This window comes from Catenulispora pinisilvae (genome assembly GCF_015356865.1).
Lineage (GTDB): Bacteria > Actinomycetota > Actinomycetes > Streptomycetales > Catenulisporaceae > Catenulispora > Catenulispora pinisilvae.
The window spans coordinates 1-56,272 of record NZ_JAAFZA010000044.1; the positions used below are offsets into that span (position 1 = coordinate 1).

Annotated in this window: 47 protein-coding genes and 4 pseudogenes; 27 read left to right on the forward strand and 24 right to left on the reverse strand. The window is 70.9% G+C overall.

Annotation, left to right across the window (positions count from 1 at the left end; genetic code table 11):
* Positions 1–1,323, reverse strand: a 1,323-nt coding sequence (locus IZR01_RS14745; protein WP_194924178.1) for a serine/threonine-protein kinase, incomplete at its 3' end; no start/stop codon positions are given.
* A 313-nt stretch (positions 1,324–1,636) separates the two neighbouring features.
* On the opposite strand from IZR01_RS14745, the gene IZR01_RS14750 reads away from it, so the two are divergent.
* Complete coding sequence (locus IZR01_RS14750; RefSeq protein WP_194897528.1) at positions 1,637–2,764, forward strand: PP2C family protein-serine/threonine phosphatase; 1,128 nt, start codon at positions 1,637–1,639, stop codon at positions 2,762–2,764.
* A gap of 138 nt (positions 2,765–2,902) precedes the next feature.
* Here the strand turns inward: IZR01_RS14750 and IZR01_RS14755 are convergent, their stop codons facing one another.
* The gene (locus IZR01_RS14755) at positions 2,903–3,520 is read right to left on the reverse strand and encodes a TetR/AcrR family transcriptional regulator (RefSeq protein ID WP_194897529.1); all 618 of its coding nucleotides are present in this window, start codon (positions 3,518–3,520) and stop codon (positions 2,903–2,905) included.
* Between the two features lie 315 nt (positions 3,521–3,835).
* Between IZR01_RS14755 and IZR01_RS14760 the strand changes: the two are divergent.
* From IZR01_RS14760 to gnd, 7 genes and pseudogenes are all read left to right on the forward strand, one after another.
* Positions 3,836–4,057 (forward strand): annotated as a pseudogene (locus tag IZR01_RS14760) (metal-sensitive transcriptional regulator); the annotation flags it as partial.
* A 93-nt stretch (positions 4,058–4,150) separates the two neighbouring features.
* Positions 4,151–7,147, forward strand: coding sequence for a serine/threonine-protein kinase (locus IZR01_RS14765; RefSeq protein WP_194924179.1), 2,997 nt, complete (start codon positions 4,151–4,153; stop codon positions 7,145–7,147).
* Positions 7,148–7,172: 25 nt separating this feature from the next.
* Positions 7,173–8,615, forward strand: a complete 1,443-nt coding sequence (locus IZR01_RS14770) for a hypothetical protein (RefSeq protein WP_194924180.1) — start codon at positions 7,173–7,175, stop codon at positions 8,613–8,615.
* A gap of 86 nt (positions 8,616–8,701) precedes the next feature.
* The gene (locus tag IZR01_RS14775) at positions 8,702–9,508 is read left to right on the forward strand and encodes an SAM-dependent methyltransferase (RefSeq protein ID WP_194897533.1); all 807 of its coding nucleotides are present in this window, start codon (positions 8,702–8,704) and stop codon (positions 9,506–9,508) included.
* A gap of 114 nt (positions 9,509–9,622) precedes the next feature.
* Positions 9,623–10,966 carry an amidohydrolase gene (locus IZR01_RS14780; RefSeq protein ID WP_194924181.1) on the forward strand — a complete coding sequence of 448 codons (1,344 nt, stop codon included), beginning with the start codon at positions 9,623–9,625 and terminating at the stop codon, positions 10,964–10,966.
* Positions 10,967–11,084: 118 nt separating this feature from the next.
* Entirely contained in the window at positions 11,085–11,411 is a 327-nt protein-coding gene (locus IZR01_RS14785; protein WP_194897535.1) for a hypothetical protein, read from the forward strand.
* 39 nt (positions 11,412–11,450) lie between these two features.
* Complete coding sequence (gene gnd, locus IZR01_RS14790) at positions 11,451–12,890, forward strand: NADP-dependent phosphogluconate dehydrogenase (protein ID WP_194897536.1); 1,440 nt, start codon at positions 11,451–11,453, stop codon at positions 12,888–12,890.
* Positions 12,891–13,030: 140 nt separating this feature from the next.
* On the opposite strand, the gene IZR01_RS14795 is transcribed toward gnd, so the two are convergent.
* A complete protein-coding gene (locus IZR01_RS14795; protein WP_194897537.1) occupies positions 13,031–13,600 on the reverse strand; it encodes a TetR/AcrR family transcriptional regulator in 570 nt (189 codons plus the stop codon).
* Between the two features lie 61 nt (positions 13,601–13,661).
* On the opposite strand from IZR01_RS14795, the gene IZR01_RS14800 reads away from it, so the two are divergent.
* Positions 13,662–14,159: an FBP domain-containing protein gene (locus IZR01_RS14800; RefSeq protein ID WP_194924182.1), complete on the forward strand. Its 498-nt coding sequence runs from the start codon at positions 13,662–13,664 to the stop codon at positions 14,157–14,159.
* A gap of 3 nt (positions 14,160–14,162) precedes the next feature.
* Here IZR01_RS14800 and IZR01_RS14805 read toward each other — a convergent pair whose 3' ends face one another.
* From IZR01_RS14805 to IZR01_RS14845, 9 genes are all read right to left on the reverse strand, one after another.
* On the reverse strand, positions 14,163–15,251 hold the full coding sequence (locus IZR01_RS14805; RefSeq protein ID WP_323747007.1) for a D-alanyl-D-alanine carboxypeptidase family protein: 1,089 nt from the start codon (positions 15,249–15,251) through the stop codon (positions 14,163–14,165).
* A 75-nt stretch (positions 15,252–15,326) separates the two neighbouring features.
* Positions 15,327–15,671 carry a YrdB family protein gene (locus IZR01_RS14810; protein ID WP_194897539.1) on the reverse strand — a complete coding sequence of 115 codons (345 nt, stop codon included), beginning with the start codon at positions 15,669–15,671 and terminating at the stop codon, positions 15,327–15,329.
* A 48-nt stretch (positions 15,672–15,719) separates the two neighbouring features.
* Positions 15,720–16,076, reverse strand: a complete 357-nt coding sequence (locus tag IZR01_RS14815) for a GatB/YqeY domain-containing protein (protein ID WP_194924183.1) — start codon at positions 16,074–16,076, stop codon at positions 15,720–15,722.
* Between the two features lie 327 nt (positions 16,077–16,403).
* Positions 16,404–17,021: an HAD family hydrolase gene (locus IZR01_RS14820; RefSeq protein ID WP_194924184.1), complete on the reverse strand. Its 618-nt coding sequence runs from the start codon at positions 17,019–17,021 to the stop codon at positions 16,404–16,406.
* Positions 17,018–17,839, reverse strand: coding sequence for an enoyl-CoA hydratase-related protein (locus IZR01_RS14825; RefSeq protein ID WP_228559486.1), 822 nt, complete (start codon positions 17,837–17,839; stop codon positions 17,018–17,020). The genes IZR01_RS14820 and IZR01_RS14825 overlap by 4 nt, the downstream gene beginning before the upstream one ends.
* 28 nt (positions 17,840–17,867) lie before the next feature.
* Positions 17,868–18,674 (reverse strand): 3-oxoacyl-ACP reductase FabG, encoded by an 807-nt coding sequence (gene fabG / locus IZR01_RS14830; protein ID WP_228554361.1) that lies wholly within the window; start codon positions 18,672–18,674, stop codon positions 17,868–17,870.
* Positions 18,671–19,708, reverse strand: coding sequence for a phosphotransferase family protein (locus IZR01_RS14835; RefSeq protein WP_438939698.1), 1,038 nt, complete (start codon positions 19,706–19,708; stop codon positions 18,671–18,673). Before IZR01_RS14835 ends, fabG begins: the two co-directional genes overlap by 4 nt.
* Before the next feature lie 10 nt (positions 19,709–19,718).
* Positions 19,719–20,489, reverse strand: a complete 771-nt coding sequence (locus tag IZR01_RS14840; RefSeq protein ID WP_194893466.1) for an SDR family oxidoreductase — start codon at positions 20,487–20,489, stop codon at positions 19,719–19,721.
* 55 nt (positions 20,490–20,544) lie between these two features.
* Entirely contained in the window at positions 20,545–21,753 is a 1,209-nt protein-coding gene (locus tag IZR01_RS14845; RefSeq protein WP_194893467.1) for an acyl-CoA dehydrogenase family protein, read from the reverse strand.
* A 56-nt stretch (positions 21,754–21,809) separates the two neighbouring features.
* Between IZR01_RS14845 and IZR01_RS14850 the strand changes: the two genes are divergently transcribed.
* Positions 21,810–22,442: a TetR/AcrR family transcriptional regulator gene (locus IZR01_RS14850; RefSeq protein WP_194924185.1), complete on the forward strand. Its 633-nt coding sequence runs from the start codon at positions 21,810–21,812 to the stop codon at positions 22,440–22,442.
* 59 nt (positions 22,443–22,501) lie between these two features.
* Here the strand turns inward: IZR01_RS14850 and IZR01_RS53240 are convergent, their stop codons facing one another.
* The 4 genes from IZR01_RS53240 to IZR01_RS14870 all read right to left on the reverse strand — a co-directional run bounded on the left by IZR01_RS53240 (position 22,502) and on the right by IZR01_RS14870 (position 26,551).
* Positions 22,502–23,623, reverse strand: a complete 1,122-nt coding sequence (locus IZR01_RS53240; RefSeq protein WP_194924186.1) for an acyl-CoA dehydrogenase family protein — start codon at positions 23,621–23,623, stop codon at positions 22,502–22,504.
* A complete protein-coding gene (locus IZR01_RS14860; RefSeq protein WP_194924187.1) occupies positions 23,620–24,810 on the reverse strand; it encodes an acyl-CoA dehydrogenase family protein in 1,191 nt (396 codons plus the stop codon). Before IZR01_RS14860 ends, IZR01_RS53240 begins: the two co-directional genes overlap by 4 nt.
* A gap of 93 nt (positions 24,811–24,903) precedes the next feature.
* Complete coding sequence (locus IZR01_RS14865) at positions 24,904–25,509, reverse strand: YbhB/YbcL family Raf kinase inhibitor-like protein (RefSeq protein ID WP_194924188.1); 606 nt, start codon at positions 25,507–25,509, stop codon at positions 24,904–24,906.
* Between the two features lie 133 nt (positions 25,510–25,642).
* A complete protein-coding gene (locus tag IZR01_RS14870; RefSeq protein ID WP_194924189.1) occupies positions 25,643–26,551 on the reverse strand; it encodes a LysR family transcriptional regulator in 909 nt (302 codons plus the stop codon).
* 92 nt (positions 26,552–26,643) lie between these two features.
* Between IZR01_RS14870 and IZR01_RS14875 the strand changes: the two genes are divergently transcribed.
* From IZR01_RS14875 to IZR01_RS14890, 4 genes are all read left to right on the forward strand, one after another.
* Positions 26,644–27,339, forward strand: a complete 696-nt coding sequence (locus IZR01_RS14875) for a type 1 glutamine amidotransferase domain-containing protein (protein ID WP_194893473.1) — start codon at positions 26,644–26,646, stop codon at positions 27,337–27,339.
* Between the two features lie 102 nt (positions 27,340–27,441).
* Positions 27,442–28,458, forward strand: a complete 1,017-nt coding sequence (locus tag IZR01_RS14880; RefSeq protein ID WP_194893474.1) for an NADP-dependent oxidoreductase — start codon at positions 27,442–27,444, stop codon at positions 28,456–28,458.
* A 162-nt stretch (positions 28,459–28,620) separates the two neighbouring features.
* Positions 28,621–29,277 (forward strand): SDR family oxidoreductase, encoded by a 657-nt coding sequence (locus IZR01_RS14885; RefSeq protein WP_194893475.1) that lies wholly within the window; start codon positions 28,621–28,623, stop codon positions 29,275–29,277.
* Between the two features lie 4 nt (positions 29,278–29,281).
* On the forward strand, positions 29,282–30,112 hold the full coding sequence (locus IZR01_RS14890; protein WP_194924190.1) for an aldo/keto reductase: 831 nt from the start codon (positions 29,282–29,284) through the stop codon (positions 30,110–30,112).
* 88 nt (positions 30,113–30,200) lie between these two features.
* On the opposite strand, the gene IZR01_RS14895 is transcribed toward IZR01_RS14890, so the two are convergent.
* Positions 30,201–30,983 (reverse strand): hypothetical protein, encoded by a 783-nt coding sequence (locus IZR01_RS14895; RefSeq protein ID WP_194924191.1) that lies wholly within the window; start codon positions 30,981–30,983, stop codon positions 30,201–30,203.
* Between the two features lie 51 nt (positions 30,984–31,034).
* On the opposite strand from IZR01_RS14895, the gene IZR01_RS14900 reads away from it, so the two are divergent.
* The 3 genes from IZR01_RS14900 to IZR01_RS14910 are packed head-to-tail and all read left to right on the forward strand — an operon-like array spanning position 31,035 to position 33,525.
* Positions 31,035–31,919 carry a Gfo/Idh/MocA family protein gene (locus IZR01_RS14900; RefSeq protein ID WP_228554364.1) on the forward strand — a complete coding sequence of 295 codons (885 nt, stop codon included), beginning with the start codon at positions 31,035–31,037 and terminating at the stop codon, positions 31,917–31,919.
* Positions 31,920–31,964: 45 nt separating this feature from the next.
* The gene (locus IZR01_RS14905; RefSeq protein ID WP_194924192.1) at positions 31,965–32,837 is read left to right on the forward strand and encodes a potassium channel family protein; all 873 of its coding nucleotides are present in this window, start codon (positions 31,965–31,967) and stop codon (positions 32,835–32,837) included.
* A 4-nt stretch (positions 32,838–32,841) separates the two neighbouring features.
* Positions 32,842–33,525, forward strand: a complete 684-nt coding sequence (locus IZR01_RS14910; RefSeq protein WP_194924203.1) for a DedA family protein — start codon at positions 32,842–32,844, stop codon at positions 33,523–33,525.
* Here IZR01_RS14910 and IZR01_RS14915 read toward each other — a convergent pair.
* Positions 33,515–33,787 (reverse strand): annotated as a pseudogene (locus IZR01_RS14915) (cytosine deaminase); the annotation flags it as partial. The gene IZR01_RS14910 and the pseudogene IZR01_RS14915 overlap by 11 nt on opposite strands.
* Between IZR01_RS14915 and IZR01_RS54215 the strand changes: the two are divergent.
* Positions 33,777–34,076, forward strand: a pseudogene (locus IZR01_RS54215) (response regulator); the annotation flags it as partial. The pseudogenes IZR01_RS14915 and IZR01_RS54215 sit on opposite strands and share 11 nt — an antisense overlap.
* A gap of 22 nt (positions 34,077–34,098) precedes the next feature.
* Here IZR01_RS54215 and IZR01_RS14920 read toward each other — a convergent pair.
* A complete protein-coding gene (locus IZR01_RS14920; protein WP_194893480.1) occupies positions 34,099–35,553 on the reverse strand; it encodes a methyltransferase in 1,455 nt (484 codons plus the stop codon).
* Between the two features lie 133 nt (positions 35,554–35,686).
* On the opposite strand from IZR01_RS14920, the gene IZR01_RS14925 reads away from it, so the two are divergent.
* Together IZR01_RS14925 and IZR01_RS14930 are read left to right on the forward strand one after the other, a co-directional pair.
* On the forward strand, positions 35,687–39,244 hold the full coding sequence (locus IZR01_RS14925; protein WP_194924193.1) for an ABC transporter permease: 3,558 nt from the start codon (positions 35,687–35,689) through the stop codon (positions 39,242–39,244).
* Entirely contained in the window at positions 39,241–42,045 is a 2,805-nt protein-coding gene (locus IZR01_RS14930) for a hypothetical protein (protein ID WP_194924194.1), read from the forward strand. Before IZR01_RS14925 ends, IZR01_RS14930 begins: the two co-directional genes overlap by 4 nt.
* 211 nt (positions 42,046–42,256) lie before the next feature.
* Here IZR01_RS14930 and IZR01_RS14935 read toward each other — a convergent pair whose 3' ends face one another.
* Positions 42,257–42,568: a hypothetical protein gene (locus IZR01_RS14935; RefSeq protein ID WP_194924195.1), complete on the reverse strand. Its 312-nt coding sequence runs from the start codon at positions 42,566–42,568 to the stop codon at positions 42,257–42,259.
* 961 nt (positions 42,569–43,529) lie between these two features.
* Here IZR01_RS14935 and IZR01_RS54220 point away from each other — a divergent pair.
* Positions 43,530–43,733 (forward strand): annotated as a pseudogene (locus IZR01_RS54220) (STM4011 family radical SAM protein); the annotation flags it as partial.
* Here IZR01_RS54220 and IZR01_RS14940 read toward each other — a convergent pair.
* From IZR01_RS14940 to IZR01_RS14955, 4 genes are all read right to left on the reverse strand, one after another.
* A complete protein-coding gene (locus tag IZR01_RS14940; RefSeq protein ID WP_228559492.1) occupies positions 43,696–44,766 on the reverse strand; it encodes a DUF6745 domain-containing protein in 1,071 nt (356 codons plus the stop codon). The pseudogene IZR01_RS54220 and the gene IZR01_RS14940 overlap by 38 nt on opposite strands.
* Positions 44,766–45,110, reverse strand: coding sequence for a DUF8820 family protein (locus IZR01_RS14945; protein ID WP_194893488.1), 345 nt, complete (start codon positions 45,108–45,110; stop codon positions 44,766–44,768). The genes IZR01_RS14940 and IZR01_RS14945 overlap by 1 nt, the downstream gene beginning before the upstream one ends.
* 270 nt (positions 45,111–45,380) lie before the next feature.
* Positions 45,381–48,266, reverse strand: a complete 2,886-nt coding sequence (locus IZR01_RS14950; RefSeq protein ID WP_194924196.1) for a VWD domain-containing protein — start codon at positions 48,264–48,266, stop codon at positions 45,381–45,383.
* Positions 48,267–48,384: 118 nt separating this feature from the next.
* Entirely contained in the window at positions 48,385–48,753 is a 369-nt protein-coding gene (locus tag IZR01_RS14955; RefSeq protein ID WP_194924197.1) for an LPXTG cell wall anchor domain-containing protein, read from the reverse strand.
* A gap of 375 nt (positions 48,754–49,128) precedes the next feature.
* On the opposite strand from IZR01_RS14955, the gene IZR01_RS14960 reads away from it, so the two are divergent.
* From IZR01_RS14960 to IZR01_RS14985, 6 genes are all read left to right on the forward strand, one after another.
* Positions 49,129–50,079: an ROK family protein gene (locus IZR01_RS14960; RefSeq protein WP_228554368.1), complete on the forward strand. Its 951-nt coding sequence runs from the start codon at positions 49,129–49,131 to the stop codon at positions 50,077–50,079.
* 139 nt (positions 50,080–50,218) lie between these two features.
* The gene (locus tag IZR01_RS14965; protein ID WP_194924198.1) at positions 50,219–51,943 is read left to right on the forward strand and encodes an ABC transporter substrate-binding protein; all 1,725 of its coding nucleotides are present in this window, start codon (positions 50,219–50,221) and stop codon (positions 51,941–51,943) included.
* Between the two features lie 114 nt (positions 51,944–52,057).
* The gene (locus IZR01_RS14970) at positions 52,058–53,044 is read left to right on the forward strand and encodes an ABC transporter permease (RefSeq protein WP_194893491.1); all 987 of its coding nucleotides are present in this window, start codon (positions 52,058–52,060) and stop codon (positions 53,042–53,044) included.
* A 7-nt stretch (positions 53,045–53,051) separates the two neighbouring features.
* Positions 53,052–54,065, forward strand: coding sequence for an ABC transporter permease (locus tag IZR01_RS14975; RefSeq protein ID WP_194893492.1), 1,014 nt, complete (start codon positions 53,052–53,054; stop codon positions 54,063–54,065).
* Positions 54,066–54,073: 8 nt separating this feature from the next.
* A complete protein-coding gene (locus IZR01_RS14980) occupies positions 54,074–55,063 on the forward strand; it encodes an ABC transporter ATP-binding protein (RefSeq protein WP_228559496.1) in 990 nt (329 codons plus the stop codon).
* Complete coding sequence (locus IZR01_RS14985; protein ID WP_323747010.1) at positions 55,060–56,112, forward strand: ABC transporter ATP-binding protein; 1,053 nt, start codon at positions 55,060–55,062, stop codon at positions 56,110–56,112. The genes IZR01_RS14980 and IZR01_RS14985 overlap by 4 nt, the downstream gene beginning before the upstream one ends.
* The last annotated feature ends 160 nt before the right edge of the window (positions 56,113–56,272 follow it).

Genomic DNA, 56,272 nt, shown 5'->3' on the forward strand with positions numbered 1-56,272 from the left:
CGGGGAGGTGGAGGTGCCGGCGGATCCGGAGGGTGAATCAGAGGACGAGGATGAGACGGAGGTGGGTCCCGGGGCGGCGATGCCTGGGTGGTTTTTGCCGCCGTGGCTGAAGTCTGCGCCGAGGATGCTCGCGAAGATGATGACGAGGGCCAGCGCTACCAGTACTACGGCGGGCAGGCGGCGGCGGTTTGAGTTTGTGGCCGGCCGGCGATTGGTGCTCGGCGGCATCGCAGGAGGTTGCGATTGTTCGCCGGCTGCCGCTGCGGCGGGTGCGGGCTCGGCTTCAGCCTTGCTCGCCGATTCATCACCGGCGGCCTCATCAGCTGTCGGCTCGGTCACCACCGGTACCGACGGCAGGCTCGTGATCGCCGGTGCCTTCGCTTCGGCGCCGGCCGCCATCGGCAGCGTCGCTCGTGCCTCAACGAGGTCGGCCAGTCCGGCCAGTTCGGCCAGTCCCGCGCCCGCTTCGGCGCGCGGTGCCGGGACCTCCGGCGGGATCCGCCGCGTAGCCAGGTTCCCGACTTGCTCCTGCAGATCCGGCGCGGTCGGCCGGTCCTCGGGCTCCTTGGCGAGGCAGGCCACGATCAGCTTCCTGATCAGCGCGTCCTCGACGCCGTCGAGATCCGGCTCCTCGTGCGTGATCCGGTACGAGAGCGCGGTCGCGTTGCCCTCGCCGAAGGGGTGCCGGCCGGTGACGGCGAAGGTGAGTACGCCGCCCAGCGCGAAGATGTCGGCGGGCGGTCCGACCTCGCGCTGCCCACGGATCTGCTCCGGGGCCATGTAGGGCGGGGTGCCGACCACGGTGCCGGTGCGGGTGATGGTGCTGGCCGTGAAGTCGCGGGCGATGCCGAAGTCGATCAGATGCGGGATCAGCTGTCCGTCCCGCTCGGCGAGCAGGACGTTGGCCGGCTTCACATCGCGGTGCACGACGCCGGCCGCGTGGATGGTGCTCAGCGCCTCGGCCAGGCCCGCCGCCATCTGTTGGGCGTCGGCGGGGGCCAGTGGGGAGCGTTTGACCCAGTCGCTCAGCGAGGTGCCCTCGATGTACTCGGTGGCCAGCCAGGGGTGCGCGCCGTCGAGGTTCGCCGCGACGATCCCGGCGATGAAGCGGCCGTCGACCTTGGCGGTGGCGGTCGCCTCGCGGATGAAGCGCTTGCGGAACTCCTCGTCGCGCAGCAGTTCGGCGTTGACCACTTTGACCGCGGCCCAGTTCTTGCTCTTGTCGACGCCCAAGTAGACGCGCCCCATGCCGCCGGCGCCCAGCAGCCCGCGGATCCGGTACGGGCCGATCTTCTTGGGATCCGTACCCTGTACAGGTTCCATCCCCGCGTCCCCTTGAGTGCTTGCCCTGTCACTCCAAGCGGTCGCACTTTAACAGACGGCTGCGTTCGTAAAGGGGCACTACCGGGCAGTTCGCCACGGTGTTCGAGCCCTGATGGCCATGCGGTAGCCCAAGCGTGCGAATCGGGCGATTCCTCGACATCTCCGTGGCGGTGCGGGTTATGCTCCGTCGTGTCGGATTAAGGACGCTGAGAGGCGTGGGCACGCGTTGGGTGGTCCTTTGACACGATGGCTCCGGGCGGGCGGCGTGGGCACGCGCCGGCCGGCCGATAATGGTCGTGCCCTCTTCTTACTGGTGCTGCCCGGGATCTGGGTCGCGGTGGTGCTGGTCCTGCAGGTGCTGCTCCCGGCCCGGATCCAGCTCGCCCCGCTGCTCGCCGCCGCGCCCGCGATCGCCTGTGCCGGGACCGGCCGCCGGCAGTGCGTGACGATGGCCGGGCTGTGCGCCTTCGTCGCGCTGCTGCCGTGGGGGCCGCAGGCCCGCTCCGGCGGCGAGGTGCTGCGGCTCGGCACGTTCGGCGCGATCCTGGTGGTGGTGGCGGCCAGCTACGTGATCTCGGTGCGGCGCCAGCGGATGCTCGGCGAGCTCAGTCAGGTGCGGGCGGTCGCCGAGGTGGCGCAGCGGGTGCTGCTGCGCCCGCCCCGGCCCGCCGTCGGCGACGTACTGGTCGCCGCGCGCAGCGCCTCGGCCTCGGCCGGCGCCTCGGTCGGCGGCGACTTCTACGACATCGTGGACACGCCCTACGGGGTGCGCGCGGTCATCGGGGACGTGCGGGGGAGCGGGCTCGGCGCGGTCGAGGTGGCCGCGGTGCTGCTCGGGTCGTTCCGCGAGGCCGCCTATGACGAGCCGGACCTGCGTGACCTGGTGCGCCGGCTGGAAGTGAGCCTGCGGCGGTTCCTCGGGGACGCGGACGCCGCCGCCGCGCACGTGCCGCTCGCGGACGGCGCCCGGTTGTGGGAGACCTCGAACTCGCTCGCGGTGGCCCCGCCGCGCACCACCGTGGACGTGCGCGAGGAGTTCGCGAGCGTGGCCGTGGTGTCGATCCGGCCCGACGGCCGGCTGGAGCACGTGAGCTGCGGCCACGCGCCGCCGCTGCTGGTGCGCTGTGGCGCGGTGTCGACAGTCCAGGGCCAGTCGGTCGGGCTGCCGCTGGGGCTCAGCGCCCTGGCGCCCGGCGCGGACGACCGGGCCCGGCTGGTGGTGACGCCGTTCGACAGCGGCGACTCGCTACTCCTCTATACAGACGGCGTGACGGACTCCGGCGGACCCGATGTGGAGCCGCTGCCGCTGGCGCAGATCCTGGAGGACTTGGCGGACGCCGGGCCGGAGTATGTGCTGTCGGCGATCGAGGGTGAGGTGACGGTGCGGGCGCGTGGGGCCCGGGCGCGGGATCTGGCGATGCTGTTGGTGCATCGGCCTTGAGGGTGGATCGGCCCTGAGGGTGGATCGGCCCTGGGCTTTGCGGGGGCGTGGTCTTGAAATGCGTCGGCTTTGAGGCGCGTCGGCCCTGAGGGTGGATCTGGCCGCCCGAGGCGATGTTCCGACGCGATGTTCAGTCGTTCAATCCTCGACCGGCAGCGCCGTGTACCCCGGCGCCCGCAGCCCGTCCAGGAACAGCTGGAGATAGCGCCGCGAGCCGCGCCGCACCGTCACCAGATCCGGCAGCGGCCGGGTGAGCTGGGCGACGCCCACGAAGATGTCGTCGCGGTCGATGCCCGGACGCAGCACGCCGGCCCGGCGGGCCCGGGCCAGCATCGTGTCGAGCAGTCCGTTCAGCCGCTCTTCCAGGACCTTGACCTCCGGGTCGCCGGGGTCGTAGGCGCCGTCGAGCATCACGCACGTCGCGCCGATCTGCTCGTCGGCGGCGGCCAGGACGAAGCGGCTCAGCGCCTCGAACGGGGCCTCGGCCTGGGCCATCGCGGCCTCGGCGCGGTCGGCGGCCCGTTTCAGCACGCTGTGGACGACGGCCAGCACCAGCGCGTCGCGGTCGGGGAAGTGGCGGTAGACGGTGGCGTTGCCGATGCCGGCGCGGCGGGCCACCTCGTCGATCGGGGCCTGCCGGCCGACTTCGGTGAACAGGTCGCGGGCCGCGGCGACGATGCGTTCGCGGTTGCGTTGGGCGTCTACTCGGGGGGCTCGGGCGTGCGGCGTGCGGCGTGGGGTGGCCACGACGTCCACGGGTTCCTCCTGGGCGGTGGGGGCGGGACGGGAGCCGGACCATCGTAACCTTTGGAAATGCCCTGATTTGCGATGCGCGGCGGCTTTTCCGGCGAATGGGGAAGACCGCCGCGCACGAGACACGGAGGGGGTGCGTACTCGGGCGCGGCGGCCGCTTTCCAAGGATCGACCTGCGGAGGGATCCTCGTCGGGGACCAGGTCCCCGTGTGCAGGGTAACGCATCTTCCGGGGAAATGTTCCCCGGAAAATAACGATACTTAGCGTTGCTTATTATATCCCCGCCTCGGCCACTGTGGGCGGTTCGTCGGCGGCTGCCGGAAATACCCCGGACAGATCCGGGGTGCGATCGCGATGCTGGAGTCCGGGCGGGACTGCTCGGAGATCGTCACTCAGCTGGCCGCGGTGTCCCGGGCGCTGGACCGGGCCGGGTTCAAGGTGATCGCCGGCGGGCTCTGGCAGTGCCTGGGTTCTGAGGATGCTGAGGAACGCTCGGCCAAGGTGGCGCAGATGGAGAAGTTGTTCCTGTCGCTGGCGTGATGCCTGGATCCGGGCCGCGGGTAATCCCCACTGGACCGATTCTCCCCCCGGATGACCATCGCGCCCGGCCGCCGATCCCCGTAGGCTTCTGGGGTGACCGAGCCAGGACGGGTGATCGGGGGACGCTACCGACTGGTGGATCGGTTGGGTTCCGGGGCGTTCGGACAGGTCTGGCGCGCCTACGACATGCACCTCGAGGTGGATGTCGCGGTGAAGCAGATCCTGCTGCCGATGGAGGGCAACGGGCCGCAGGCCGCCGAGCGGGTGGCCAGGGGCGCCCGGGAGGCGCGCAACACGGCGCGGCTGCGGGACTGCCCGAACATCGTGACCGTGCACGACGTGCACATCGAGAACGGCGCACCGTGGATCGTCATGCAGCTGGTCAAGGGCGAGAGCCTGGCCGAGCGGCTGGCGCACACCGGGCCGCTGACCGAGAACAACGCGGTGGCGCTGGCCCGCGACCTGCTGCGGGCGCTGGCCGCCGCGCACGCCGCCGGGATCGTGCACCGCGACGTGAAGCCGGGCAACGTCCTGCTGGCCGCCGACGGCACCGGGCTGCTCGCCGACTTCGGGATCGCCGTCCGTTTCGACGACCAGCGCGTCACCCGCACCGGGACCTTCATCGGCTCGCCGGGCTACGTCGCGCCCGAGCGGGTGATCTCCCAGGACGCCGGCGCGGTCGGTGACCTGTTCTCCCTCGGGGCGACGCTTTACGAGGCGGTGGAAGGGATTCCCGCCTTCCGAGCCGACGTCATCGGCTCGGTGGTGGCCGGGCAGCCGGCGCCGATGCGCCGGGGCGGGCGGCTGACCGCCCTGATCACCCGGCTGCTGGACAAGGACCCCGCGACCCGGCCGGACGTGGCCGCCGCCTTCGCGCTGGTCGGCAACTGGACTCCGCCGCCGACGATCGAGGCGCCGGGGTCGGTGCGGGCGCTGGGCCAGGACGTGCAGCTCGGCGTGGAGTGGGTCGAACACTTCGCGTTCGTCAACGAGCGGCTGCGCAACGACGACAGCGCGGCCAGCCGTGGCGCGCGCACGGCCAACGCGCCCGAGGCGATCCGCAGCATCCGGACCGCGATCGAGGTCAACCAGAACGAGTACCTGGCGGCCGGCGGTCGCGAGGTGCACGCCGTCGTCACGGTCAGCACCGTGGACTCCGGGAGCGGGCCGCCCCGGCACGGCGCCGCGGCGGCCGCGGCGTTACGGGCCGACCGTACTTACGGCGCCAAGCCCGGGCCGATAGCCAGCGCCGACGGGCCGCCGTCGGTGGTCTTCATCGCCGACTGCTCGCGGTCGCTGGCCGAACCGGGCCGGCTGGCCGGGGTCAAGGCCGCGTTACACGCTGGGATCGAGGCACTGCCGGACGGCGCGCGGTTCGCGGTGATCGCCGGGCGCGCCGACAGCCAGCCCGTCTACCCCGAGGACGGCGGCACCGAACCGGTGACGGCGGCCTCGCGCGCGGCGGCCAAGTCGGCGGTGGACCGGCTGACCGCGTACGGCGGCCGCGAGATCGGCCTGTGGCTCAGCCGCGCGGCCCGGATGTTCGCGCTCGGGTCCGGGCCGGTGCGGCACGCGATCCTCATCGTCAACGGCAAGGACGAGGGACTGCACCCCTCACGACTGGCGCTGACCGCGCGGGCCTGCGCCGGGCTGTTCACGGCCGACTGCCTGGGGCTCGGTGAGGACTGGGAGGTGCACGAGATGCGCCTGCTCTCCGACCAGTTGTCCGGGACGATGGGGTTCGTGCCCGACCCCGAAGCACTGCCGGAGGCGGTGCGCGAGGCGACGGCCGGGGCCGTGACCAAGCGGGTCGCAGACGTCGAACTCAGTCTGTGGACGCCGAGCGGCGCGGTGATCCGCTATGTGAAGCAAGTCAGTCCCCTGTTACGCGACCTGACCGACAACCGGATCCCGGGCGACGCGGTGCGCACCGTCGGCTTCCCGACCGGGGCGTGGGGCGAGGAGCGCCGCGAGTTCCACATCTGCGTCGAGGTGGCGCCGGGCGAACTCGGACAGGAGAAACTGGCCGCCCGGGTGCAGCTCACCGCACGCGGGCCGGAAGCCATGGAAGTACTCGGCGAGGGCAAGATCCGCGCGGTGTGGACCGACGACGAGACCATGGTGATGCGGGTCGTGTCGAAGGTCGGCCCCTACACCGCGGCGGCCGAGCCCGACGTGTGGGTGGACCCCGAGATCGCCGATCTGGAACGCGAACTCGCCGGGCTCGCCGACGAGCTGTCGCAGGCCGAAGCCGAACTCGCCGAGGTGCGCAATCTGCTGACGGTGTTCGGGCGCGCGCACGCGCGCATGTTCGCGCCGCTGCTGGCCGAGCTCGACGAGATCGAGGCCCGCATCGCCGAGGTGCACGCGGCGCGCAGCGGTCGCGAGGACGACCAGCGCGACGCCGAGACGGCGCGCGAGCGGGCCCAGCAGTCGGCCCGGCAGGCGGACGAGGAGAAGGTACGCGCCACCCGCGCCGACCCGCCGCGCCCGGCGCCGACCGGCGAAGCCAAGCGCATGTACCGCAAACTGGCCCGCCGCTGCCACCCGGACCTGGCCGACGACGAGGCCGACCGGCAGCGCCGCGAGGTCTTCATGGCGCGCGTCAACGACGCCTACACCCGCGGCGACATCGGCCTGCTGGCCCAGCTCTCGCAGGAGTGGGACGCCGAGGGCGGCGCGGACAGCACCACCGCGCCGCCGCCGAAGGACCCGGGCGCGCGCCGCAAGCTGAAGGAGCACCTGCGCCAGGCGCTGTCCTCGGTCCACACCCGTCTGGACCGCATCCGCGACGAGCTGACCGCCGCGCGCGATTCGGAACTCGGCCGCATCGTGTTCGCGCCCGGGCAGGAGGCCGGGATGCCGGCGGCGATGCGCCGGTTGGACACGATGGCGGACAAGCTGAAGACGCTGGTCGACGAGCGGCGGCGGGTGCTGGACGGGTTGTTGGACGCCGCTGCCGCCGCCGCTGCCGCCGCCGCTGCCGCCGCCGCTGCCGCTGCTGCTGCCTCTGCCGGTGCTGGCGCCGGTGCTGCCGCTGGTGCCGCGGGACCGGCCGGTGCCGGTGTGGGGGACGAGAGCAGGCGGTGAGGATCGGTGTGCTGACAATGCGGTGGTGAGCATGGCAGGTGACGCGGTCGACGCCGAAGCGAGTGACGCGGCTGGCGCCGAGGCAAGCAACGCGGTCGGTGCCGAGCCGGGTGGCGCCGCTGGTGCTGAGGAACCGGAGCGCGCTGCCACGGGTTCCGAGGTCGAGCTGGTCGGCCGGGCGGATCTGGCGGCCGTCGGCGCGTCCGTGCTCGCCCGGCGGATGTCAGAGCTCGGTCTCACCGACGAGCCGCGAGTGGTGTGGCGTCGACCGATCGAAGAATGCTTAAGTGTCGAGGCGCGTGAGGACGGCGCGCTCGTATTGCACAGAGTCGGGCATGACGGGGTCCGCATTGCGCCAGTGGGCTGGGTGGATGTCGCAACCGGTGCGAATGTGACTCCGCACGGGCCGTACATCGCGGCGGATCTTCTCCTCGGAGAGGCGAGCGTGATGCGTGTCGACCCGCGCAGTGGCTATCTCATCTTCACCGATGAGGATCACCCTGGACGTGCCAACACCGTCGCGATCGATCGATCGAGTTCTGAGGTCGCGTGGGGGATCACGGCCGATCGCAGGACGGCGACGCTGGGCTACGGCTGGCCGCTCTGGGCCCACGACGACCATCCGGACGCCGAGGTCCTGATCCCCTACACGACCCAGTTCACTGAGGACATCCAGTGGCAGCTCACCGATCCGTTCAGCGGCCGGGCAGTCTGGATCGCCGACTGGATGCAGGAGGGCGAGCCGGACCTGGCAGCCGTGCAGGATCCCCGCCAAGTCGTGCTCGCCTTGTTGCCCGGCGGCGGAGCGCACGAGTTCGACGGCCTGCTCGGTCTGCGTGCCGAGGACGGCGCGCGGTTGTGGCACATCAACTACTGGCCGCTGGGTAGGCGGTATCGGCCGCGGAAGCACCCGGTCTACGCCGGCCGATCAGAGAGCTGTGTCGTCCTGGTCGAGCTGGTCCACACGCCGGTGTGCCGCTGCGGCGAGATCGTGCCGCCGAGTCCGCTGGCCGAACGGTTCTGTGAGAACTGCGGCCGGCCCTTCGACTTCCGGGCGTCGGTGCAAGTCCACAGCCGCGCGACCGGCGAGCTCCTGTTCGCCCGTTCCTGGCCGGACCTCAACGCCCCGGTTACGGAAGTCGCCGACGTCGTCGACATCCGCTCCGAGGTCCTGCTGACCCGCGAGGGCTCCTTCGTCCGCGGTCATTCGCTCCCCGAGGGCCGGCAACTCTGGTCCCTCACCCCGCCGAGCGCGACTACTTTCCACGACAGCGGCCGCCATCCGAACAGCCGCTGGGCTTGGCTCAGAGACACCGTCGAGGAGTCGGCGAGCCTGTTCGTCCACGCCGCCACCGGCCGCACCCTCACCCTGCCCGGCGCGGTCCATCACACTCCCGATGACCGCGTAGTCACCCACGTCGACGGCGAACTGGTCTGCTGGGCGCTGCCCGGAGGCGGAGGCGATTAGCGATCGCTGTTATCAGGAAGCAGAGTTCGTGGGTATGATCCGCGCCAAGCGATCAACACCGGGATGGGCCGGGATGGGGAGGCGACATGTCCGAGGCGGACTGGACTGTGCCGGGAGTGGACACCGAGGTCGCCACGCCGGCCCGGATGTACGACTACTACCTCGGTGGCAAGGACAACTTCGCCGCGGACCGCGATGCCGCCGAGAAGGTCCTGAAGAACATGCCGAAGGTGCGGGCCTTCGCCCGGGCGAACCGTGCGTTCCTGGGCCGCGCGGTGCGGGCGATGGCGGCCGAGGGGATTTCGCAGTTCCTTGACATCGGTATCGGGTTGCCCGGTCCCGGCGGGACAGTGGCCAGTGCGCTGGCGGCCCGGCCGGACGCGCATGTGGTGGGCGTCGACAACGACCCGATCGTGCTGGCGCACGCCCGGGCCCGTCCGGTGGACGCCGGGGCCGGGGCCGCGACGATCGTCGCCGGGGATCTTCGGGATCCGGCCGCGGTGCTGGCTGATCTGCGGATGCGCGGAGTGCTCGACTTCGAGCGGCCGATCGGCGTGATGCTGATCGCGGTGCTGCACTTCGTCGGCGACGACGAGGACCCGTACGGCATCGTCAATACCCTGATGGACGCGGTCGCGCCCGGCAGCTTCCTGGCGCTGACCCACGTCACCGGGGATTTCGACCAGGAGCGGCTTGCCGTGTCGGCGCAGGCCTACGAGAAGTCGACGGCGAAGCTCACGGTGCGCAGCGCCAAGGAGACCGCCGCGTTCTTCGACGGCCGGGAGCTGCTGGAGCCCGGTGTGGTGTTGCTGCCGCGCTGGCGTCCGGACGGCGCGGTACCGGCCGACGCCGACGACATCTGGATGTATGGGGCGCTCGGCCGCAAGAGCTGACCGAATCGGCTGACTGAAGTCGCGGCAGCGGCTGCCGGCCGAAGTTACTGAGGAGTTGCCTCCACACGTCGCCCCGACCAAGGTGGGGGACATCCACCTCGGAACGGAGTCCGCATGACCCAGCCCGCCGCGCCGGCCGCCGCCACACGCCCGAACCCGGCCGACCTCCTACGCGGGCTGGAAGCAGTCCTTCCCGGCCTCCGAGACCTCTACAAGGACCTCCACGCCCACCCCGAACTCTCCTTCCATGAGGTCCGCACCGCGGGCATCGTCGCGCAGCACCTGCGCGCGGCGGGCTGGGAAGTCACCGAAGGCCTGGGCGGCACCGGAGACCTCCCCGGCACCGGTGTCGTGGGCGTGCTGCGCGGTGGCCTGAACGGCGCAGCCGCCGGGCCCGTGATCCTCGTGCGAGCCGACATGGACGCGCTCCCGGTCGCCGAGGAGACCGGCCTTCCTTACGCCTCGACCGTCACCGCCGCCGACCGCGACGGCACCGAAGTCCCGGTGATGCACGCCTGCGGTCACGACGTCCACGTCGCCTGTCTGCTCGGCGTGAGCGACCTGCTGGCTGCGAACCGTGCGGCGTGGGGCGGCACCGTGGTCGCCGTCTTCCAGCCGGCCGAGGAGGTCGGCGGTGCGCCGAAGATGATCGAGGACGGGTTCCTGGACCGTTTCCCGCGTCCCGAGGTCTGCCTCGGCCAGCACGTCGCCCCCGCGCCGGCCGGGCTGGTCGGCACCCGGCCGGGTCCGGTGATGAGCGCCTGCGACACCCTCCGGGTCAAGGTGTTCGGGCGCGGCGGGCACGGTTCGATGCCGGAGTCGACCGTGGATCCGGTGGTGATCGCGGCCGCGATCGTCATGCGGTTGCAGACGATCGTGACCCGGGAGATCGCCGCGAGCCAGCAGGCCGTGGTGACGGTCGGATCGCTGCGGGCCGGGACCCGGGCCAATGTCATCCCGGACGAGGCCGAGCTCGGCATCACCGTCCGCACCGCGTCGCCGACCACCCGGACCAAGGTGCTGGCCGCGATCGAGCGGATCGTCAACGCCGAGGCCGCCGCGTCCGGCGCCGAGCGGCTGCCGGAGATCACGACCGAGGACGAGTTGCCGCTGCTGGTGAACGACCCGGCGGCGACCGAGGTGGTCCTGGCGGCGTTCCGCGGGCTGCTCGGCCCGGGCTCGGTGTTCGTGCTGCCCAGCCCGCTGACCGGCAGCGAGGACTTCGGGCACTTCGGCACCGCGCTGGGCGTGCCGACCGTGTTCTGGCACTTCGGCGGCCTGGACCTCGCCGACTTCACCGAGGCGGACATCCACTCCCTGCTGGAGAACGGCATCCCGGCCACGCTCCCGACCAACCACTCGCCGAAGTTCGCCCCGGCGGTCGACCCGACGCTGGAGTTCGGGGTGCGGTTGATGATCGCCGCCGCCGGTGCGTGGCTGGCGGGCGCGTCGGCCTGAGAACCGGTGGATCCGGTGGATCCGGTGGATCCGGCGGGCGCGTCGGCTTGAGAACGGCGGATCCGGCGGGCACGTCGGCGGGAGAATAGGCGTTGGGACATTCGGAAGGGAGCGCGGGATGGGTGTGGGTGGCTGGCTGCGCAAGGGCACCGATCGGTTCCTGAGCCGTTTTGAGGATCCGCTGGAGCAGTTCGAACTGGCCCGGCGGCGGCAGTTGGACCTGCTCGGCGACCTGGAGCACCGGATGCTGCTGGTGCAGCCCGGCTCGAAGGAAGAGGCGAACCTGCTGAAGGCCAAGGCTGATCTGGAGAGCCGCATCAGCGAGTTCCAGGGCATCATCGTGCGGTTGAAGGCCTCGAAGTCAGCCGGCGCCTCGGCCTCGGCGGCGGACCGGCTGGAGGAGGAGATGCAGCGGTTGGCCGAAGACGCCCGGCGGTGGAGTTGAACATCCCCTCCCGCGGCCATGAGTGTTAAGTTGCCGAATATGCAGGCATCCGCACAGATCGGCGTGACCGGACTGGCCGTCATGGGCCGCAACCTGGCCCGCAACTTCGCCCGTCACGGCTACACCGTGGCCCTCCACAACCGCACCGCCGCACGGACCCGGGCCCTCGTCGAGGAGTTCGGGGACGAAGGCTCTTTCGTTCCCACCGAGACCGCCGAGGACTTCGTCGCGGCGCTCGAGAAACCCCGGCGCCTGATGATCATGGTCAAGGCCGGGGACGCCACCGACGCGGTGATCGAGGAGTTCGCCCCGCTGCTGGAGCCCGGCGACATGATCATCGACGGTGGCAACGCGCACTTCCTGGACACCCGCCGGCGCGAGAAGGCGCTGCGCGAGCGCGGCATCCACTTCGTCGGCTCCGGGGTGTCCGGCGGCGAGGAGGGCGCGCTGCACGGCCCGGCCGTCATGCCCGGCGGCTCCGCCGAGTCCTACGCGGTGCTCGGCCCGATGCTGGAGGCGATCAGCGCCAAGGTGGACGGCGAGCCGTGCTGCACGCACATCGGCACCGACGGCGCCGGGCACTTCGTGAAGATGGTGCACAACGGCATCGAGTACGCCGACATGCAGCTCATCGCCGAGGCCTACGACCTGCTGCGGCACGTGGCCGGGTACGCCCCGGCGCAGATCGCCGACGTGTTCCGGGTCTGGAACAAGGGCCGGCTGAACTCCTACCTGATCGAGATCACCGCCGAGATCCTGGCGCACACCGACGCCGGGAGCGACAAGCCGTTCGTCGACATCGTCCGCGACGCCGCCGAGCAGAAGGGCACCGGCCGCTGGACCGTGCAGACCGCCCTGGACCTCGGCTCCCCGGTGACCGCGATCGCCCAGGCGACGTTCGCCCGAGTGGCCTCCTCCCGCACCGCACTGCGCGACGCCTACCGGCCGCTGCCCGGCGGTACGGAGCACCCGCTGCGGCCGCACGAGGCCGAGCGCTACGTCGCCACGGTCGAGCACGCGCTCTACGCGTCCAAGGTCATCGCCTACGACCAGGGCTGGACGATGATCCGGGACGCCGCCGAGGAGTACGGCTGGGACATCGACCTGGGCAACGTCGCGGCGATCTGGCGCGGCGGCTGCATCATCCGGGCGGCGTTCCTGGACCGCATCCGCGCCGCCTACAACACCGACGCGACGCTGCCCAGCCTGCTGTCCGAACCGGAGTTCGCCGACGAGATCACCAAGGCCCAGGTGCCGTGGCGCGAGGTGATCGCGGCCGCCACCCGCCGCGGGATCCCGGTGCCGGCCTTCTCCTCGGCGCTGGCCTACTACGACACACTGCGGGCCGAGCGGCTGCCGGCGGCGCTGATCCAGGGCCAGCGGGACTTCTTCGGTGCGCACACCTACCGCCGGACGGACCGGGAGGGGACGTTCCACACGCTGTGGGCGGAGCCGGGGCAGCCTGAGGTCGAGGCCTGATTCGGTGCTGACGCGGGGCTGAGTCAGTTCCCGTAGTTAGTCCTCGCGCGGGGCTGATTCGCTGACGTGCGGCGGGTTTCAGCGGAGGTGTGGACCTGGACCCAGGTCTTCGCTTCGGCCGAAGCCCGCCGCGTTCGTCGTTACGCCGCCGGCCAGTTCCGCAGCGCCACGTCCAACGCCTCGATGGCAGCGTTCCAGGAGTCGTCGGCGGGCCGTGGGTTGTGCTGATACGAACCTCCGGCCTCCAACGTGACGAAGCCCAGGATCGTCGCGCCGAGCAGCCGCACCGCGTCGGTCTCGGCGGGTTCGCCGAGGGCGTAGCCGCGCAGCAGGGCGCGGTTGAGGTCCGAGTTCCGGCGCGCGGCGTCGGCGGCGGGGGAGTCGAGCGGGAAGGGCATCCGGGCGGCGGCGAAGCGGCCCGGGTGGGACTTGGCATAGTCGCGGTAGGCGGCGGCGAAGGCCAGCAGCGCCTCGCGCCCCGCGCGGCCGGCCAGCGCCTCGGCGACCCGGTCCGCGAGCTCGCCCAGGGCCCGCGCCGCGACCCGGACCCGCAGGTCGTTGGCGTTGCGGATGTGCGAGTACAGGCTGGGTTCCTTCACCCCGAACCGCCGCGCCACCATCCCGATCGTGAGGTTCTCGAACCCGATCTCGTCGGCCAGTTCGGCGGCCGCGGTCACGACCAGCTCGGGGGACAGCCCGGCGCGCGCCATCCGACTCCTTCGTGAGTTAACGATTTGCCTAAGTGACTTAGGCAACCTTACCGTACCCACCATGGAACCGATCACCGAGCGCGAGATCCGCACCAGCTTCGTCAACTGCTCCAAGGGTGAGGCCCAGCGACTCGGCCTGCCGGCGGACCTGGCTGAGAAGTCCTGGTCCGACCTGGACTTCCTGGGCTGGCGCGACCCCGGGGCGCCTGACCGCGCCTACCTGGTCGCCCCGTACGAAGGCCGCCTGGTCGGGGTCTCCCTGCGCGCCTCCGGCGGCGGCGCCCGAGGCTTCGGCGCCCGCAGCATGTGCTCCGTCTGCCTCACCACCCGCACCGGCGGCGGCGTGGCCCTGATGACCGCCCGCCGCACCGGCGAAGCGGGCCGGCAGGGCAACTCGATCGGGCAGTATCTGTGTACTGACTTGCAGTGCTCGCTGTTCGTGCGCGGCATCAAGACCTCGGCGGTCGGGCACGACCTGGACGAGTCGATCGATCCGGCGGGACGGATCGCGCGGGCGAATACGAATCTGCACGCGTTCTTGAAGCGGCTTTTCGCTTAGCGGTCAATCCATTGCTTCAACCAGCCGTCGGCTCACCAGCAGAACGCTGGTCAGCCCCGCCTCGGCCGTAGTCCCCGCATTCTCGTGCAGCACGACTCCCAGCACGAAGTGGTCCTCCCCGTTCAGGGTCCGGTGCGCGGCCCACATCAGTGCCCCGCCGGCCGGGGTGCTGGAGCCGGTCTTGCCGCCGACTACGCCGTCGGCGCCCAGGAGGGTGTCGGTGTTCGCCAGCACGGTCGGGTCGTCGGGGACCTCGGTGTCCGGGACGCCGGTCAGCGCGAGCAGGGTGGGGTCGGTGAGGGCGGATTCGGCCAGCAGCAGTTGGTCGGTGGCGGTGCTGCGGGTGGCCGCGTCCAGGCCGCTGGGGTCGGTGTAGGTGGTGTGGGTCATGCCCAACGCGGCCGCCGCGGCGTTCATCTCGGCCACGAAGGCGTCCTCGGTCCCGGCGTCCCAGCGGGCCAGCAGCCGGGCGACGTTGTTGGCGGACGGGACCAGCATCAGCTCCAGCATCGCGCGCTCGCTGAGCCGCTGCCCGGCCCGTACCGGCGCCGAGCTCTCGTCGCGGTCGTAGGACTCGTCCTCGGCCTGCCGGTCGACGGTGATGTCCGGCCCGTTCTGCCCGTCGGCCAGCGGGTGGTCCTTGAGCAGGACGTAAGCCGTCATCACCTTGGCGACACTGGCGATCGGCACCGGTGTCTGGTCTCCGCAGGTGCCGAGGCTGCCGATTCCCTGGGCCCACAGCGCCGTCTCGCCGTCGTTCGGCCACGGCAGCGACCCGGCCATGTCCCGGTACGCCGGCGCGACCAGTTTCAGGTCTGGCTCGGCCGGGCTGTCGAAACCGTGCGCGGCCAGCACCGCCACGGTTCCCCCGCCGCCGACCACCAGGATGGCGCCGACAAGGGTCGCGGCGGCGGCGAGCCGGGAACGGCGCCGGCGTTTGCCGGCCCGTGTCGCGGCCCGCGCCGCGGATTCAGATGCCGCAGCTCCGAGTGCCGCAGCTGGCGCAACTGCTTCGGGCACCGAGGTCTCAGGCCCGGAAGCCGAGATCTCAGGGGGCTCCGATGCCGTCTCTTCCAGTTCTGGATTGGGCACCCATCGAAGCTAGCGGAGCCCCGGTGTCGAACGCGATCTCTAACGCCGCGTTGTGACAGAACTGCGTAACGGCCGTCAGGTCCCGACCGTGTACTCGATCAGGACCGACAGCACCGCCAGCGCGGCGAACGCGATCGCCATCGTCCGATGCCCGGTCCCGGCCAGCGCGAGCGCCGCGACCAGGAACACGGCCAGCTTCAGCGCCGCCTCCGGCACTGTCGGCAGGTTCACCGGATGTCCGCCGGCGGCCAGGAACGTGGCCCAGATCGCGATGGCCGCCGCGGGCGCCCCCACGGCGAGCGCGGCCTTGGCGAGCCCGTTCCCGCCAGTGTGGATGCCCCAGTAGACGAGAACCGCGAGCATCGCCATCTCCAGCGCGAACGCCAAGCCGGCGTTGGTGATGGTGACGGCGCTTTTCACGGGTTCCTCCTGGGCCGACATGCGGGGATCGCGCGGATGTGCCCACTCTCAGGCAAGGAACGCTGCCAGAGTCGTTGCCGCGGCCCGCAGTTCAGCCGCCTTCTCCGCGTGCCCCGACCCCTCGTAGACCTCCGCCGCCCGCTCCTGCTCGGCGATCTCCGCGCGCACGATCGCGGCGACGTCCGCCTCACTGAGCTCGCGGCGTGCGGCCTCGGCCACCCCGATCCCCACCGCGCTGGCCTCGATCGCGCCGGCCCGGGCCGGACCCGCGTCCACGGCTTCGGCGTTCTCGATCGCGGCCAGCGTGGCGCGCAGCGTGGAAGTGGTGGCACGGTCGCGTGCCTTCAGGGCGGTCGGCAGGGCGGCACGCAGGCGGTCGCGCAACAGGACAGGAGGTTCGGTCATGCGTTGACGGTAGGTCCGGCGGCGCCGGTGATCAAACCGTTAAGAGCGACCGAGGATTGGTGGCCGGTCTGGCGAGGCGGCGCAGCCGCCGCAGCGCACGGAAAACTCGGCGGGGCTCGTGTCTTTGGCGGCTTCGCCGCTGGTGGCTGGGCGTGCCGGACGGACGCCCTCGACCCGGCCCGCGCCTGCGCGCAAATTGGCACGAGCGTCGTGGGCGGTCGGCTTGCAAGCGCAGCGCCGCAAGGCACCGGTGCGGCCAGGCTCGGAGCTCCGACGCTGGTTTCCCAATGTCGCTCAGCCCGCCCGGCCACCAATCCTCGGTCGCTCTCAGCCGAACCAATCCGCCAACGTGGCGACGGTTCGCGCGGAGTCCGTGTGATGCAGCCCTCTGATACCGAGCCGCTCGGCGCCCCGCAGATTGTGTTCCAGATCGTCGATCATCACGCACTCGGCGGCCTCGACCCCCAACCGGCCGCACGCGATCTCGTAGATCGCCCGTGATGGTTTGCGTACCCCGACCTCGCCGGAGATCACCCAGGTGTCGGCGAGCGCGGCGAGATCGTACCCGCGATAAGCGTCGTCGCCGAGCGAGTTGGAGACGATCGCGACCGGGACACCGGCCGCACGCAACGCCTCCACGGCCGCGATCATCGCCTCGTCCGGCTTCAGCAACGCCTGGAACGAGTCGACGAACCCCGGCGCCGGCACCTCGACACCGCGCGGCGCCAACAGTTCCGCGATGCCGCGTTCGAACCCCGCCTGATCGATGCGCCCGCACTCGTGCTCCACCAACAGGGCACCGGCCGCGGGCTCGGTCCGGAACAGTGTCCCGAACAAGGCCGGATCGCCTGACACCGACAGCGAATACGTTTCGAAGGCCTCGAAGATGCTCGTCGTCAGCACGCCGCCGAAATCGGTCAGCACGGCCCGGGGCGCGTCGCTCATGCCGACTCCAAAGGCTCGAACTGTGGGGGACGGCGCTCCAGGTAGCTGTGCACGCCTTCTGCCGAATCGGGATGCCGGAACGACTCGTGCATCAGCTTCGTCGACAAAGCGACAGCGGTCGGCAGATCTGAGTCCAGCGCCTGGAACACCTGCTGCTTGATCAACGCCATCGACCGCGGCGAGCAGTTCTCGGCGAGATCGGCCGCGTAGGCCAGGGCGTCGGCGAGCAAGGATTCGGCGGGCCGGACCCGGTCGACCAGACCCAGCGCCAGGGCCTCCTCGCCGAGCACCACCCGCGCGGACATCAGCAGGTCCAGCGCCCGGCTGGGCCCCACCAGGCGCGGCAGCAACCAGGCGATCCCGTACTCGGCGATCAGGCCGCGGCGGGCGAAGGCCGTCGTGAACTTGGCCTGCGGCGTGGTGAACCGCAGATCGCAGTACAGCGCCTGGACCAGCCCGAGCCCGGCCACCGGGCCGTTGATCGCGGCGATCAGGGGTTTGCGAAAGGACAGCGGACGCTCCCGGGGCCGGCCCGGGAGCCGCCCGATCGTGTCGGGATCGACGGTGCCCAGCTGCGACAGGTCCGCCATGTCGGCCCCGGCGCAGAACCCGCGTCCGGCGCCGGTGACCACTACGACCCGTACTCCGGGATCGGCTTCGGCTTCGTCGAGCAGGGCGAAATACCGCTCCTGGAGCGGGATGTTCCACGCGTTCAGCCGCTCCGGCCGGTTGAGCGTGAGCAGCAGGACCGCGCCGTGCCGCTCGGCCAGGACCAGCTCGGATGTCTCAGTGCTTTGCGTCATGTTGGTCTGCGTCATGCCGCCCTCCGCTTCCTGGAACGAGCGATCAGTCCTTCGGGCCGCCGGCCGCGTAGATCACCTGGCCGGACACGAACCCGGACTCCTCGCGGACCAGGAACGCCGCGACCGCCGCGATGTCCTCGGGCTTGCCGGAGCGCCCGACCGGGATCTGGCTGATCGCCACCTGCCGGAACACGTCGAAGTCCACGCCCATCCGCTCGGCGGTGGCCCGGGTCATGTCGGTCTCGATGAAGCCCGGCGCGATCGCGTTGGCCGTGACGCCGAACTTGCCGAGCTCGATCGCCAGCGTCTTGGTGAAGCCCTGCATCCCGGCCTTCGCCGCGGCGTAGTTCGCCTGGCCCCGGTTGCCCAGCGCCGAGGTGCTGGACAGGTTCACGATCCGGCCGAACCCGGCGTCCACCATGTGCTTCTGCGCCGCCCGGGACATCAGGAACGCGCCGCGCAGGTGGACGTTCAGCACCGCGTCCCAGTCCCCGACGGTCATCTTGAACAGCAGGTTGTCCCGCAGGATCCCGGCGTTGTTGACCAGGATGGTCGGCGCGCCGAGTTCGGCGACGATCCGGGTCACCGCCGCGGCCACCTGCTCCTCGTCGGAGACGTCGGCGCCCACGGCCAGCGCCTTGCCGCCGGCCTTGGTGATCGCCGCGACGGTGTCCGCGCACGCGGTCTCGTCCAGGTCGAGGACGGCGACCGCGTGCCCGTCGGCGGCCAGCCGGAGCGCGACGGCCGCGCCGATCCCGCGCGCGGCGCCGGTGACGATCGCGGTGCGCGGGGTGTCGCGCGTCGTTCCGGAGGCGGTTCCGGCGGCGTTCTGGCCGGTCTGCTCGGTCATGTCAGTGTCCTTAGTGCTTTGGCGATGAGGGAGTCGATCTGGTCGATGGTCGGCGCGAACGCCGCGGCGCGGTTGCGCGGCTCGTCCTGGACGCGGCGCAGCACGCCTTCGGCGATGATGGCGATCTTCCACAGCCCCAGCGCGTGCCAGAAGCCCAGGGCGGAACCGTCGCGGCCACTGGCTTGGAGGTAGGCCGCGGCCATCTCGTCGCGGTCCGGGAAGCCCGGCATCGCCGAGTTGCTGAGCAGGCCCTGGCCCGCCTCGCCGGCCGCCGGCCAGTACGCCAGCAGCGTGCCGACATCGGCCAGCGGGTCGCCGAGCGTGCACAGCTCCCAGTCCAGGACCGAGCGGACCGAGCCGTCCTCGGGGGAGACGATCACGTTGCGCATGTGGAAGTCGCCGTGCACGAGCGTGAGCTCCCGCTGCTCCGGGATCGCCGCCGCCAGCCTGGCGGTCAGCGTGTCCAGGTCCGCCGACTCGCGGGTCTTCGAGTTCTGCCACTGTGTCGTCCAGCGCTTCAGCTGGCGTTGGGCATACGGCTTGTGGCTGGCCAGGTCGACCAGTTCGGTCCGGGCCAGATCCACGGCGTGCACCGGCGCCAGCGCGCGGGCGATGGCCAGGCCCACGGCGTGCCGGGTCGGCTCCGAGACCGCGTCGAGGACCTCCCGCCGGTCCAGCACCAGGCCGTCGACGAACTCCATCAGCACCATCGGCACCTCGTCCGTCTTCCACACGCCGAACACGTGCGGTACCGGGACGTCAGAGTCCTGCAACGCGGTCAGGATGCGGGCCTCGCGGGCCACGTCGTGCGCCGAGGCCAGCAGGTGCCCCAGTGGGGGACGCCGCATGATCCAGCGTCGGTCCGGCCGGCCGCCGGCGTCGGTGACCGCGTAGGTCAGGTTCGACTGGCCGACTCCGACCCGGGTCAGGGTCAACGGCGGCTCGTGCTCGATCCCTGACTCGCCGAGCCAGCCCGAGACCAGTCCCGGCAGCTCGGCGACGATATCAGAGCCCGCGGTGCCAGAGCCGACGATGTCAGAGCCCTCAGACACCGGCCTGCCCCAGCAGCGCGCCGCCGTCGATGACCAGCGTCTCGCCGGTGATCCAGGCCGCGGCGTCGGAGGCCAGGAACGCCACCGCCGAGGCGACGTCGTCCGGCTCGCCGAGCCGGCCCAGCGGGTAGGCGCCGGCGACCTCGGCCTCGTGGTCGGCGAACAGGCTCTCGGCCAGCCTGGTCCGCACCACCGCCGGCGCGACGCCGTTCACCCGCACCTTCGGCGCCAGCTCCAGCGCCAACTGCTTGGTGACGTGGATCAGCGCGGCCTTGCTGGCGTTGTAGACGCCCAGGTTCTGCGCGACGTGGATGCCGCCGATCGAGGCGGTGTTCACCACCGACCCGCCGTGCTCGCCCATCCACGCCTTCACCGCCAGCGAGGTCCACAGGATCGGGCCCCATAGGTTGGTGTCCAGGGTCTTGGCGAACCGGCTCTTCTCGATGTCGATCAGCGGGCCGTAGGCGGGGTTGGTGCCGGCGTTGTTGACCAGGATGTCCAGGGCGCCGAAGCGCTCGATCGCGAACGCCACGCAGGCCCGGGCCGCCTCCTCGTCGGTGGCGTGCGCCTGGTAGCCGATCGCGGTGCCGGGGCCTTCGACCAGCTTGGCCGCCTCCTCCGCGTTCTCCCGCGTGCGTGAGGTGAGGACGACGTTCGCGCCGCCGGCGGCCAGGGTCTGGGCGATCGCCAGGCCGATGCCGCGCGAGGCGCCGGTGACGATGGCCGTGCGGCCGGACAGGGAGGGGATGAGGGGAATGGTCATGAGCTTCGGGGGTCTCCTGCTCGGCGGCGGTTACGTCAGTGCTTGTCAGTGCTTGTCAGTGCTGGTATTTGGCCAGCTCGATCTTCGCGATGGACCGCTTGTGGACCTCGTCCGGCCCGTCGGCCAGCCGCAGCGTCCGCAGGTGGGCCCAGGCCCAGGCCAGTGGGAAGTCGTCGGTCACGCCGGCGCCGCCGTGCACCTGGATCGCGCGGTCGATGACGCGCAGCGCCATCTCCGGCGCCGCCACCTTGATCGCGGCGATCTCGGTCCGGGCGGCCTTGTTGCCGACGGTGTCCATCATCCACGCGGCCTTCAGCGTCAGCAGCCGGGTCTGCTCGATGTCGATCCGGGACTCGGCGATCCAGTCCTGGATGTTCGCCCGGTCGGCCAGCGGCCGGCCGAAGGCCACGCGCTCGGCGGCCCGCCGGCACATCAGCTCCAGTGCCCGCTCGGCCATGCCGACGGTGCGCATGCAGTGGTGGATCCGGCCCGGGCCCAGCCGCGCCTGGCTGATCGCGAAGCCCTCGCCCTCGCCCTTGAGCAGGTCCTCGGCCGGTACGAACACGTCCTCGAAGGTGATCTCGGCGTGTCCCTCACGGTCCTGGTAGCCGAACACCGGCAGCGAGCGCACGATCGTGACGCCCGGCGCGTCCAGCGGCACGACCATCATCGACTGCTGACGGTGCGGCACCGCTTCCGGATCGGTCTTGCCCATCACGATCAGCACCCGGCAGTTCTGGTGCATCGCGTTGGACGTGAACCACTTGCGGCCGTTGAGGACGTAACCGCCGCGGGCGTCGTCCCGGACCATGCGCATCTCGATGTTCGTGGCGTCCGAGGACGCCACCGCCGGCTCGGTCATCGCGAAGCCGGAGCGGATCTCGCCGTCCAGCAACGGCTTGAGCCACTTCTCCTTGTGCGCGTCCGAGCCGAAGAGCGTCAGCACCTCCATGTTGCCGGTGTCCGGCGCGGCGCAGTTGGTGGCCTCCGGGGCCAGGTGGCTGCGGCCCATGATCTCGGCCAGCGGCGCGTACTCGAAGTTGGTCAGCCCCGGACCCCACTCGGCGTAGGGGTGGAAGAGGTTCCACAGCCCCCGCTTCTTGGCCTCGGTCTTCAGCTCCTCGATGACCGCCGGCTGGTGGTGGGGGTCTCCCGAGGCGCGCATCTGCTCCTCGTAGACCGATTCGGCGGGATAGACCTGCTCGTCCATGAACGCGAGCAGGTCGTCCTGGTAACGCTGGGCGCGATCAGAGACAGTGAACATGATTCCGGTATAGTTGAGGTCGGCGTCAAGTTCAAGTAGGGAGACCGCGTTTCGCCATGGCGAAGTCTGAGGTGCGCGTCACACCGCGCAGTGCCCGGGGCATCCGCACCCGCAACGCGCTGGTCGCGGCGGCGCGCGTGGTCTTCGAGCGCGACGGCTACCTGGAGGCCCGGCTGGCGGACATCTCCGCCGAGGCCGGCGTCGCCTCCGGCTCGCTCTACACCTACTTCGAGGGCAAAGAGGAGATCTTCCAGGCGGTCGCCGAGCAGGTGACCGAGGAGATGGTCCACCCGCACCTGCGGGCCCGCACCGGCGTCACCGACCCGCGTGAACTGATCAACCTGGCCAACCGCGAATACCTGCGTGCGTACAAGAAGAACGCCGCGCTGATGGGCCTGTTCGAGCAGGTGTCGCAGATCGACGAGGGCTTCCGGGCGATCCGGATCGAGCGGGCGAACGCGTTCGTGCGGCGCAACGCGAAGATGATCCGGACGTTGCAGGACGCGGGTGTCGCCGACGCGGACCTGGATCCGCTGCTGACGGCGCACGCGCTGTCCGGGATGGTGTCGCGGATGGCGTACGTGGCGTTTGTGCAGAAGGCGCCGATGCCGTTCGAGAAGTTGGTGGAGACGCTGAACCGGATCTGGGCCAAGGCGTTGGGGCTGGACCCGAGCGCGGTCCAGGAGTAGCGCGAAGGCCAGGGCCAGGGCCAGGGCTCACCCCTTTCGGTGAGCCCTGACACGGGACCTCAACTCGCAGGCAGATCCACCAACTCCGCGAGCCGCCGTCGATGCCGAGCCGGACTCCCCAGCGCGATCGACGCGCTCTTGGCCCGCTTCAAATACAGATGCGCGGGGTGCTCCCAGGTGAAGCCGATCCCGCCGTGCATCTGAACGCACTCCTCGGCGGCCTGCACCGCGACCGCCGAACAATGTGCCTGGGCGACGGCGACCGCGATCACCTGCTCGTCGCCGCTGGACGAGACCGCGTACCGGGCGACGGCGCGAGCCTGGGCGATCTGTACCCACAGCTGTGCCAGTCGGTGCTTGAGTCCTTGGTAGGAACCGACCGCGCGGCCGAACTGGTGCCTCGTCTTCACGTACTCGACCGTCGTCTTCAGGCACTGTTCCGCCAGGCCGAGCTGTTCGGACGCGAGCACCGCCGCCGCGCTCAGCAAGGCCTGCGCGAGCGGTGCGTACCCGATCGCCAGTATCTGGCCGGGGGCGTCGTCGAACTCGATGTCACACAGCACCTGCGTCATGTCCAGGGTGGTGACCGGTGTGCGCTGCGCGTCCGCGGCCCGCACCACGTAGATCGACCCGTCCGCCGGGACCAGCAGCACGTCGGCCGGCAGGGCGTCCGCGACGCTGGTGACCCGGCCGGTGAGCCGGGCTTCGTGCGGATCCTCGCGCGGCGGCCACGGGGTGACGGAGACCCGGCCCCGGTAGGTCGTGTCCGGCGAGCGCGAGAACGGGATCGCGACCGCCGCGGTCTGCTCGCCGGCGGCGATCCGGCGCAGCAGGTCGTCGGCCAGGGCCGCGGTCCCGTTGCCGGATTCGCGGGCCGCCAGCAGCAGCGCCGTGGCGGTCAGGCTGCCGAGGAACGGTACCGGCGCGACCGCCTTGCCCAACTCCTCGGCGACCACCGCGGCCTCGCGCAGCGAGGCACCGGCCCCGCCGAGTTCTTCGGGCACCAGCAGTCCGGCGACGCCGATGCCGCCGCCGAGGGTCTTCCACAACTCGGTGTCGTAGGGCTCCGCGGATTCCGTGCGGGCCAGAACCGAGGCCCACGCGGCGCGGTCGGCGAGGAGGTCGGCGACCGCGGCGCGCAGTTCCTCTTCGGGCTCTGAGTAGAGGAGCGCTTCGCTCACCGGGGCAGGTCCTTCCACGCGACGTCCTTGTCCACCCGGATCTCGCCGGGCAGGCCCAGGACGCGTTCGGCGATGATGTTCAGCAGGATCTCCGAGGTGCCGCCCTCGATCGAGTTCCCCTTGGCGCGCAGGTAGCGGTAGCCGGGGGAGCGGCCGACGAAGCTGACGGTCTCCGGCCGGCGCATCGTCCAGTCGTCGTAGCGCAGGCCCTGCTCGCCCAGCAGTTCCAGTTCCAGGCTGGAGATCTGCTGGTTGAGCGAGGCGAACGCGTACTTCGCCGCCGAGCCCTCGGGCCCGGGCTGGCCGGCGGCCAGTTGCGCGGACAGCCGCATCGCGGTCAGCCGCGCGGCCTCGGCCGCCACCCACAGCGTCAGCAGCCGGTCGTGCAGCGCGGGATCGCGCACCTCCGGCTGCTCGCGCCAGGCCGAGGCCAGCACCCCGATCATCCCGGACTCACGCGGCGCGGCCCCGCCGCCGATCGCGACCCGCTCGTTCATCAGCGTGGTCTGCGCGACCTTCCAGCCCTCGCCGACGGCGCCGAGCCGCTGGCTGTCGGGCACCCGCACGTCGGTCAGGAAGACCTCGTTGAACTCGGCCTCGCCGGTGAGCTGGCGCAGCGGCCGCACCTCGACGCCGGGCGCGGACATGTCCAGCACGAAGTAGGTCAGGCCCTGGTGCTTGGGGACGTCCGGATCGGTGCGGGCGACCAGGATCGCCCAGCGCGCCTCGTGCGCCATGGACGTCCAGACCTTCTGCCCGTTGACGACCCAGTCCTCGCCGTCGCGCACTGCCCGGGTGGCCAGCGCGGCGAGGTCGGATCCGGCGCCGGGCTCGGAGAACAGCTGGCACCACACCTGCTCGCCGCACCACAGGGGCCGCAGCCAGCGCTGCTTCTGCTCGTCGCTGCCGAAGCCGAGGATGGTCGGGGCGGCCATGCCCAGGCCGATGCCGATCCGCTGCGGTTCGTTGTCCGGCGCGCCGGCCGCGGCGAACGCCTTCTCGGCGGCCGGTTGCAGGCCGCGCGGCAGGCCCAGGCCGCCCAGGCCCGGCGGGTAGTGCAGCCAGGCCAGGCCCGCGTCGAAGCGGGCGTGAAGGAAGTCCAGTCGGCTCGTGGTGCCCGGATCGTGGGCGGCGAGCAGATCTTGGATGCGGTTCTCGAGGTCGTGCTGGGTGATCAATGGCGGCACCCTTGCTTTCCAACCGGTCGGTAACTGTCCGCTCAGTATTCTCCCGGCGTCGGTGGTGTCAACAGGGGTGATCGAATTCTTTCCGCCCGCCGATCAGCTGCCCTTGGGCAGTTCGACCGTTCCGATCAGGCTGGCCGACCAGAGCATGTGGCTGGAGATCTCCGAGATCAGCGCGGTGTCGTCGAGCCCGGTGCCGGGGACGCTGGCCGTGTCCAGCGCGTAGATCCGGAACACGTAGTGGTGCCGCTGGCCGGTCGGCGGCGGGCAGGGGCCGGCGAAGCCGGTGGTGACGCCGTCGTAGTCGGTGGCGCCTTCGCTGTAGGGGTTCGAGCCGTGCCCGGCCAGGCTCGTGACGTCGCCGGGGATGTTGTAGACGATCCAGTGGGTGAAGCCCGGCGACTGCGGGGTGTCCACGTCGTTCACCACGACCGCGAAGCCCTTCGTGCCGGCCGGCGGATTGGTCCAGCGCAGGGCCGGGGCCAGGTCCTTGCCCGGGCACGCGGGATCCTTGCCCCACAGCGTCCACGACGGCAGCCGGCCGCCGTCGCGGAAGTCCGGGCTGGTCAGCGTCATCGGGGTCAGGCCCGGCTTGGAGGCGGTGGTCGCCAGCGCGGTGGCGGTCCCGGCCGTGGCCAAGGCGACGGCGGCGGCCAGCGCGATCGTCACGCGGCGCCGCGGGCGCCGGATCTTCCAGGTCATAGGATCTTCCAGGTCATGGGGTCCTCCAACGGGCTGTCGGTCGGTTCGGGTGATCAGGGAATCGGCACTCGAGAATCAGTACTCGTGCTCGCCGAACACATACTCGTGTCAATACTCGTGCCCGCAGACCGAATCAGCACTCGTGCTCGGCCCACCAGGACTTCGCGGCCGCCAGCAGGTGCCGCCGGACCAGCGCCACGTGCGGGTTGGCCGAACCGCCGGGGCGGCGGACCAGGAACGAGGTGTTCAGCGGCGCCTCGCCGGGCTGATGGAGCAGAGTCAGGGTACTGCTGTCCAGCTCGGCGCGGCAGAGGTACTTCGGCAGCACGGTCCAGCCGGCCCCGGCGAGCACCGCGGTGCGGATGGCGCGCAGGTCGGGGATGGTGGTGAGCTGCGGCGGGGCGGTCAGGCGGGTGTTGAAGACGTAGCGCCAGTAGCGGCGGACGATCGGCAGCTCGGCGTCGTAGGCGATGAGCGGGACGTCGGCCAATCCGGCCGGAAGCTCCGCGCCCTTCAGCCTTTCGGCCCAAACCGGCGCGGCCACCAGGACGAACTCCTCGTCGGCGAAGGGCTCTGAGATCAGGCCGCTGGTTGTCGGACGCCGGGTGGAGACGACCAGGTCGTGGCGGCCGGCCCGGAGCTCGTCCAGCAGGCCGTCGGTCAGGCCGGTGGCGACGCGGAGCTGCACGCCCTCGGCGATCAGCGGCGCGAGCAGCCCCATGCCCACCGCGCCGAGGAATTCCGCCGGGCCGGCCAGGTGCACGGGCTCGGCGGCCGGGGCGGCGCCGTCGTCGGCCAGCCCGGACAGCCGGTCCAGCGGCGCCGAGACCTGCGCCGCGAGCTCGTCGGCGTAGGGGAGCGGGGCCACGCCGCGGGCCCGCCGCTCGAACAGTTCGCGGCCCAGCCGGGTCTCCAGCGCGCGGATCTGGGCGGTGACCGTCGACTGGGACAGGCCGAGCAGGTGCGCCGCGGCGGTGAAGGAGCCCGAGCGGTGGACCGCGAGGAAGGTGCGCAACTGGTTGAGGTCCAGGGGATCGGCCATCCGGCGAGACTACGCCAGCCATCGGAAAATCGATACTCGGTATCGGAGCGCCCATTGGCGCCGATAAGTTCATGAGGTTTAGCGTTTACCGCATGGCGAAGATCCTGATGGTTCTGACCGGTGCCGACTCCTGGACTCTGAAGGACGGCACGAAGCATCCCACCGGCTTCTGGGCTGAGGAGGCCGTGGTGCCCTACCAGGCGCTCAAGGCGGCCGGGCACGAGGTGACGGTCGCGACGCCCGGCGGCGTCGTGCCGACTCCGGACGCCGGCAGTCTGTCCGCGCAGTTCGCCGGCGGCGAGGACGGCGCGCGGCAGCTGGCCGACGCGGTGGCGGCGATGGCCGAGCTGCGCAGCCCGGTCGCGGTCGCCGACGTCGCGCTCGACGACTACGACGCCGTCTTCTACCCCGGCGGCCACGGCCCGATGGAGGACCTGTCCGAGGACGCCGACTCCGGCCGGCTGCTGACCGCGGCGCTGGCCTCCGGCAAGCCGCTCGCGGTGGTCTGCCATGGCCCGGCGGCCCTGCTCGCGGCCCGCGAGGCGGACGGCACGTCCTCGTTCGCCGGCTACCGGATCGCCGCGTTCACCAACGACGAGGAGATCCAGGGCGGCCTGGCCGACAAGGCGAAGTGGCTGCTGGAGGACCGGCTGGCGGCCGACGGCGTGGTGGTCGACAAGGCCGCGCCGTGGACGCCGCACGTGATCGTCGACCGGAACCTGATCACCGGGCAGAACCCGATGTCGTCCGCGCCGCTGGCGGCCGAGCTGATCAAGGCGCTCGGCTGAGCCGGGTGCCGATGAGCGGCAGCTGAGTGGCAGCGCCGCCGGGCCTCGGTGACGATGAGAAGGCCGAGCCCAACCCCCACCCCTCACTCTCTTGGAGTAACCGTGTCCGTCGCCAGTCGTGAATGGCAGCTGATAGCACGTCCGGTCGGCGAGCCGAAGCCGACCGACTTCCGCCTCCTGCGCGCCGAGGTCGCCGATCCGGGGCCGGGCCAGATCCTGGTCCGGAACACCTGGCTGTCCGTGGACCCCTACATGCGGGGCCGGATGAACGACGTCCCGTCCTACATCCCGCCGTTCCAGCTGGACGAGGCGATGACCGGCGGCGCGGTCGGCGTCGTGGTCGCGGCCGGGGACGGCTCGGCGATCCCGGTCGGCGCGACGGTCTCGCACTTCGAGGGCTGGCGCGAGTACGCGCTGCTGGACGCCGCGAAGACCCAGGTGCTGGACACGTCGAAGGTGCCGGCGCAGGCCTTTCTCGGGGTGCTCGGCATCACCGGGCTGACCGCGTACGTCGGCCTCACTGAGATCGCGCCGGTCAAGGAGGGCGACGTCGTCTTCGTCTCCGGCGCGGCCGGCGCGGTCGGCTCGGTGGCCGGACAGATCGCCAAGAAGCTCGGGGCGTCGAAGGTCATCGGTTCGGCCGGCGGGCCGCAGAAGGTGCGGCGGCTCACCGAGCACTACGGCTTCGACGCCGCGATCGACTACCGGGAGGGCGAGCTGCGCACGCAGCTGAAGCAGGCCGCTCCCGACGGCATCGACGTGTACTTCGACAACGTCGGTGGCGACACCCTGGACGCGGCGCTGACCCGCATGAACCTGTTCGGGCGCATCGCCTTGTGCGGCGCGATCTCGGTCTACAACGAGGAGTCCATGCCGGCCGGGCCGCCGCATCTGACGCTGGCCATCGGCAAGAGCCTGACGCTGCGCGGGTTCACGATCGGGCACCACATGAAGGCGTTCCCCGAGTACATAGGCAAGGCTTCGGGGTGGCTGGCCGAGGGGTCGCTGCGGACCGATGAGACGGTCGTGGACGGGATCGAGGAAGCGCTCAACGCCTTCTTCGGGGTGATGAGCGGTGCGAACACCGGCAAGATGCTGGTTCGGCTGCCGGCGGCCTGAGCAGCCCACGGAGGCTTGAGGCCTGAGGTCTGAGCAGCCCATGGAGGCCTGAGGCCTGAGCAGCTCCGACGGCTTCGGCCGGGCAGCTCCGATCCGGGGCTGCCTGGTCCGAACGGTCGCCTCGACCTCCCGTCGCGAGCTCGGGTGGGATAGGGAGGACGCATGCGTATCGTGATTGCGGGCGGCCATGGACAGATCGCCCTGTTGTTGGAAGCACGGCTGAGCGCCGACGGACACACCGTGCAGGGGCTGCTGCGGCGTCCCGACGGCGCCGCCGATCTGGTGGCCGCCGGCGCCGAGCCGGTGGTGTTCGACCTGGAGAGTGCCACCAAGGAGTCGCTGGCCGAGGTGATCCGCGGCGCCGACGCCGTGGTGTTCGCGGCCGGGGCCGGCGGCGGGAGCAGCGCGGAGCGGAAGTACACCGTGGATCTCGGCGGTTCGGTGCTGCTGGCCGACGCCGCCGAGGCGGCCGGGGTGCGGCGGTTCGTGCAGATCTCGTCGATGGGTGCCGGGGCGCCGGCCTCCCCGGGCTCGGACCAGACCTGGGTGGCGTACCTGGACGCCAAGACCAAGGCCGAGGACGACCTGCGGCCCCGGGATCTGGACTGGACCATCATCCGGCCCGGCGGCCTGCTGAACACGCCGGGTCTGGGGCTGGTGCGGCTGGCTCCGAGCACCGGGCGCGGGACCATTCCCCGGGCCGACGTGGCGGACGTTCTGGCGGACGTCATCGAAAAGCGCGCGGCGGTCCGGCAGACCCTCGAACTGGTGTCCGGCGACACCCCGATTTCTCAAGCGGTCGAAGCCTGGAAGGGATGAGGAAATGCAATACATCACTTTGAATGACGGCGTCCGGATCCCGCAGTTGGGTTTCGGTGTCTGGCAGGTCCCGGACGCCGGGGCGTACACCGCGGTCACGACCGCGTTCGAGGTCGGCTACCGGCATATCGACACCGCGGCCGCCTACGAGAACGAGACCGGCGTCGGCCGGGCCATCCGCGATTCCGGGCTGAACCGCGAGGACGTCTTCCTCACCACCAAGCTGTGGAACACCGACCACGGCTACGACGCCACCCTGCGAGCCTTCGACCAGAGCCTGGAGCGGCTCGGCACCGACTACGTGGACCTGTATTTGATTCACTGGCCGGTGCCGGAACGCGATTTGTATATCGAGAGCTGGCGGGCCATGGAGAAGATCAACTCCGATGGCCGGGCCCGGTCCGTCGGGGTCGCGAACTTCCCCGCCGACGCACTGGAACGCCTGGTGGAGGAGTCGTCCAAGGTCCCGGCGATCAACCAGATCGAGCTCCACCCCTACTTCCCGCAGCCGGCGATGCGGCAATTGAATGAGAAGCTGGGCGTCACCACCGAGGACTGGAGTCCGCTCGGCCAAGGCGGCGACCTGCTCAAGGAGCCGGTCCTGGCGCGGATCGGCCAGGCGCACGGCAAGACCCCGGCCCAGGTGGTGCTCCGCTGGCACCTGCAACTCGGCGACGTCGTCATCCCGAAGTCGGTGACCCCCTCGCGCATCAAGGAGAACTTCGAGGTCTTCGACTTCGAACTCACCCGCGACGAGATGGACCAGGTCTCGCGGCTGAGCCGGGACGACGGCCGGATCGGGCCGGACCCGTCGCACTTCAACTACGTGGGGTAGACCGGATGTCCAGCACTCGCACCGGCCGACTATCGGCCGGTGCGAGTGTTTCGCCCCGGGCGCCCGTGGTTGTTCTCAGTCGTCGTCCTCAGTCGTCGTCCTCAGTCTCGTCGTCGGTGAAGGCGGCGAGTGCCTCGGGGGAGCGCGCCTTGACGAAGAGGAAGCCGCCGGGGACGTAGACCAGCACGTCGTCGCCGACGTACCACGCGGCCTCGGACCACTTGGGCTGGATCTTCGGCAGTGCGGTGAGGGCGGGGTCCTGTCCGGGGTCGTAGTCGTCGAGTTCCCAGGCGTCGGCCTGGTCTTCGACCTCTGCGATGACCGTCTCGGCCAGCAGGGCGTCGATGATCGCCAGGGACAGGCGGTCGGTCCAGCGGTCCCACTTCTGCTCGGCTTTGTCGGCGAGGTCGGGGCAGTAGTAGGTCGGCGGGTCGTCCTGGTCCAGGTCTTCGAGCAGGACTCCCCACCAGCAGACGCCCTGGTTCTCGTTGCGGAAGATGAGCGCGCCCTCGAAGATCTCCAGCTCGTCCGGCCGGGCGAGCGGGTCCTGGCTGCGGGTGAGGTCGTCGCGGTGGCCGAAGAGCTTCAGCGCCTCGCGCAGCGCCGCCGGGAGGGGGTGGCCGAGGGCGGCCGCGGCGGCGTCGAGGTCGGCGTCGGTGTAGCGGTCGGCGTCAGTGGCGGTGCCAGTGCCAGTGTCGGCGGCGGTGCCAGTGCCGGCGTCGACGGCGTCGAGCGGGCGCGCGGACCAGTCGGCGGCGAGGAGTTCGGCGACGCGCCAGGCGGCGGCCCGGTCGTCGGTGGCCACGGCGGCCTGGAGCGCGGCGGCTATGCGGGCGGCCGCGGTGTCGGCCGGGGCTTGTGCGTCGGTCATGGCCCCACACCGTAGCGGCGCGAACCGACAATATGAGCGACCATGGCGGGTATGGACAGTGACGGGCTCGCGGTCGCCGTGATCGGGCTGGGCGGCATCGCCCGCCAGGCGTACCTGCCGGTGCTGGGGACGCGGGCCGACCTGCGGCTGCGGTTGGTGACGCGGGACCGCGGACGGCTGGACGCGCTGGGCGAGGCGTACCGGGTTCCGGCGTCGTGCCGGTTCACGGAGTTGGCGGCGCTGCTCGGCGAGGCCCCGCCGGCGGCGGCCTTCGTGCACGTCGCGACGGTCGCGCACGCGGAGGTCGTCACCCGGCTGCTGGACGCCGGGGTGCCGACGTATGTCGACAAACCGCTGGCCGACACCTTCGCGGAGTCCCGCGCCCTGGTCGGCCACGCCGAGCACACCGGCACACCGCTGATGGTCGGCTTCAACCGCCGGCACGCCCCGGCCTACGTCGCGGCCGCCCGGGCCCCGCGCGAGACCGTGATCCTGCAGAAGAACGAGACGGACGCGCCGGGAGTACTGCGCGATGTCGTGTTCGATGACTTCATCCATGTGGCGGACACCCTGCGCTTCCTGGCGCCGGGGGAGGTGTCGGACGTGACGGTGTCCGGGCGGGTCGAGGACGGGATGCTGGAGCACGTGGCGCTGACCTTGTCCGGACCGGGGTTCACCTGCTTCGGAGCGATGAATCGGCGCGCGGGGGCGAAGGCCGAGCGGTTGCAGCTGATCGGGGACGGGCACCGCCGCGACATCCATGACCTGGCCGACGGCCCGACGGGCTGGGATCCGGTCGGGCGGGTGAAGGGGATCGAGCAGATCTGCGAGCACTTCCTGGCCGCGGTGCGCGGGGAGACGCAGTACCCGGACCTCCAGGACGCGTTGGCCACCCACGAGCTCTGCGAGCAGGTGGTCGAGCGGCTGGACGGGTGACGTCGGCCGCGTCGCGGGGGCTCGACGTGGGAAAGCAAGTACCTGATGAAGAGCGAGGGCGAGGGCGAGCGGGAGCCGGAGGAGCGGGGCGGTGATGGCGGCCGCGCCGGTGCTGCTGCTCGCGATGACGCTGGTGGGACCGCGAATCCCGGCGGCGGTGCGGCCGGCGGCGATCACGGCGGGCGCGCCGGTGCTGCTGCTCGCGATGACGCTGGTGGGACCGCGAACCCTGGCGGCGGTGCGGCCGGCGGCGATCACGGCGATCAGGGCGGTCACGGCGACCACGGCGACCACGGCGACCACGGCGGTCTTGCCGGGGATGCCGGTCGTGCCTGGGACGCCGGTCGTGCCGGGCAGCCGAACCCCCGTGATGCCCGCGCTGCCCAGGCTCGGGATGGTAGCCACCGTGGCCGCATCCCCGCCCTGGCCCGCCTCGCCGTCGCAGCCCTGGGCCCGGTCCTGCTCACCGTCGCCTACTTCACGCTCCCGTTCAGCGTGATCGGGCCGAGGCACCGGGTGCTCGCCTGGGTGATCCCGGTCGGGCTCCTCGCCGTGCTCGCCGTCGCGATGACGGTGACCACCGACCGCGCGCTGACCGATCGGACCGGCCGGTACCGCCATCCGGGTCTGGGCATCCTGCTCCTGTCCTGGGCCGCGGTCCTGGTCTTCGCCGCGAGCTACTGGGCCATGGCTGCCCGCCACAACCAGTTCGTCGGGCTCCAGACCCGCTTGGACGCGCTCTACTTCACCGGCGTCACCATGGCGACCGTCGGCTACGGCGACATCCATCCCAGCGGCCAGTTGGCCCGCGGGGTCGTGCTGGTGCAGCTCGTCTACACCTTCGCGTTCCTGGTCGGCGGGATCGCCGCGCTGCGGACCCGGACGCGGGCCGTGATCGCGCACGGGATCGGTGGCTGACCTCATGCTCAACTGGCTCAGCAACCTCCCGCCGGCGCTCGTCTACGTCGTCGTCGGCGTGCTGGTCTTCGCCGAGGACGCGCTGTTCGTCGGCTTCGTCCTGCCCGGCGAGACCGCGGCGGTGATCGGCGGGGTGCTGGCGAACCGGGGCACCGTGTCGGTCTGGGGCCTGGCGATCGTGGTGGTGTTCGCGGCGATCGCGGGGGACAGCGTCGGGTTCGAGGTGGGGCGGCACTTCGGGGAGCGGTTGCTGAACACCCGGCCGTTGCGGCGGCACCGGGTGAAGCTGGACAAGGCCCGGGAGCTGATTCGGCGGCGGGGGCCCGAGGCGGTGTTCCTGGGACGGTTCGTGTCCTTCTTCCGGGCCCTGATGCCGCTGCTGGCCGCCATCTCGCGTATTCCGTATCGGAAGTTCCTGCTCTTCAACGCCCTCGGCGGGTTGGTGTGGGGCGTCGGGTTCACTCTGTTGGGCTACTTCACCGGGGCCGCTTACGACCGGGTGGAGCACTTGGTGGGGAAGATCCTGGCGGGGTTCGTGGCGTTGGTCGTGATCGTCGGGCTGATCGTGTGGCGGGTGCGGCGGCGCAGGGCGGACAGCGCCGAGGAGGAGACCGGGGACAGCGCTGGCCTGGCGGCCGGTGACACCGAGCCCCCGGCCGCCACGTCGCAGGACGACGTCAGCCGCTGACCAGTTCCCCGTCCCGGGCGACCACGCGGCCGCCGCGCACCACGAGCTCCCGCGTCGGCACGTCCACCACCACCTGCGCCAGGCACTCGCCGCGGACCAGGAAGAAGTCCGCGGGCGAGCCGACGCTCAGGTCGCTGACCGGCAGGCCGAGCAGTTCGGCACCGGCGGTCGCGGCGGTGTGGAAGCCGAGTTCGAGGTCTTCGTCGACCCGGGCCCGCAGCGCGCGCGCCATCAGGTGGGCGCGGTGCAGCATGTCGGCGTTGCGCCGCATCCGCACACCGAATCCGACCCCTGACACTCCGCGCATCCTGGTCCTCACCACCTACGACACCGACGCCGACATCACCCGCGCTGTCGAAGCCGGCGCCACCGGCTACCTGCTCAAAGCCGAACCCCCGGACGAGCTCTACGCCGCTATCCGCGCCGCCGCCGCGGGCCGCACCGTGTTGTCGCCGCCGGTGGCCAGCCGCATGCTGGCCCAGCTGCGCTCGCCCCGCCCGGCGCTCACCGATCGGGAGCGGGACATCCTGGCGCAGCTGGCGAACAAGCTCACTGCCACAACCACAGCGGGGGTCAGTCCGCCAGCGCGAGGAGCAGCCGGGCCCGCTCGGAGACTTCCGCGATGCGTTCCGGGAAGTCGGTCGCGGACAGCAGACTCGCCAGAACCCGGTGCGCCAGGCAGGCGCGGAACGTCGCTTCGTCAGACGCCGCGACGGCGTCCCGGGCCAGGGCCTGCACGGCCGGCGCGGGGGCGTCGCCGACCACGGAGGCCAGCAGGGACACCAGATCGATGGTGCGCGTGCCGCGTCCGAAGCCCTCCAGATCGATGACGGCGGACAGTGCGCCGTCCCGGCTGAGCAGGTTCGCGGTGGTGAAGTCGCCGTGGACGAACTCGGTGCTGGGCAGCGCCGGGACCGGATGCGGCACCAGGGCCAGCGCCCGGGCGGCGAGGCCGGCCAGGTCCGGGTGGAATTCGTGCTCTGTGATACCGCCGTTCAGGAACAGCGTGACCATCGCCGACCAGTCACGATCCGGGCGCGGCCGCACGCCGGCCTGCCGTCCCACGGCCGCTGCCGCCTGCGCCAGGAACGTGGCGTCGGCGGGCGCCGGTTCGGCGTCCGGTTCGAAGGCGGTCAGCAGGAAGTGGCGCTCGTCGCCGGCCAGCGGGCCGTGGGCGAGGATCGCAGGGGTCGGATATCCGGCCTCGGCCAGCTCGGCGGCCGTGGCCTCCAGCTCGGCGAGTTGTGGGCCCCACCACGCCCCGAGCTTGATCTTCGCGACCGCGCGGTCCTCGCCGGAACCGAGGAGCTGGACGCTGTCGGAACGACCGCCGGCGAGTCGGCCCAGGACGTTCCAGGTACGGCCGGTGGACCGGGCGATGGTGCGCAGGTCGGCGGGCGTGAGGCCGGCCGGCTGCGGGGAATCCGCGTTCGTGTGTACCCGCAGGAGCCGGTAGCCCTGCTTGGAGGCGGCGCGCGCGGCCTCGTAGCCGGAGTCGGTGAGCCAGGAGTGCAGGGAGTCGGCGCCCATCGACTGCTTGACGACCAGGAAGGCGTCGCCGCCGTGGGCCAGCCGCCGGAGCCAGCCGTCGAGGAGTTCGTGCATCGAGGACCGGCCGATCTTGATCGGCGGGTGCGAGTAGATGCGGTCGAAGCGCAGGGCGGCGGGGATGCCCTCGGGCTCGGCGGTCACGATGTTGTGCGCGCCGGCCGTCGCGGCGTTGCGCGCGGTCAGTGCCAGGGCGCGGCGGTTGACGTCCACGGCCCACACCCCGGCGGCGGGCTGGCGTAGTCCCATCGCGACGGCGATCGGCCCGTACCCGCAGCCCACGTCCACGACGCCGGTGCCGGGCGCGGGGGCCGGCGCGTGCCGGATCAGGACGCCGGTGCCCCGGTCGACGCGTTGCGTGCCGAAGACGCCGTCGGCGGTGGCCAGCGGCAGGGACTCGGCGCGGCCGGGGACGTCGAGCCGTACCGTGCGCTCGCGTGCTGGACCGTCCGGCTCGGCTTGCCAGTACTCACCACCCATGCGGGGAGTGTATGCGGTGGGCAAAGTGATCAGCCCACCGATTTCCGCACAGATCAGCCGACCGGGCAGCCACCAACATCACCGATTGGTAACGACCGCAACGCCCTTACGTCAGCTCCCCGTTCTAACCCGTATGAGCCGTGTCCCCCTATCCAGCGGCGGCGGTGTTTCGGGCCTGGTCCGCAAGCGCGCGATCGCCCAACGCATGCTCCTGCTGGCCGCCCTGGCAGTCCTGCTGCCGGCCCTGGTCCTGGTCACGCTCATCCGCATGCACGGCACCACCGCCGAACGCGACGGCGTCCGGCAGGCGCTCAGCACGCTCCCGGACAGCGACCGCACCGTGACCGCGGTCTACAACATCGGCTCACGCTTCCCGGCCGACCCGACCACCCGCGTCGCGTTCCTATCCGCCACCGAGCAACAGGTCCGCGCGGCCTTCGTCGGCGTCGACACCTCGGTCATCCACGAGACCGCGACCGTTCCGTATGGCGTCACCGGAACCGGAGCGGCAACCGGAACCACATCCGGAGCGGCAACCGGAACCACATCCGGAGCGGGAACCGGAACCACATCCGGATCCGGATCCGGATCCCAGGCCACCTACTCCGTCTACTTCTTAGGCACCAACGAAGCCACCCAATACGCCCACCTCATCTCCGGCACCTGGCCCGCCGCGGCCCCGGCCACCGTCCAGCCCGGCACCCGCACCGCCTCCGGCACCGAGTTCGAAGCGGCGATCCCGGAAGTAGCCGCCGCCGCGAACCACTGGAAGGTCGGCGACGAGGTCAGCACCGAGGCCCGCCTGGACGGCGCCCAGCAGCGCTTCAAAATCGTCGGCGTCTACGCCCCGACCGACAAGACCACCTCGTTCTGGCAAGCCGAGGCCTACAAAGGCGCGGGCAAAGGCCAAGAGGACCTGCCCACCTTCGGGCCGCTGCTGGTCGACCAGAGCGTCACCGCCGGAGCGCTGCTGGACATCCGGCAGGAGACGGTGATCGCGGCCCCGAACTTCCGCACCATCCAGACCAGCGCGGCGGCCACCCTGCAGAACCGCTTGGCCGCCCTCGACGCCTGGCTCCCGAACGCGGCGACCAACGTCGACTCCAACATCCACGCCAGCGTTCTGGACCAACTCGCCCCGCAGACCCAGGGCATCGACAGCGACCTGAGCATCAGCAGCCGGCTGAATCTGCTGCCGGTGGTCGAACTCGGGCTGCTGGCGCTGACCGCCCTGGTCCTGACCACGCGCCTGCTGTCCGAGCACCGGCGCGAATCCGACGGCCTGCTGCGGGCCCGCGGGGCCTCCGTCGCCGGGCTGTTGCGGGTGGGCCTGGCCGAAGGCCTGCTGCTCACGCTCCCGGTCGCGGCCGTCTCCCCGTTCGCGGCGAGGTTTCTGGAACGCGGCCTGTCCTCCAGCCACTGGTCCTCGGCCCGGGACAGCGCCCCGCCGATCAGCTCCGACCTGTGGGTCGTCGTCTCGATCGGCGCGCTGGCCACCTTGCTGCTGCTGGCCCTGGTGCCGGTGACGTCCTCGGCCAGCTTCGTCGGCGTCAAGCGCGAACGCAGCCGCTCGCAGGCGCGCACCGCCGTGCAGCGCACCGGGGCCGACGTGATCGTGGTCCTGCTCGGCGCCGGCGCGTTCTGGGAACTGACGCGGTTCGGCAACGACCCCTCGCACAACGGGCCGCTCAGCATGCCGCAGGTGGTCGCGCCCTCGGTGCTGCTGCTGGCCGGGTCGCTGGTGCTGCTGCGCGCGCTGCCGCTGATCGTCGGCCCGCTGGAGTACCTGGCCGCCCGGCGCCGGGCCGCGGTCCTGGCGCTGGCCGGCTGGCGCATCGGCCGGACGGCCCGCACCTACGCCGCCCCGATGGCGCTGCTGATCATGGCGGTCGCGGTGGGGACTCAGGCCACTGTCTTCCTCGCTTCGGCCAACCGCTCCGCCGATGATCAGGGCACGCATTTGGTCGGCGCCGACGTCCGCGCCGCCGGGATCCCCGGCGGCCATCTCGGCGCCGCCGGATCGCTCGCCGCGGTCCCGGGCGCCGGCGGCGGCTTCGCGGCGGCCCGCGAGAGCCTGTTCTTCGGCTCCGGGCTGCAACAGCTGCCGATCAACGTCCTGGGCATCGATCCGGCCAAGTCCGCGAACGTCGTGGATCTGCGTTCTGATCTGGCCGGCAAGAGCTGGCCGCGGCTGTCCGCGCAGCTGGCGTCCCAGGGCTGGGACGCCGACGGCATGTCCGGCGGCGTACCGCTGCCCGGCAAGCCGACCAAGCTCACCCTCGACGTCCGCTACCAGGGCCAGGCCCTGGACCCGAGCGTTCCGGGCAGCCTGGGGTCGCTCGACGTGCAGGCCGAGGTGGTGGACCGCTACGGGGTCGGCGCGGTGGTCGACTTCGGCGGCGTCCAGGCCGCCGACGGGCAGACCCACACCCTCAGCGCACAGGTCGACGCCGAGGGCGGGGCCATCGCGTACCCGCTGCGGATCACGGCTCTGTCGGTCGCCTATCACGCGCCGCTGTGCCTGTCCTATGACAGCGCGGGCAACCCGGTCCCGAATTGCAGCATCGCGGCCGGGGGCAAGGGTGATCCCGAGACCGCGACCGTGGACGTCGGCGACCTGACCGCCGACGGCGCGCCGGCCGCGCTGCCGGCCGGGGTCCAAGCCCACGCCTTCGGCGAGCCGCTCCAGGCCGGCGCCTCGAACACCTCAGACAACGATGTCTCACCGGCCGGCTACCAGGTCGACCAGACTTCCGGCTCGGCTCTGGTGCACTTCACCGAATTCTCCGGCTTCGGCACCGACACCGCGCCGATCGTCACCCACACCCTGGACCTGGCCCGCTCCAGCGCGGCCCTGACCGACGTCCCGGTTTTGGCCTCCACTCAGCTGCTGACCACCCTCGGCCTGAAGGTCGGCGACACCTACACCACCTCGGCCTTCGGCGCCCCGGTGCGGGTGCACTTCGTCGGCACGGTGAAGGCGATGCCCGCGCCCTACCGGCTGGGCCAGCGGGCGGCCGGCGCCCCGGCTGAGGACGCCGCGGTGGTGGTGCCGATCGGCTTCCTGGACCGCGCGGACCTGGCGTCCCGGGCGATCAACGAGCAGACCGAGTGGTGGGCCAAGGCCGCCGAGGGCACCACGCCCGCGCAACTCGCTGCCCGCTACCGTGCCGTGCACAACAGCGCGCTGGTGTCCGCGCCGATCGTCACCGACCGGTCCAGCCAGGCCGCGCTGATCCGCGACGACCCGGTCCGCAGCGCCATGATGCTGACGCTGGTGATCGCGGCCGGCGCGGCGCTGCTGTTCATCCTCATCGGCTTCGCGCTGCACTCGGTCATTGCGCTGCGCGAGCGCACCACCGAACTGGCCCTGCTCAACGCCCTGGGACTGTCCCGCCGCCGCACCGCCGTGATGCTGCTGGCCGAGAACCTGCTGCTGGTGGTCCTCGGCATGGTCGGCGGCGCGGCGCTGGCGGTGCTCACGATCCGATCGGAACTCCCCTTGCTGATCCTCACCGACTCCGGACAGGTGCCGATCCCCAAACCGGTGACCGTGGTGGACCTGCCGGCGCTGGCCGGGGTCGGCGCGGTGGCCGCGGTGCTGCTGCTCGGCCTGGTCGCGCTGGTGTCGCTGACCCGGCGCACCGCCGACACCGGCGGCACGCTGCGCCTGGGGGAGGACGGCCGATGAGGGCGCCGTGCTGGTTCGCCGAACTCGGCCCGGCCCGGCTGGTGCTGGCCGCGCTGGCGCTGCTGGCCGCCGGGACCGCCGCCACCGCGGTGGCGATCCCGGCCGACACGAAGCGCTCGGACGCCTGGACCGTCAGTTCGCTGGTCGGCAAAGCGCCGTACACGCAACGGGATCTCGTCCTGTCCTCACCTCCGGTGTCGATGCAGCCGCAGTACCCGAACTCGAGCTCTGACATCACCTCGGTCGGCTCGACCAACCTGTCCCAGCTGCCGTCCCGGCTCAGCTCGCTGGTGTCGCAGACCTCGATCACGCGGCAGTACGACCACCTGGTGCCGGCCCTGGATCCGCCCGCCCACATGGCGGATCCGGCGTGGCTGCGCTTGGACTGGTCGCCGCAGCTGAGCCAGCAGGTGCGCTACGTCGCGGGTTCGGCTCCGGGCCAGGAAGCGGCCGAGAGGACCTTCGACCCGCTCAGCGGTTTCCTGTCCTCCCTGCGGATGACGCTGCCGATCGCGGTGTCCCAGCAGACCGCGGACAAGCTCGGGCTGAGCGTCGGCACCCTGGTGAACATGGACGCCAGCCCGCCGGCCAGCACCGGCGGCGTCCCGTTCACGCTGAGCGTCCAGGTCGCCGGGATCTTCGTCCCGGCCGCCGGGACCGGTCCGGCCGACCCGATGTGGCATATCGCCGACAAGCCGGATCCGGCACTCACGACCGTCTGTTTGAGCACCGTCGACTGCGACAAACAGATCACGGTGTGGGAGGCGGACGCCTTCGTCGGCCGCCCCGAGGCCATCTCGACGGTTTCGGCGCAGGCCCGGGTCGGCGCGTACACCACGACCTACGACTACATCATCGACCCGGCCCGGCTGACCTCCAGTGCCCTGGCGGCCGTCGGGCCCGCGCTGGACCAGGCGCAGCTGGACACCGGCAACTTCAAGGCCGCGGTGTCGATGAACAGCGGGCTGAAGGCGCTGGCGCAGCAGGTCCTGAGCACCCAGTCGGCCAGCCACCAACTGTCGGCGGTCGTGCTCGGCGCGCTGGCGGCCGGGGCCTTGGCGGCCTTGTTCCTCATGCTGCGCCTGACCGTGCTGCGGCGGGCGAAGGACGTCACGCTGTGCCGGGCCCGCGGCGCGTCACCGGTCCGGCTGGCGCTGCGGCACGCGACTCAGATCTCTGTGATCGTGCTCGTCTTCGCGGTCCTCGGAGCGTTCGGGGCGGTGGCAGACGGTCGCGGCACACTGCGGACGCCCGCCGCCTGGTCCGGCGTGATCCTGGTGACGCTGCTGACGTTCGGCGCGGTCGGCTACTGGGTGTACCGCGGCGGCGACCGGGTCATCTCGGCCCGGCACGAAGCGGTCGGGGAGACCGCGCGGGTCAAGCGGATCGTGCGGGACGTCGGTCTGTTGCTGGCGGCCGGCGGCGCACTGGCGATCTACCGGAGTCAGGGGGCTGCGAACACCGACGGCTCGATCGACTGGATCGCGGTGGCCGCCCCGGCGCTGCTGGCCTTCGCCGCCGGGGTCGCCGCGGTGCGGCTGGTGCCGGTGCTGTTCGGGCCGGCGGTGCGGCTGCTGGCTCGGCGCAGGAGCGTGGTCGGCTTCGTGGCCGCGGCGCTGTCCGGGCGCCGGGTGCGGGTGGTCGCGGCGCCGCTGGCCGGGCTGGTCGTGGTGGTCGCGGCCGGGATGTTCGCGGCCGGCTACGACGCCTCGGTGATGCAGAAGGTGCGCGACGACTCGGTGCGCGACGTCGGCGCCACCGCGCGGATCGGCGTCCAGACGACTCCGTTCCCTGACACGTTCGCCGCCGCGGCCGCGAAGGTGCCGGGCGTGCACGGGGTCTTCACCGGCCGCGCCGACTTGGGCGGGATAGCGCCGATCACGCCCCAAGGGATTCCCCAGCCGCGGCCGATCACCGTGCTCACCTTGAATCCGCAGGCGTTCCGGCAGGCTGCCGCGGCCGCGCTGTCCGACGGCTCGGCGCGCGGCCAGGCCGTCCCGGCGACCTGGCCCGCACCGCAGGCCGCCGACGGCACCGTGACCGTGCTGGCCTCGCCGGGTTTGCAGGGCCTGTATTCCGGACAGGTGTCGGTGTCCAGTTCGGGCGGCGCGTTGAAGGCCGTCATCGGGGCGTATGTGGACGTGCCGCTGGCCGATTCGGTCGTGGGCCTCGGCGGGACGGACTACGTCGTGGTGCCGTACGGCGAGGTGCCGGCCGCCGATCCGGGCGGGCCGAACGTCGCCTGGTTCAGCGGAACCACCGGCGCGATCTCCGCGTCGGCGTTGCGGGCGTTGCCCGGCGTGCCCGACGGCACCGCGGTGACGACCCTCGCGGACGTGCGGTCGCAGGCCTACAGCCAGGGCGGGGTGTCGGCGGCCCGGGACGTCTTCCATCTGGTCGAAGCACTCTGCGTCGGCTACTTCGCGCTGTGTCTGCTGCAACTGCTGACCGCGACCCGCACCGTGAGCCGGGACAGCGCCTTGCTGCTCCAGGTGTTCGGCCTGCGGTCCGGCCGCAGCCGGCTGGTCGCCACGCTGGTGCCGTTGCCGGTCGCGGTGCTGGCCGTGGCCGCCGGGCTGGCGATGGGCGCGGGGCTGGCGCCGCTGCTGGGACCGCTGGACCAGGGTCCGGGCGGCGCGTCCGGCGACTCGGTGGTGGCCACCGGCTCGATCGGCTGGGGCTGGACGGTGCCGGTCGTGGCGGTGGTGCTGGCGATGACGGTCGGCGGGGTGCTGCTCGATCAGCTGCTGCGCCGCCGGATGGAGTTGTCCATCCGGTTGCGGGCCGCTGAATTCGAGTGAGCGAACTCCACCGGCATACAGGAAGTCATGACCGAACTTCCGCCACTCCTGAACCGTCAGCCCCTCCATAACAAAGCCCCCTCACTCCTAACTCGCCCTGCCCGTCCCTGCCTAAATCCCTACTCACCAGCGGAATCGGCCGGCGGGGCCAAGAGCACGCCCCGTCGGCCGAACCCGCCCTGTCGGCTCACCCACCACCGATCATTGGCTCTCAAGCCACCGCCCAAAGCCCGCCACAGGCCAGCGGCACATACTCATCCGGCCCCAGCTCGGCCCACAGCTCCGCGTCGTCAGGATCAGCGCCGATCCACGCAATAGCGGTCCCGTCATCGAGCACCGTCCAGACCGGACCGTAAAGCTCCACGGCCAGCCGCAAACCCTCAGGCGCGGCCGGGAGTCCGGCCAGACTTTCCAGAACCGACCCCAGCCACCGCGCACGCGCATACGCACGCTTGTAATCCACCTCTGGCCTGCACTCCCAGAAATCCGGATGCACCGACCAGGAATCGACGACCACGACCAAACACACTCCCCGACTCGGACCAACAGGCCGCGCTGAGGTATCAGAACGCGAATATGTCGCCACGCTCCGGTGCCATCGGCACCGGGTCTGTTGACCCGCCGGACCACCTCGCCCACCTCCCACGGTCGCAGGGTGGTCCGGTTTGCTCTTGCAACAACGCGGGGCGGGACGCCAGGGGGACCGGACGCCCCGCCCCACATGGCGGGTCGCGTGGCAGACACGACCCGCGACGAGACCCCGATTACGGCGGGTGCCAACCCTCTCTAGACCAGGCCACACACCGCCGCACCGACTTCCCGCCCGCCGCGCCGCTCAGCACCAGCGCGGGTCACAGCGGCTCGATTAGGCTCCTCACGCCTCAGGTCACGGATTTCGACCCACCGCATGACACCGTTCTCCTCATCGCCAGGTCTTCGGACCAGTGCGATCGGGACACAGCACATGCTGCCCAGGTCCGGCGCGTCCTACCTCACACGCCTGATGCATGGGCAGCACGACCGCGCTCAACGACGGTTCGTCACGGACTCGCACCATGTCGCCAGGTCCAAATCTTGGAACCGTGGCCACGACCTCACTCCTGAAAGCCGTCACCGGACGCCACCTTTCGCCAAATAGGCGAGCAGAACGGCGTTTATCGTCAGCGAGGAGGCAGCGATCGTCAGCAGACACAACACCCGAGTACGCCCGCGAGGTTCATCCAGCACACTTGCCCGCTGTTTACCGCAGGCGGCGTCACCTACGCTGAGGACCCGCTGCCGGGCGATGGGCATGTCAACATCGATGCGATCACCGCCGATGAGCTTGGCGTGCCAGGTCTGAAGATGCAGGTGTATTCGTTCCTTGCCGAAGGTGAAACGCTGTGCTGACCGGGTTCGGTCGCGAAGCTTGATGATCCTGGGTGACCTTTCGGGGCCGCCGAGGTGCGCGTGAGGTCGTCTCGCGCACCGATCCCACCGAACGTCTCGGGAATCTCTACGACGGCTCGTATCGCGATGCCCTGCGGCCACGACTCTGCCCTCTGACACAGTGCGACTGCCACATCGGCTACGTGCACATGCCGGAACTCGGGCTCCACGAGACGTTCGCCGGCGGGGTCCTGTCACGGATCCCCGCCGGCGAACCTGTGCTCAGGTCTGCCGCAGTGGCTGGTACTCGTCCTCGGTGAGGCCGAAGGTCCAGGCGACACCGGCCTTCGCGGTCTTCGTGTCCGGCGGGACGCGCAGGAAGTAGATGTTGAACGTGCCGTCCGGCTCCGGCGAGGAGTTCACGACCTCGACCACGACGATCGGTTCGTCTGAGCCCATGTCCATGCGCCACAGCTTCCCGGCTTCGTCCTCCTGGAGCGGCTTGGCGCCGGACTCCTTCAGGAAGCGTTCGGGCGTGTAGTGCTCGACCATCATCCGGCGGAGTTCGGTGTTCTCCTCCGCGCGGATGGCCTCCGGCGAGGTCTGGGCCAGGCGCTGTCCGAACTCCGGGGTCAGCGGGTTACCGCGCCAGGAGTAGGCGGCGAAGCCGTCGGCGTAGGCCAGGGCCGGGCCGTCGCCGTGGTGCAGGCGGTCCTGGTCGTCGAGGCGCAGGGCCAGCGGCCGCTCGGTGAGGATGACCGTGTTCTCGAACGGCCACCACCAACTCACCGAGCGGGCCATCCGGCCCAGGCCCGAGGCCAGACCGGCGGCCTCGTAGAGCGGGAGCCAGGCGGCGTCGAACTGGCCGTGGACCGCGTGCGTCAGGGCGGTGCGCAGCGCGGTGCGTTCGGCGGCGTCTTCGGTCTGCTGCTCGACAGCGGTGGCGATGCGGGTGATCAGGGTGCTCATCAGCGGGGCCAGGTCGCCGCATGCCGCCTGCCAGACCCGGCCGAACTCGTATGGGCCGAGCCGTTCGGCCAGTTGGGTCCGGCCCTGCGACCACGTCAGGTCTCTGATGCGGTCCCGGGCCGGGGCGCCGAACTCGTCGCCGTCCGCGACGACCAGTCGCGCGGCTTCCAGCGGGGAGCGGCACCAGATGATCGCCGGCGGCGTCGGGTCGGGCAGCGCTTCGGCGTAGAGCCGGAGCACCGCCTGCTCGGCGGCTTCCCGCTCCACGGCCTCGGTCGACAGGGCGACGGCGCGCCAGGCCTCGTGGCCGGCGGCGGCGACCGCGACGATGCCGTCGGCGGTCAGCTCGGGCTGTGGGGTCGCGTCGGTCGCGGGCGCCGGCATCAGTCCGCCACCACCCGGAACGAGCGCAGCGCCCGCGGTTCGTACTCGCGCTGGCGCACCACCTTGAACCAGCCCTCGGGCAGCGGGATCACGCCGTGCTCCTCGTGCACGACCTTGCCGCCGAGCGGCAGGAACACGAACGCCGGCTCGCTCTCGCTCGGCGCGGGGTAGAAGTCGCCGTTGTCGTGGGTGGCGACCAACGCGTGCGCGTGCCCGGTGCTCTCGCCGAGCGCCAGCACCATCGACTCGCGCGGCCGGCGCTTCTTGGGTCCGGCGGCCCGGACCCCGGCCGGCACGGCGTTCTCCGTGACCGGCACGATCAACACGTCTCCTTGGCGGTACACGGCCCCTCCTTGTTCCGCGGCTCCGGTGGCTCCGGTGGCTCCGGTGGCTACGTGGTTCACGGTAGGAGTCGGCACTGACACCCCGGACTCGCGAGGTGTCAGTGCCGACAGAGGGCAGCCGACGGAGAGGAGCTGACGGAGAGGAGCTGACAGAGAGGAGCTGACAGAGAGGAGCTGACACAGAGGAGCTGACACAGAGGAGCTGACACAGAGGAGCTGACACAGAGGAGCTGACACAGAGGAGCTGACAGAGAAGAGCCGAGGCGGAGCTCAGCTAATGATCACCGGCGTGAACGAGTACTGCCCCGTGTTCTGGTCGTCCGACCAGATGATGAGGTCGTACTTCTTCCCAGCTTCCACAGTCTCCATGTCGATGTCAGAGCAGACGCCATACGGCACCAGGACGTTCGGCGCGGGCGAGTCGTCGACGAGCCCCGCCGACAGATCGCAGCCCGTGCCGTTGTTCAGATGCAGCTTGCCCGTCGCGGGTGCGGTGAAGGTGTGGATGTCCACGCGGCCGCGGGCTTCCAGGTTCCCGGACACCGCCTGGCCGACGGTCATCGGGATCCGCTTTTCCTTGGCGGTCAACAGGATGAAGCCGTACGGGCCGGTGTCGCCGTCGGTCCGCGTCACCGTCAGCGTGTAGGTGCCGCCTCGGTCCACCCGCCACTGGTAGTTGCTCGTGTAGGTGAAGCCCGGCGCGTCAAGGCTCTGATCCGGATCCAGCTTGAAGGTCAGCGTGAACGTGCCGCTGTTCCCGTCCCCCTTGGTGAGGTCGGCCAGCCGGAACACCGTCGCCGGCCCCAGATCCAGGTGGTAGACGTCGGTCTGGCCGGGTTCGGCGAGCGAGCCGGCGGCCCGGCTGCCGTCGCGCAAGGTCCCGCCGGGTTCGACCACGCCGCCCGGGGGCGGTTGCTGGCCGGTCACGTGCTGGTTCACGTCCTCCGCCGCGGTGGCGAACGCGGGCTGGCCGCTCAGGGCGACGTCCAGGACGCAGGCCTCCAACTGGGGGGAGTCGGTGACGCCGAGCGCCCGGCACAGTGCCCGCGCCTCGGCGACCCGGGCCGGGTCGAGGTCGGCGAGGGTGACCGGCTTGTCGGGGAACGTCTTGTCCGTGAACGTCGCGGTGTCCGTCCCCGGCGGGTAGGGAAGCAGCGACGTGGTGTCGGTGACCCGCCAGGAATCCGCGAACGGCCCGAACAGCAGCTTCGGGTCGGGCGGATCGGCCAGCACTTGACCGGCGCCGGTCACCAGATCGTTGGACGGGTCGCCGTCGTAGTTCCCCAGAAGCCCTTGAGTCTTGCCTCGTAGCGTGGTGGACGGGACCACTACGAGGCTGAGCCCCCAACTGCTCATGGTGCCGATGCGGGCCTCGGTGCCGTCCGGCCACCTGGTCTCGAACTGCCCGTCGTCGGCGACCACCAGGGTGCCGCCGCCGGGCAGTGTCAGCGGGTCCGTGGACGGCACGATGTCCACACCGTTGAGCTGAATTCGGATGCCGTCCTGGTCCTGGTCTTGCATCGCGAAGCTCAGCCGGTCCGACCCGACCCGCAGCCCGACGGCGCTGTTGACCGAGGCCAGCCGCGAGTCGAACAGCGGTGCCTGCCGGGCCTGCACCTCGATCCCGTCCGCCTTGGCCAGCACGAACTCGCCGACGGTCTGGAAGTCGTATTGGCGCCCGTCGAACGTCGTGAAGTGCGGGTCGCCGGTGCTGCACGACGCGCCGCTGAAATCAGGCTCCGGTGACTCCTGGTCCCGGCGCGACGCCCGGAGTTGCGCTTGCGGACGCTCCCGATCGGGGATGTTGCACCCGCCTGTGTTGCGGACCGGCGGGGGCGGTGGCGGCGGCTGCGTCGCGTCGCAATCCTTGGCGACGGCGGCGTAGTCCGGATCGGTTCCCGGCGGCAGCGGCTTCGACCCGTAGGTCGGACGCGTCATCAGTTGGCGGTTCGCCCGGTACAGATTCTCTCCCCGGGAGGCTCTGACCTCTTCCCTCATCACGATGTACTTGTCACTGCACGGTGCGTCGTCCGTCGTGGCCGCGGACATGTCGGAGATGTGGATGAGCTCGTGATACAGCGTCGCGCACATGTCCTCGGGCACGCCGCCGATGAACGCCAGCGGGGCGTGCGGATTCCAGTAGACCTCCAGGCGGGTGGGGTCGAAGAAGTTCCGTTGCGACGAGCTGATGTCGCCGTACTCCCGGTGGATCTCGACATGGATGAGGTGGAGGAGGCCGGGGATGATGTCCAGCGGGTCGTCGGTCGTGAACGTCGCGAGGCACTGGTTGTAGTCGGCTTTGAGGTCCGTGTCGGCGCCGTCCGCGATGACGATGTCAGCGCTGGCCACCACCGGCGTGCTCAGGCCGATCAGGGCCGTACACACCGCGACGGCCGTCGCGCGGGCGAGCACGAGGCGGCGAGAGAGTACGAGTCGGCGGGTGCCGAGGCGTCCCAGGAGGGACAGGGCGGCCGGAAGGGCGAGGACGGCGCCGCCGCCGAACAGCCATGGCAGAGTCGGAAGTAGCGGCGTCAAGAAGCCCTTCGCGCAGTGCTTGGCGACTGTGATGGTGACCGTCGCCGTCCCGCTGCTGCCGGGGCACTCGCCCGGGCCGCCCGGCATCGCGTAGGTCACCGCGATCGCGTAGCTGCCCGGCTTGTCCAGCAGCCACCGGGCCTTGACCGTGGTTCCGTCCGGCGCCAGCGAGAGTGCGGACAGGGCGGAGGCGCCTGATTCAGACGTGGACGACAGGCTGAGCGAGATCCGACCGCCCGGAGCCACGCTCTGCGCGCCCGCGGCGAGCGCGGATCGGATGTCCACGATCGGCTCGACGACGGCGAAGCCGGGATACAGCGGCACGCCGTCGCGCCGGACCGCGAGTCCGACAGTGCCCTGCGACGACGGCGCCAGGCCGCACGGCCGGCCGGTCTGGTTCGTCACCGTGAGGTGCAGGGCGAGCGGGTCGCCCACCTTGACCGTCCGCGGAGCCGAGACCGTCAGGCCGAGCCAGGCCGACCGCGTCGCCGCGGCCGCGCGCTGCTGACCGCCGGCGGTCAGCCCCAGCAGGAAGACGGTGACGGCGGCCAGGCAGAGCAGCTGTCCGGCGAACGCCAGGCCGGTGGCCAGGCGGGGGACGCGCAGTCCGCGGGCGCTCATCGGGCGGCCGTTCATCGGACGTCCGGGCGAGGGGGCTGACTGGCAGCGGCCCGCAGCCGCAGGCCGTCGAGACACGGGCCGTCGAGACACAGGCTGCTGAAACACAGGCCGGGGGCGCTCATCGCGCGTCCCGGCGCCGGAGCCGACCGGCCGCCGCCCGCAGCAGCAGGCCGCCGACCAGCAACCCGGCCGCGGCGATGAACGTGCTCTGCGACCCACCGCCGGTGTCCGGAAGCGTCCCACGGGCCGCGGCCCGGGAGACGGCGCGCGCGGGCGGGGGAGCCGTCACGCAGTCCCGGTCGGACGTCGGCGCCACCGCCGCGGCGACCGGGCGGCGCAGGGCCGCTCCGCCGTCACCGACCGGCCCGGCCGCCGCGCCCGCGGTCGGCTCCAGGACCAGGTACGCGGCGGCCACGAAGGCGGCGAGGCGGAGCGGGCGTCGGCGGGGGCCGGTGCCAGGGGGCTGAGAGGAAGTATCTGGATGCACCGTAGTATTCGAGCGCAATACCGACTAATCGGTTTGACGACACGCGGAAACTCGCGGTCGGCTGGCATACGGGTGCCGGTCGGCGAGCGCGATCCGCTGATCAGTTCGGGACGCGTGCCGAGGCGATCCCGTTCAACCGGGAGGCGCGGAGCGGCCGCGTCCGCTTTCTCGAACCGTTTCGGTCGCCCGAAACATCACCTGATGCGCATCTTGTGCCCATCGGGGCGTTGCCGAATGGTTACCCGCGCGCGCCTCCCGACCCCTTCCGTCCGCCCAATATTTAGTTTACTTTACTGACGAACTCGCAGCACCGTCCCACCGCAGAGCGCACCACGTCCCACCCGCAATGCACGACATCTCCGTCGAGGAGGACGCTTGCTTCCGCCCCTGACCCACCCCACCGACGGCGTTGTGCTGGGTATCGACTTCGGCGGCACGAAGACCGCGATGGCGGTCGCCGAGCCCGAGGCCGGACCCCGGCTCGGCGCCGCGACCGTCCCGACCCACGCCGCCGAGGGCGGCAAGGCCTCGCTCGGGCGGGGGCTGCGCGCCGCGCGGGCCCTGCTGGACCGGGTCGCGCCGGGCCGCGAGCCGTTGGCGGTCGGCGTCTCCACGATCGGGATCCCCCGGGAATCAGGGGTCGACCTCGCTCCCAACATCCCCGGCTGGGCGGATCTGGCGCTGGCCAAGGAGATCCAGGAGGCCTTCCCGTCCTCGGCGGTCCGGGTCGAGACCGATGTGAAGGCCGCCGCCCGGGTCGAGGCCGTCGAGGGCGCGCTCCGCGACGCCGATCCGGGCCTGTACCTCAACCTCGGGACCGGGCTGGCGGTCGCCATCGTCACCAAGGGCGAGGTCATCGCCGGGCGCAACGGCGCCGCCGGGGAGATCGGCTACAACCTGCGGGCGTTGAGCGACGTCGGCGTGCTCGCCGGGCAGCGCTCGATCCTGGAGGACCAGGTGAGCGGCATCGGCCTGCTGGCCCGGGCCAAGGAGATCGATCCGGGCGCCACCGGCGCCAAGGACCTGTTCGCCGCGGCCGGCCAGGATCCGCGCGCCGCCCAGATCCTGCGCGAGTTCACCGAGGAGTTGGCCTTCCACCTGGTGAACCTGGCCATCGCCGTGGACCCGGCCCGGATCGCGGTCGGCGGCGGCATGGTCCGCTCCTGGCCGGTGCTCTACGGCCCGTTGCGCCGCGCGCTGGACAACGCGGTCCCGTTCCCGCCGGAGCTCGTACAGGCCGCGTTCCCGTTCGACGCCCCGCTGGCCGGCGCCCTGGCACTGGCCCGGTCCGCCGTCGAGATCTCCGAGACCTCAAAAGCAATCTGATGACATCCCCGGCAGTTCTCTGTGACGATCGGGGACTTCGCACCACCGGCACAACAGCACCATCTGAAGAAGCAAGGCACCACACCACGAATCCAACCAACTCGGGCGCCACATCCCGCAACCGGAAAGGAAGCCCAGCATGAGGCGTAGCAAGTCGTCATTGCTCGCGATCGCCGTCTCCATAGGCCTGGCGGCCTCCGCGTGTTCCAGCACGAAGCACACCTCGGACTCCAGCAGCGGCAGTTCGACCGCGGCGAGTTCGGCCGGCGGGGCGTCCACCGGGAACGCGAGCTATAAGCAGGGCGGGTCGCTCACCATCGCGAACGAGCAGGGGCAGACCTGGCCGTGCTCGTTCAACCCGTACAACTCCAGCTTCAACCAGGAGTCCCTCGGCTTCATCTACGAGCCGCTGATCTACGTCAACATCCTGCAGGACGCCAAGGAGACGCCGATGCTGGCCTCCGGCTACCAGTGGAACGCCGACAAGACGCAGATCACCTTCACCATCCGCGACGGGGTGAAGTGGAGTGACGGCCAGCCGCTGACCGCGGACGACGTGGCCTACACGTACAACCTGATGAAGCAGACCCCGGCGCTGGACAACTACTCGCTGTGGTCCGCGGCCGGCCTGACCTCGGTCACCGCCACCGGCAGCCAGGTCACGATGACCTTCAAGCAGAACGCGCAGGTGTACTTCTACACCTTCGCCACGCTGGTCGGCATCATTCCCAAGCACGTCTGGTCCACCGGCGACGCCGCGGCGCACCCGGACACCTGGACGGACCCCAACCCGGTGGGTTCGGGCCCGTACACGGTCAAGTGCACGCCGAACAACATGGAGTACAAGGCCAACGCCGACTACTGGCAGCCCGGCAAGCCCTACGTCAGCAGCCTGGAATACCCGGCCTACCTGGACAACGGTCCGGCCAACCAGGACCTGGCCAGCGGCAAGGCGCAGTGGGGCTCGCAGTTCATCACCGGCATCAAGTCCTTCTACCTGAACAAGTCCCAGGACAACCACACCTGGTCCCCGCCGGTGCTGAACGTCTCGGTGATCCCGAACCTGGACCCCTCGCACAAGGCCACCAGCCAGCTCGGCGTGCGCCAGGCCATCGCCTACGCCATCGACAAGGCCAAGGTCTCGGCGATCGGTGAGGACGGCCAGGAGCCGCCGGCCAACCAGACCGGCGTGATCACCCCGACCTTCGACAAGTACAACGACGCGGCGGCGATCGCGGCGGCCGGCTACGACAAGCCGGACCTGACCAAGGCCGCGGCGGATCTGGCGACCGCCGGCTACAGCCCGAGCAACCCGCTGAACCTGACCATGATCTCGATCCAGGGCTACACCGACTGGGACGCCTCGATCGCGGTGATCAAGCAGGACCTCAAGCCGCTGGGCATCAACATCACCGAGAGCTCGCTGACCAACCAGACCTACTTCGACAAGCTCTACAAGGGCGACTTCGATCTGGCCTACGGTTCCGAGCCGTCCGCCGGACCGTCCCCCTACACCGAACTGCGCGCCTGGCTGCACTCGGCCAACACCGCGCCGTTGGGCCAGAGCGCGGCGGCGGGCAACTTCGAGCGCTACAAGAACCCCGCGGTGGACAGCCTGCTCGACCAGTACGCCACCGCCGGTACCGAGGACCAGCAGGTCTCGCTGATCAAGCAGGTCGGCGCGCACATGCTCCAGGACCTGCCGATCATCCCGGTGACCGAGTCCGCGGACTGGTTCCAGTACAACACCAAGAACTTCGGCGGCTGGCCGACGGCGGACAACCCGTACGCGCAGCCGGCGGCGTTCAACTACCCGGACAACGAGCAGGTGCTGCTGCACCTGTACTACAAGCCGGCCCAGTAACCGCGAGACCGCCCGCCTGAGCGCGGGATCGCCGGCGGCGTCCGGAACCGTACCCCCGGACGCCGCCCGCCGCGCCACCTCGCCGTCGCCGCCAGTAAACGAAAGGACAGAGGGTTGAGATATCTTCTGCGCCGAGTAGGGTTCTTCCTTCTCACCCTCTGGGCCGCCCTCACGCTGAACTTCTTCCTCCCGCACTTCATGCCGGGCAGCCCGATCAACACCCTGCGCGCCCAGACCAAGGGCCGGGTCTCCGATGCCCAGCTGGAACAGATCCTGACCTCCTTCGGCTACAAGCCGCACGAGAACATCCTCGAGCAGTACATCCACTACTTCGGCAACATGCTCACCGGCAACTGGGGCGTGTCCCTGGGCAGCTCGCTGGGCACGCCGGTGTCCAAGCTGATCGGCCAGGCGCTGCCCTGGACGCTGGGCCTGGTCGGCGTCACCACGGTGCTGGCGTTCCTGCTCGGTTCGCTGATCGGGACGATCGCGGCCTGGCGCCGCGGCGGCGTCGTGGACTCGGTGCTGCCCTCGGTCTTCGTGGTCACCAGCGCGCTGCCGTACTTCGTCGTCGGGCTGTTCCTGATCCTGTTCATGACGATCGACAACACCTGGCTGCCGTCCTCGGGCAACTACGACACCTCGATCGTCCCCGGCTTCTCGCCCGGCTTCGTCGGCAGCATCATCAGGTACGCGGCGCTGCCCGCGCTGACCCTGCTGATCACCTCGATCGGCGGCTGGGTGCTGACCATGCGGAACAACATGATCACCACGCTGGCCGAGGACTACATCCGGATGGGCCGGGCCAAGGGCCTGTCCGACCGCAAGGTGATGCTGAACTACGCGGCGCGCAACGCCTTCCTGCCCAACCTGTCCGGCTTCGCGATGTCGATCGGCTTCGTGCTCACCGGCGCCATCCTGGTGGAGAAGATCTTCAACTACCCGGGGCTGGGCTACCAGCTCTACAACGCGGTCAACAGCATCGACTACCCGATGATGCAGACCCTGTTCATGTTGTTCACGGTGGCGGTGCTCGGTGCGCTGCTGGTCTGCGACCTGGTCACCGTCTGGCTGGACCCGCGGACCCGGGCGAAGGGGTGAGGAACCTATGACGACCCTGACATCAGCGGATTCCGCGACCGCCCCGGAGGCGCCGGTCGGTCCGCCCGCGGCCGGCCGGCGCCGGGGCCGCAGCGGCGTGTGGCGCGCGTTCCTGAGTAACCGCAAGGCCAACGTCGGCTTCGGCATGTTCTTCGTGCTCCTGGTGATGGCGATCTTCCCATCGCTGTTCACCTCGGTGTCCGACCCGACCGCGCCGGGCAAGTTCATGCCGCGGCTGACCCCGTCCGGTGCGCACTTGTTCGGCACCACCTCGCTGGGCCAGGACATCTGGGCGCTGTTCGTCTACGGCTCCCGCGAGCCCCTGATCATCGCCGTGGTGGCCGGCGGTCTGGCCACCATCGTCTCGGTGCTGGTCGGCGTCTCGGCCGCCTATCTCGGCGGGATCCCGGACGACGTCATCTCCTTCGTCACCAACGTGGTGCTGGTCATCCCGACCTTCCCGCTGGTGATCGTGCTGTCCGCCTACGCCGGCAAGCCGACCCTGACCATCATGATCGCGGTGCTGGTGGTCACCGGCTGGTCCTACGGCGCCAACCAGATGCGGGCCCAGGCGTTGTCCCTGCGCAACCGCGACTTCCTGGAATCGGCGCGGGTCCGCGGCGAGCGCCGGTCCTACATCATCGTCTTCGAGATGCTGCCGACGATGATCTCGCTGATCATCGCCAACTTCCTCGGCGCCGCCCTGTACTCCGTGCTCGCCGCGGCCGGCCTTCAGTTCCTGGGCCTGGGCGACCCGAACTCCGACAGCTGGGGCACCATGCTCTACTGGGCCGACTCGCAGTCCGCGCTGGAGTCCGGCACCGCGTGGTGGGCCATCCTGCCGGCCATCGGCATCGCCGTCCTCGGCGTCGCCTTCGCCCTGATGAACTACGCCTTCGACGAGATCAGCAACCCGGCACTGCGGCCGGTCAGGAGGCAGCGCGGCAAGAAGCTCGCGGCGCGTATGCGTCCGGCTTCCGCACCTGCCTCCGCGGTCGCCGGCGGGGGTGGGAGGAAATGAGTGAGCCCATGAACTCTGAAATCCTGCTAGAGGTGCGGGACCTGCGGGTGGAGTACGCCACCCAGAACGGCCCGGTGGAGGCCGTGGCCGGGGTGGACCTGACGCTGGCCAAGGGCGAGTTCCTGGGCGTGGTCGGGGAGTCCGGGTGCGGCAAGTCGACGATGCTGTTCGGCATCGCGCAGCTGCTGAACCCGCCGGCCTCGGTCTCCGGGGGCGAGGTGCTGTTCAAGGGCGAGAACCTGGTGGCGATGACCGCCAAGTCGCTCAACGCCCTGCGCTGGCGCGACTTCTCGGTCGTGATGCAGAGCGCGATGAACGCCCTGAACCCGGTGCACAGCATCGGGCGGCAGTTCAAGGACGCGATCAAGGCGCACGCCAAGTGGCCGGAGTCGCAGATCAAGGCCCGCTCGGCCGAGGTGCTGGAGCTGGTCGGCATCGACCCGGTCCACCTGAAGTCCTACCCGCACCAGCTCTCCGGCGGGATGCGGCAGCGGGCGATGATCGCCATGGCGCTGCTGTTCACCCCGGACCTGATCGTGATGGACGAGCCGACCTCGGCGCTGGACGTGGTCGCGCAGCGCTCGCTGATGGCGCAGATCAAGGAGTTGCAGAAGCAGCTCGGGTTCGCGGTCATCTTCGTGACCCACGACATGTCCCTGGTCAGCCACTTCTCCGACCGGCTGATGGTGATGTACGCCGGCCAGGTGGTCGAGCTCGGCGCCACCCGCGCCGTCTTCGACGCGTCCGCACATCCCTACAGCAAGGGCCTGCTGGACGCGTTCCCCTCGATCCGCGGCGAGGTGAAGCGGCTCACCGGCATCCCCGGCGCGCCGCCGAACCTGGCCAAGCCCCCGTCGGGCTGCCGGTTCCATCCCCGGTGCCCGGTGGCCATGGAGCGGTGCTCGGTGGACGTGCCGGAGCTGTACTTCGTCGACTCCGTGCAGGCCCGGTGTCTGCTGCACGAGCCGGCAGCCGTGAGCGTGGAGGTCGAGTCGTGAGTGAGAACCCGGGCGTGCCGACAGCGGAGCCAGCGGCCGAGCCCGCCGACGCCGAACTGCTCAAGACCGTGAACCTGACCCGGCACTTCCGGATCGGCGGCGGCTTCTCGAGCAACAACCTGCACGCCGTCGACGAGGTGAACCTGACCATCAACCGGCGCGAGATCGTGGCCCTGGTCGGCGAGTCCGGCAGCGGCAAGTCGACCATCGCCCGACTGCTGGCCCAGGTCTACAAGCCGACCTCCGGCCAGATCCTGTTCGAGGGCAAGCCCTTGAGCTCGATGCACGGACGCAAAGCACAGCTGGCGTACCGGAGCGACGTGCCGATGGTGTTCCAGGACCCGTTCGCCTCGCTCAACCCGGCCTACCGCGTCTCGCACGGCATCGTGCGCGGGCTCAAACTGCACCGCACCGACCTCTCGGCGTCGCAGCGCCTGGAGGAGGCCGAACGCGTGGTCGAGGCAGTCGGCCTGAACCCGGCGGCCGAGATCCTCCAGCGCTACCCGTACGAGCTCTCCGGCGGACAGCGCCAGCGCATCGGCTTCGCGCAGGCGCTGGCCTACCGCCCCAAGCTGATCCTGGCCGACGAGCCGGTGTCGATGCTGGACGTCTCGATCCGCATCGGTCTGCTGAACGTGATGGCGGACCTGCGCGAGGCCGAGGGCGTGTCGTTCCTGTACATCACGCACGACATCGCGAGCGCGCGCTACGTCAGCGACCGCGTGATGGTGATGTACGGCGGCCACATCGTGGAGGCCGGGCCGACCGAGTCCCTGCTCCAGGAACCGAAGCACCCGTACACACAGCTGCTGCTGTCGGCGGTGCCGGACCCCCGCGCGCCGCTGTCGGTGGATGTGGAGACGGCGAAGGCGGAGCCACCGAAGGTGGTGAACCCCAAGCCGGGCTGCCGGTTCCGGGACCGGTGTCCGGTGGCCGAGGCCATCTGCCACGAGAAGACGCCGGTGTTGCAGGAGCTCGCGCCGAAGCATGAGGCTGCTTGTCATGTGGCGCAGCGGGCTGCTGCGGGGGTGGGGGTGGGGGCGGTCTAGTGCCGCATTAGGCAACTTTTGCCTGGCAGTTCGCGCCGGGGCGGTTGCTGGTTGCTGGTCGCTTGTCGCCGGTCGGGATCCGTTCCCGGCCGGCGCTGCGGGTTGGCGTGAGCTGCTGCTGAGGTAAGGCTGCGGGGTTCTTTTGGGGCTGGGGTTTGCG

Excerpts from the sequence above, each read along its gene's own strand:
- IZR01_RS14825 (WP_228559486.1), bottom strand. The coding sequence starts at position 17,839 with ATGACGCAGACCAACATGACGCAAAGCACTGAGACATCCGAGCTGGTC.
- IZR01_RS14925 (WP_194924193.1), top strand. The coding sequence starts at position 35,687 with ATGAGCCGTGTCCCCCTATCCAGCGGCGGCGGTGTTTCGGGCCTGGTC.
- IZR01_RS14965 (WP_194924198.1), top strand. The coding sequence starts at position 50,219 with ATGAGGCGTAGCAAGTCGTCATTGCTCGCGATCGCCGTCTCCATAGGC.
- gnd (WP_194897536.1), top strand. The coding sequence starts at position 11,451 with ATGCAGGCATCCGCACAGATCGGCGTGACCGGACTGGCCGTCATGGGC.
- IZR01_RS14920 (WP_194893480.1), bottom strand. The coding sequence starts at position 35,553 with ATGGGTGGTGAGTACTGGCAAGCCGAGCCGGACGGTCCAGCACGCGAG.
- IZR01_RS14780 (WP_194924181.1), top strand. The coding sequence starts at position 9,623 with ATGACCCAGCCCGCCGCGCCGGCCGCCGCCACACGCCCGAACCCGGCC.
- IZR01_RS14820 (WP_194924184.1), bottom strand. The coding sequence starts at position 17,021 with ATGAGCGACGCGCCCCGGGCCGTGCTGACCGATTTCGGCGGCGTGCTG.
- IZR01_RS14910 (WP_194924203.1), top strand. The coding sequence starts at position 32,842 with ATGCTCAACTGGCTCAGCAACCTCCCGCCGGCGCTCGTCTACGTCGTC.
- IZR01_RS14905 (WP_194924192.1), top strand. The coding sequence starts at position 31,965 with ATGAAGAGCGAGGGCGAGGGCGAGCGGGAGCCGGAGGAGCGGGGCGGT.
- IZR01_RS14950 (WP_194924196.1), bottom strand. The coding sequence starts at position 48,266 with ATGAGCGCCCGCGGACTGCGCGTCCCCCGCCTGGCCACCGGCCTGGCG.
- IZR01_RS14800 (WP_194924182.1), top strand. The coding sequence starts at position 13,662 with ATGGAACCGATCACCGAGCGCGAGATCCGCACCAGCTTCGTCAACTGC.
- IZR01_RS14975 (WP_194893492.1), top strand. The coding sequence starts at position 53,052 with ATGACGACCCTGACATCAGCGGATTCCGCGACCGCCCCGGAGGCGCCG.
- IZR01_RS14870 (WP_194924189.1), bottom strand. The coding sequence starts at position 26,551 with ATGGCCGATCCCCTGGACCTCAACCAGTTGCGCACCTTCCTCGCGGTC.
- IZR01_RS14795 (WP_194897537.1), bottom strand. The coding sequence starts at position 13,600 with ATGGCGCGCGCCGGGCTGTCCCCCGAGCTGGTCGTGACCGCGGCCGCC.
- IZR01_RS14815 (WP_194924183.1), bottom strand. The coding sequence starts at position 16,076 with ATGACCGAACCTCCTGTCCTGTTGCGCGACCGCCTGCGTGCCGCCCTG.
- IZR01_RS14930 (WP_194924194.1), top strand. The coding sequence starts at position 39,241 with ATGAGGGCGCCGTGCTGGTTCGCCGAACTCGGCCCGGCCCGGCTGGTG.
- IZR01_RS14980 (WP_228559496.1), top strand. The coding sequence starts at position 54,074 with ATGAACTCTGAAATCCTGCTAGAGGTGCGGGACCTGCGGGTGGAGTAC.
- IZR01_RS14865 (WP_194924188.1), bottom strand. The coding sequence starts at position 25,509 with ATGACCTGGAAGATCCGGCGCCCGCGGCGCCGCGTGACGATCGCGCTG.
- IZR01_RS14850 (WP_194924185.1), top strand. The coding sequence starts at position 21,810 with ATGGCGAAGTCTGAGGTGCGCGTCACACCGCGCAGTGCCCGGGGCATC.
- IZR01_RS14890 (WP_194924190.1), top strand. The coding sequence starts at position 29,282 with ATGCAATACATCACTTTGAATGACGGCGTCCGGATCCCGCAGTTGGGT.
- IZR01_RS14840 (WP_194893466.1), bottom strand. The coding sequence starts at position 20,489 with ATGACCATTCCCCTCATCCCCTCCCTGTCCGGCCGCACGGCCATCGTC.
- IZR01_RS14845 (WP_194893467.1), bottom strand. The coding sequence starts at position 21,753 with ATGTTCACTGTCTCTGATCGCGCCCAGCGTTACCAGGACGACCTGCTC.
- IZR01_RS14900 (WP_228554364.1), top strand. The coding sequence starts at position 31,035 with ATGGACAGTGACGGGCTCGCGGTCGCCGTGATCGGGCTGGGCGGCATC.
- IZR01_RS14775 (WP_194897533.1), top strand. The coding sequence starts at position 8,702 with ATGTCCGAGGCGGACTGGACTGTGCCGGGAGTGGACACCGAGGTCGCC.
- IZR01_RS14885 (WP_194893475.1), top strand. The coding sequence starts at position 28,621 with ATGCGTATCGTGATTGCGGGCGGCCATGGACAGATCGCCCTGTTGTTG.
- IZR01_RS14785 (WP_194897535.1), top strand. The coding sequence starts at position 11,085 with ATGGGTGTGGGTGGCTGGCTGCGCAAGGGCACCGATCGGTTCCTGAGC.
- IZR01_RS14895 (WP_194924191.1), bottom strand. The coding sequence starts at position 30,983 with ATGACCGACGCACAAGCCCCGGCCGACACCGCGGCCGCCCGCATAGCC.
- IZR01_RS14940 (WP_228559492.1), bottom strand. The coding sequence starts at position 44,766 with ATGCCGGCGCCCGCGACCGACGCGACCCCACAGCCCGAGCTGACCGCC.
- fabG (WP_228554361.1), bottom strand. The coding sequence starts at position 18,674 with ATGACCGAGCAGACCGGCCAGAACGCCGCCGGAACCGCCTCCGGAACG.
- IZR01_RS14875 (WP_194893473.1), top strand. The coding sequence starts at position 26,644 with ATGGCGAAGATCCTGATGGTTCTGACCGGTGCCGACTCCTGGACTCTG.